General features: G+C 73.9%; 44 protein-coding genes and 3 pseudogenes (2 of these 47 cut by a window edge). 26 read left to right on the forward strand and 21 right to left on the reverse strand.

The features are described 5' to 3' along the window. The 5 genes from OO48_RS34995 to OO48_RS09625 all read right to left on the reverse strand — a co-directional run. Positions 1 to 911, reverse strand: partial view of an anti-sigma factor family protein gene (locus OO48_RS34995; RefSeq protein ID WP_051731930.1) — the 5' portion only. It extends 10 nt beyond the left edge of the window; 911 of the gene's 921 nt are visible here — the first part of the coding sequence; its start codon is at positions 909 to 911; the stop codon falls past the left edge of the window. Continuing rightward, entirely contained in the window at positions 908 to 1711 is an 804-nt protein-coding gene (gene sigM, locus OO48_RS09610; RefSeq protein WP_081952012.1) for an RNA polymerase sigma factor SigM, read from the reverse strand. The genes OO48_RS34995 and sigM overlap by 4 nt, the downstream gene beginning before the upstream one ends. Positions 1712 to 1827: 116 nt before the next feature. Further along, positions 1828 to 4059: a protein kinase family protein gene (locus tag OO48_RS09615; RefSeq protein ID WP_051731931.1), complete on the reverse strand. Its 2232-nt coding sequence runs from the start codon at positions 4057 to 4059 to the stop codon at positions 1828 to 1830. A gap of 288 nt (positions 4060 to 4347) precedes the next feature. Beyond that, entirely contained in the window at positions 4348 to 6861 is a 2514-nt protein-coding gene (gene murJ / locus OO48_RS09620; RefSeq protein WP_033214195.1) for a murein biosynthesis integral membrane protein MurJ, read from the reverse strand. A gap of 50 nt (positions 6862 to 6911) precedes the next feature. Continuing rightward, complete coding sequence (locus tag OO48_RS09625; RefSeq protein ID WP_051731932.1) at positions 6912 to 9245, reverse strand: DUF6049 family protein; 2334 nt, start codon at positions 9243 to 9245, stop codon at positions 6912 to 6914. A gap of 286 nt (positions 9246 to 9531) precedes the next feature. Here OO48_RS09625 and OO48_RS09630 point away from each other — a divergent pair, with 286 nt between their 5' ends. Beyond that, positions 9532 to 10968, forward strand: a complete 1437-nt coding sequence (locus OO48_RS09630) for a CCA tRNA nucleotidyltransferase (protein WP_033214434.1) — start codon at positions 9532 to 9534, stop codon at positions 10966 to 10968. A 7-nt stretch (positions 10969 to 10975) separates the two neighbouring features. On the opposite strand, the gene OO48_RS39190 is transcribed toward OO48_RS09630, so the two are convergent. Both OO48_RS39190 and OO48_RS09640 read right to left on the reverse strand, forming a co-directional pair. Further along, positions 10976 to 11686 (reverse strand): LppU/SCO3897 family protein, encoded by a 711-nt coding sequence (locus OO48_RS39190; RefSeq protein WP_051731933.1) that lies wholly within the window; start codon positions 11684 to 11686, stop codon positions 10976 to 10978. Between the two features lie 62 nt (positions 11687 to 11748). After that, a complete protein-coding gene (locus tag OO48_RS09640) occupies positions 11749 to 13050 on the reverse strand; it encodes an MFS transporter (protein ID WP_081952015.1) in 1302 nt (433 codons plus the stop codon). Positions 13051 to 13214: 164 nt separating this feature from the next. On the opposite strand from OO48_RS09640, the gene OO48_RS39645 reads away from it, so the two are divergent. Continuing rightward, entirely contained in the window at positions 13215 to 13985 is a 771-nt protein-coding gene (locus OO48_RS39645; RefSeq protein WP_033214197.1) for a peptidoglycan-binding domain-containing protein, read from the forward strand. A 177-nt stretch (positions 13986 to 14162) separates the two neighbouring features. On the opposite strand, the pseudogene OO48_RS09650 reads toward OO48_RS39645, so the two are convergent. Both OO48_RS09650 and OO48_RS09655 read right to left on the reverse strand, forming a co-directional pair. After that, a pseudogene (locus OO48_RS09650) lies at positions 14163 to 15221 on the reverse strand (inositol-3-phosphate synthase); the annotation flags it as partial. A gap of 144 nt (positions 15222 to 15365) precedes the next feature. After that, the gene (locus OO48_RS09655; RefSeq protein WP_033214199.1) at positions 15366 to 16028 is read right to left on the reverse strand and encodes a PadR family transcriptional regulator; all 663 of its coding nucleotides are present in this window, start codon (positions 16026 to 16028) and stop codon (positions 15366 to 15368) included. A gap of 551 nt (positions 16029 to 16579) precedes the next feature. Between OO48_RS09655 and OO48_RS09660 the strand changes: the two genes are divergently transcribed. After that, on the forward strand, positions 16580 to 19063 hold the full coding sequence (locus tag OO48_RS09660) for a transglycosylase domain-containing protein (RefSeq protein ID WP_051731934.1): 2484 nt from the start codon (positions 16580 to 16582) through the stop codon (positions 19061 to 19063). 91 nt (positions 19064 to 19154) lie between these two features. Further along, entirely contained in the window at positions 19155 to 20753 is a 1599-nt protein-coding gene (locus OO48_RS09665) for a glycosyltransferase family 87 protein (protein WP_245194575.1), read from the forward strand. 75 nt (positions 20754 to 20828) lie between these two features. Here the strand turns inward: OO48_RS09665 and OO48_RS09670 are convergent, their stop codons facing one another. From OO48_RS09670 to OO48_RS09680, 3 genes are all read right to left on the reverse strand, one after another. Further along, the gene (locus tag OO48_RS09670) at positions 20829 to 21860 is read right to left on the reverse strand and encodes an alanine racemase (RefSeq protein WP_033214202.1); all 1032 of its coding nucleotides are present in this window, start codon (positions 21858 to 21860) and stop codon (positions 20829 to 20831) included. 40 nt (positions 21861 to 21900) lie between these two features. Continuing rightward, positions 21901 to 23019, reverse strand: coding sequence for a lipid II:glycine glycyltransferase FemX (locus OO48_RS09675; RefSeq protein ID WP_033214204.1), 1119 nt, complete (start codon positions 23017 to 23019; stop codon positions 21901 to 21903). Between the two features lie 186 nt (positions 23020 to 23205). After that, positions 23206 to 23529, reverse strand: coding sequence for a hypothetical protein (locus OO48_RS09680; protein WP_033214205.1), 324 nt, complete (start codon positions 23527 to 23529; stop codon positions 23206 to 23208). Between the two features lie 235 nt (positions 23530 to 23764). Between OO48_RS09680 and rpsF the strand changes: the two genes are divergently transcribed. The 4 genes from rpsF to rplI all read left to right on the forward strand — a co-directional run bounded on the left by rpsF (position 23765) and on the right by rplI (position 25517). After that, positions 23765 to 24055 carry a 30S ribosomal protein S6 gene (gene rpsF / locus OO48_RS09685; protein ID WP_030457607.1) on the forward strand — a complete coding sequence of 97 codons (291 nt, stop codon included), beginning with the start codon at positions 23765 to 23767 and terminating at the stop codon, positions 24053 to 24055. A 101-nt stretch (positions 24056 to 24156) separates the two neighbouring features. Next, positions 24157 to 24750, forward strand: coding sequence for a single-stranded DNA-binding protein (locus OO48_RS09690; RefSeq protein ID WP_033214206.1), 594 nt, complete (start codon positions 24157 to 24159; stop codon positions 24748 to 24750). Positions 24751 to 24816: 66 nt separating this feature from the next. After that, a complete protein-coding gene (rpsR, locus tag OO48_RS09695) occupies positions 24817 to 25053 on the forward strand; it encodes a 30S ribosomal protein S18 (protein WP_033214207.1) in 237 nt (78 codons plus the stop codon). A gap of 17 nt (positions 25054 to 25070) precedes the next feature. Then, positions 25071 to 25517 (forward strand): 50S ribosomal protein L9, encoded by a 447-nt coding sequence (gene rplI, locus OO48_RS09700; RefSeq protein WP_033214212.1) that lies wholly within the window; start codon positions 25071 to 25073, stop codon positions 25515 to 25517. Positions 25518 to 25587: 70 nt separating this feature from the next. Here the strand turns inward: rplI and OO48_RS09705 are convergent, their stop codons facing one another. Next, positions 25588 to 26931: an MATE family efflux transporter gene (locus tag OO48_RS09705; RefSeq protein ID WP_033214213.1), complete on the reverse strand. Its 1344-nt coding sequence runs from the start codon at positions 26929 to 26931 to the stop codon at positions 25588 to 25590. A 518-nt stretch (positions 26932 to 27449) separates the two neighbouring features. Between OO48_RS09705 and dnaB the strand changes: the two genes are divergently transcribed. Together dnaB and OO48_RS36075 are read left to right on the forward strand one after the other, a co-directional pair. Beyond that, positions 27450 to 28994, forward strand: a complete 1545-nt coding sequence (gene dnaB / locus OO48_RS09710) for a replicative DNA helicase (protein ID WP_051731966.1) — start codon at positions 27450 to 27452, stop codon at positions 28992 to 28994. Between the two features lie 660 nt (positions 28995 to 29654). Then, positions 29655 to 30524: a hypothetical protein gene (locus OO48_RS36075; protein WP_081952016.1), complete on the forward strand. Its 870-nt coding sequence runs from the start codon at positions 29655 to 29657 to the stop codon at positions 30522 to 30524. 219 nt (positions 30525 to 30743) lie between these two features. Here OO48_RS36075 and OO48_RS09725 read toward each other — a convergent pair whose 3' ends face one another. Next, on the reverse strand, positions 30744 to 31955 hold the full coding sequence (locus OO48_RS09725) for a GNAT family N-acetyltransferase (protein WP_033214452.1): 1212 nt from the start codon (positions 31953 to 31955) through the stop codon (positions 30744 to 30746). A gap of 121 nt (positions 31956 to 32076) precedes the next feature. Then, on the reverse strand, positions 32077 to 33270 hold the full coding sequence (manA, locus tag OO48_RS09730; RefSeq protein ID WP_033214215.1) for a mannose-6-phosphate isomerase, class I: 1194 nt from the start codon (positions 33268 to 33270) through the stop codon (positions 32077 to 32079). Between the two features lie 199 nt (positions 33271 to 33469). Here manA and OO48_RS09735 point away from each other — a divergent pair, with 199 nt between their 5' ends. From OO48_RS09735 to OO48_RS09750, 3 genes and pseudogenes are all read left to right on the forward strand, one after another. Then, on the forward strand, positions 33470 to 34414 hold the full coding sequence (locus OO48_RS09735; protein WP_051731935.1) for an MBL fold metallo-hydrolase: 945 nt from the start codon (positions 33470 to 33472) through the stop codon (positions 34412 to 34414). 10 nt (positions 34415 to 34424) lie between these two features. Beyond that, positions 34425 to 35422, forward strand: a pseudogene (locus OO48_RS41150) (NTP transferase domain-containing protein). Beyond that, positions 35419 to 36642 (forward strand): molybdopterin molybdotransferase MoeA, encoded by a 1224-nt coding sequence (locus OO48_RS09750; protein ID WP_081952018.1) that lies wholly within the window; start codon positions 35419 to 35421, stop codon positions 36640 to 36642. The pseudogene OO48_RS41150 and the gene OO48_RS09750 overlap by 4 nt, the downstream one beginning before the upstream one ends. Positions 36643 to 36758: 116 nt before the next feature. Here OO48_RS09750 and OO48_RS09755 read toward each other — a convergent pair whose 3' ends face one another. Next, entirely contained in the window at positions 36759 to 37817 is a 1059-nt protein-coding gene (locus OO48_RS09755) for a potassium channel family protein (RefSeq protein ID WP_051731967.1), read from the reverse strand. Positions 37818 to 38017: 200 nt separating this feature from the next. Between OO48_RS09755 and OO48_RS09760 the strand changes: the two genes are divergently transcribed. From OO48_RS09760 to OO48_RS09780, 5 genes and pseudogenes are all read left to right on the forward strand, one after another. Further along, positions 38018 to 38986 carry an NAD(P)H-quinone oxidoreductase gene (locus OO48_RS09760; protein WP_033214457.1) on the forward strand — a complete coding sequence of 323 codons (969 nt, stop codon included), beginning with the start codon at positions 38018 to 38020 and terminating at the stop codon, positions 38984 to 38986. 127 nt (positions 38987 to 39113) lie between these two features. Next, the gene (locus tag OO48_RS40610; RefSeq protein WP_033214217.1) at positions 39114 to 40292 is read left to right on the forward strand and encodes a hypothetical protein; all 1179 of its coding nucleotides are present in this window, start codon (positions 39114 to 39116) and stop codon (positions 40290 to 40292) included. Positions 40293 to 40368: 76 nt separating this feature from the next. Then, a complete protein-coding gene (locus OO48_RS09770; protein WP_033214218.1) occupies positions 40369 to 40986 on the forward strand; it encodes a bacterial proteasome activator family protein in 618 nt (205 codons plus the stop codon). Positions 40987 to 41091: 105 nt separating this feature from the next. Further along, positions 41092 to 42393, forward strand: a pseudogene (locus OO48_RS09775) (protein kinase domain-containing protein); the annotation flags it as partial. A gap of 181 nt (positions 42394 to 42574) precedes the next feature. Next, positions 42575 to 44263, forward strand: a complete 1689-nt coding sequence (locus OO48_RS09780) for a protein kinase domain-containing protein (protein ID WP_051731938.1) — start codon at positions 42575 to 42577, stop codon at positions 44261 to 44263. Between the two features lie 14 nt (positions 44264 to 44277). Here the strand turns inward: OO48_RS09780 and OO48_RS09785 are convergent, their stop codons facing one another. Then, the gene (locus tag OO48_RS09785; protein WP_033214221.1) at positions 44278 to 45363 is read right to left on the reverse strand and encodes a phosphotransferase enzyme family protein; all 1086 of its coding nucleotides are present in this window, start codon (positions 45361 to 45363) and stop codon (positions 44278 to 44280) included. 56 nt (positions 45364 to 45419) lie between these two features. Further along, on the reverse strand, positions 45420 to 46079 hold the full coding sequence (locus OO48_RS09790; protein WP_033214223.1) for a response regulator: 660 nt from the start codon (positions 46077 to 46079) through the stop codon (positions 45420 to 45422). A 313-nt stretch (positions 46080 to 46392) separates the two neighbouring features. Here OO48_RS09790 and pdhA point away from each other — a divergent pair, with 313 nt between their 5' ends. The 3 genes from pdhA to OO48_RS09805 are packed head-to-tail and all read left to right on the forward strand — an operon-like array spanning position 46393 to position 49965. After that, a complete protein-coding gene (gene pdhA / locus OO48_RS09795) occupies positions 46393 to 47544 on the forward strand; it encodes a pyruvate dehydrogenase (acetyl-transferring) E1 component subunit alpha (protein WP_033214225.1) in 1152 nt (383 codons plus the stop codon). Further along, positions 47544 to 48518 (forward strand): alpha-ketoacid dehydrogenase subunit beta, encoded by a 975-nt coding sequence (locus tag OO48_RS09800; RefSeq protein WP_033214227.1) that lies wholly within the window; start codon positions 47544 to 47546, stop codon positions 48516 to 48518. Before pdhA ends, OO48_RS09800 begins: the two co-directional genes overlap by 1 nt. A gap of 13 nt (positions 48519 to 48531) precedes the next feature. Then, positions 48532 to 49965 carry a dihydrolipoamide acetyltransferase family protein gene (locus OO48_RS09805; protein WP_033214228.1) on the forward strand — a complete coding sequence of 478 codons (1434 nt, stop codon included), beginning with the start codon at positions 48532 to 48534 and terminating at the stop codon, positions 49963 to 49965. Positions 49966 to 50083: 118 nt separating this feature from the next. On the opposite strand, the gene OO48_RS09810 is transcribed toward OO48_RS09805, so the two are convergent. After that, positions 50084 to 50347 (reverse strand): helix-turn-helix domain-containing protein, encoded by a 264-nt coding sequence (locus OO48_RS09810; protein ID WP_033214230.1) that lies wholly within the window; start codon positions 50345 to 50347, stop codon positions 50084 to 50086. 276 nt (positions 50348 to 50623) lie between these two features. On the opposite strand from OO48_RS09810, the gene OO48_RS09815 reads away from it, so the two are divergent. Both OO48_RS09815 and OO48_RS09820 read left to right on the forward strand, forming a co-directional pair. Then, positions 50624 to 51847, forward strand: a complete 1224-nt coding sequence (locus tag OO48_RS09815; protein WP_081952019.1) for a M64 family metallopeptidase — start codon at positions 50624 to 50626, stop codon at positions 51845 to 51847. Positions 51848 to 51911: 64 nt separating this feature from the next. Next, positions 51912 to 53288, forward strand: a complete 1377-nt coding sequence (locus OO48_RS09820; RefSeq protein WP_106970283.1) for an MFS transporter — start codon at positions 51912 to 51914, stop codon at positions 53286 to 53288. 10 nt (positions 53289 to 53298) lie between these two features. On the opposite strand, the gene OO48_RS09825 is transcribed toward OO48_RS09820, so the two are convergent. After that, positions 53299 to 54126 (reverse strand): maleylpyruvate isomerase family mycothiol-dependent enzyme, encoded by an 828-nt coding sequence (locus OO48_RS09825; protein WP_033214234.1) that lies wholly within the window; start codon positions 54124 to 54126, stop codon positions 53299 to 53301. 158 nt (positions 54127 to 54284) lie between these two features. On the opposite strand from OO48_RS09825, the gene OO48_RS09830 reads away from it, so the two are divergent. The 3 genes from OO48_RS09830 (at position 54285) to OO48_RS09840 (ending at position 56879) form a co-directional block, all read left to right on the forward strand. Next, a complete protein-coding gene (locus OO48_RS09830) occupies positions 54285 to 55082 on the forward strand; it encodes a nitrilase-related carbon-nitrogen hydrolase (RefSeq protein WP_033214236.1) in 798 nt (265 codons plus the stop codon). Between the two features lie 205 nt (positions 55083 to 55287). Further along, positions 55288 to 56187: a GntR family transcriptional regulator gene (locus OO48_RS09835; RefSeq protein WP_063830650.1), complete on the forward strand. Its 900-nt coding sequence runs from the start codon at positions 55288 to 55290 to the stop codon at positions 56185 to 56187. 44 nt (positions 56188 to 56231) lie between these two features. Continuing rightward, positions 56232 to 56879, forward strand: a complete 648-nt coding sequence (locus OO48_RS09840; RefSeq protein WP_033214238.1) for a hypothetical protein — start codon at positions 56232 to 56234, stop codon at positions 56877 to 56879. A 54-nt stretch (positions 56880 to 56933) separates the two neighbouring features. On the opposite strand, the gene OO48_RS09845 is transcribed toward OO48_RS09840, so the two are convergent. Beyond that, on the reverse strand, positions 56934 to 57671 hold the 3' portion of the coding sequence (locus tag OO48_RS09845) for an SLATT domain-containing protein (protein WP_033214240.1). Its footprint extends 48 nt past the window's final position; only the last 738 of its 786 coding nucleotides appear in the window; its start codon lies off the right edge, out of view — the gene reads right to left on this strand; it ends in the stop codon at positions 56934 to 56936.

Raw genomic sequence — 57671 nt, forward strand, 5'->3', positions numbered from 1 at the left:
GGGACGGCGCTGTGCAGCAGGATCGTCGAACCGGGGCAGTCCGGGGTGGCCAGGTAGACGTCCAGCGGGCCGTCACCGCCCGGCGGCCGGAACACCAGGGCCAGCACCGGGCGGCCCTGGTAGCGGCCGGGACCGGTGGCGGCCGGCTGCTCGCCGGGGTGCCCGGCGGCGTCCAGGACGCAGGACGGGACCGCCGCCGCCCCGTCCGGGGAGGCCGGGCCGATCTGCTGCGGGGACCCCCGGCGGATCAGCTGCCCCGCCTGGGCCGGGAGTTGGGCGGCGGTGAAGTCCGGTCCGCCGTCGTCCGCGCCGCCGCCCGGAGCGACCTGCCGGGGAGCGGAGGAGTCGCCGCCGGTGCTCTTGGCGCCCCGGGAGCCGTCGGCGGCCACCGTGTCGGGGGCGGGCCCGGCGGCCGCGCTGCCCGCCGCCCCGTCGGAGTCGCGGTCGAGCAGCGAGCCCCCCAGCCCCCCGGCGAGCGCCACCAGCGCGACGGCCGCGGTGGCGAGCAGCAGCCGTCCGCCGCGCCGCCGCGGTGGACGGCCGGGGCCGGTGCCGCTGGACGGGGCGCCCGCCGGGGCGCCGGTGCGGCGCGGGACGGCCGGCGCCGGGGCCGGTGCGCGGGTCGGCCCGGGGGCCGGGGGAGCGGCGGTCGGCCCGGTCTCCGCGCGGGCGGCGGACTCGGCGGCCAGCGCGGCCGCCAACCGGTCCGCGACGTCCTGCGGCATGGCGGGCGCGGGGGCGTCGGCGAGCAGCTCCGGGAGGCCGCGCAGGGCGGCGAAGTCCCCGGCGCAGGCCGGGCAGGTGGTCAGGTGGGCGTGCAGGGGTGCGGCCTGCTCGGGCGGCAGCAGGTCCTCGGCGAGGTCGGCGAGGGCATCCAGGTCGGGGTGGCCGGAAGGCGGGTGCGGCGTCATCGCGGGGTCGCATCTCCTTCCAGCGCGGGCGAGGGATCCGTGGGTGGGACGGGGGAGGGCGGGTTCGGGTTCCCGCCCCGGGGCGGGGGCGGGGCGGCTCCGCCGGGTGCCGGTCCGGTTCCACGTGGAACGGCGGCGGGACGGGCGGCCGCGGACGTTCCACGTGGAACGGGGACCGCGCCGTCCGGTGTTCCACGTGGAACGGCGGGCGGCTCGGTTTCACGTGGAACGGAGCCGGGGCCGAGGTGGCGCAGCAGCGGCAGCAGCCGGGCCCGGCCGCGGGCGCAGCGGCTCTTCACGGTGCCGACCGGGACGCCGAGCACCTCGGCGGCCTCGGCCACCGGGTAGCCCTGCATGTCGACCAGCACCAGCGCGGCCCGCTGCTCGGCGGGCAGTGCGGCCAGCGCGTCGGCCACCTCGCGGCGGGTCTCGGCCCGCACCGCGTGGTGCTCCGCGTCCTCGGCGGGGCCGAGCGCGCGCTCCGCGGTGCCCTCCGGGCGCTGGTCGAGCGATTCGGCCCGGCGGACCGCGCGGCGGCGGGCCCGGTCGAGGCAGGCGTTGACCACGATCCGGTGCAGCCAGGTGGTGACCGCCGAGCGGCCCTGGAACCCGGCGGCGGCCCGGAACGCGGAGACCAGGGCGTCCTGCAGGGCGTCGGCGGCCTCCTCGCGGTCGCCGAGGGTGCGCACCGCGACCGCCCACAGGCGGTCCCGGTGGCGGTGCACCAGCAACCCGAAGGCGTCCGGGTCACCCGCTGCGTGCCGGGCGAGCAGTTCGGCGTCGGTGGGCTCCTCGGCCATCCGCCCCCTCCTTGCGGTTCGGCCGTCCGCTCCGGCGGCCCTGGGTCACATCGTTGGGGATGCGCCGGAGCGGATCAAGGGGTGCCGGGGAGGGAGTGCGGGCGGGGAGTGCGGGGCTAGCTGTTGACCTGGACCTCGGCGACCCGGCCGCGGAAGCCGCCGTCCTCGTTGGCCGGGACGTTGGTCAGCCAGAGCAGCAGGTACCGGGTGGTGAGCGGGCCGTCCGGCTTGAGGGTGACCTTGGCGCCGGAGCCGGACGCGATCGAGGCGCCGAAGCCGTGGAAGCCGGACTCGTCGGAGCTCGGCGCGGCGGTGGTGCCGGCGGGCGCGGCCTTCAGCTCGACCTTGGTGTCGCCGATGAACTGGACGTCCACCGAGCCGACCTGGCGGGCCGAGCCGAGGTCGATCAGCAGGCCGGTGCCGGGCCGGTAGGCGCCGAACTGGTCGTTGTAGCGCTGGGTGCTCCAGGCGGTGGCCGGGTTGCCGTCGGTGGCGTTCGGCAGCTCGCTGAAGTGCTCGCTCTTGTTGTCGCCGAACGCGTTGAACGGCGAGAGCGTGGCGATGGTGAGCTTCTCGCCGGTGGCGGCGGACGCCGAGCCGCTCGGCGCGGGCGCCGGGGTGCTCTGGCTGCTGTCGGACTTGCCCTGGTGGGCGTTGACGTACTGGGCCAGCTGCCAGGAGCCGATCGCCACCGCGGAGAGCGCCACCAGCGAGGCGGTCCACTTCAGCAGACGGCGCAGCCCGCGGCGGCGCGGCGCGGGGGCCCGGCCCGGCCCGGGTGCCGGTACGGGCGCGGGCTCCGTGCGCGGGATCGCCTGGGTCGGCGCGTTGCTCGCGTAGCGCGGCCGGGCGGCGGGCAGGGCGCGCAGCACGGGCGGGGCGGGCTGCTCGGGCTGCCGGATCTTCGGCATCCGGTCGATCGCCGCGGCCAGCTCGGCGGGGCTGGTGATCGGCTCCTTGTGGTTCGGGGGCTGCTCGCACAGGATGCGCGCGGCGAGCTCGGCCAGGCCCTTGTGGACGCCCGCCCGGACCTGGTCCGGGGGGACGCAGCCGAGGCCCTTGGGCAGGCCCTGGAGGTCGTAGCGGTCCTCCGGGTAGGGCCAGCGGTGGGTGAGCGCCGCGTACAGCAGCGCGCCGATCGCCCGGACGTCGGTCAGCTCGGCGTCCTCGGCGGGCAGGCCGCGCAGCGCCGCGTCCACCGCGATGCCGTTGATCCGGTACTGGCCGCCGTCGGTGCGCAGCACGCACTTGGGGGTGAGCCGCAGGTGCGCCTGGCCGCGCTCGTGGGCGGCGGCGATGGCGTCGGTGACCTGGCGGACCATCTGGTACGCGTCGTACGGCTCCATCGGGCCGTTCGCCAGCAGCTCGCCGAGGTCGTGGGCGCCGGGCAGCCACTCGCGGATGACGTAGACCAGCTCGCCCTCCTGCACCGCGTCCAGCACCTGGACGAAGCGCGGGTCGCCGAGCAGGGCGGCGCTGCGGGCGGCGGTGAGCACCGACTTGGCCCGGCGGTGGCCGGCCGCGAGCAGGTGGACGCCGACGGCGCGGCGGAGCTTCTCGTCCACGGCGCGCCAGCTGCTGAAGGTCTCCGACGAGGAGATGCACTCCTCCAGCCGGTAGCGGGCGCCGATCTTGTCGCCGCTGTGCCGCTGCGGGGCGGGCAGCACGGTCGGCAGGGTGGCGGTGTCGGCGTCCAGGGTCTCGGTGCTGGTGGGCGGGGCGGGCTCGGACGGTTCGACCGGCGGCAGCGGACGGCGCACCCCGCGGCTGCGGGAGGGGCGGTCGGGGCGGGCGCCCTGGGCGGCCAGCTCGGCGTCGATCTCCTGGGCGGAGAGCGGGGCGGTGGCCTCGGGGGGCAGGCCCTGAGCGCCGGCCCCGGCGGCGTCCGGTCCCGGGGCCGCAGGGGCCGCGGGGGCGGCCGGAGCCGCGGGGGCGGCCGGGGACGTCGGCGGGGCCTCGGGACCGCTCCCGGCGGCGGGCGCGGGTGCGGGCGCGGCGGCGCCCTTCGGGCGCGCCGGGCGCAGCGGGGTGGTCTTCGGGTCCGCCTTGGCGGTGCCCTTGCCGTTGCCCCGGGCGGCGCCCTTCGCCCCGTTCCTGGCTCCGCCCTTGGGCGCGGCCTTCGTGGAGCCGTTCGCGGTGACGGTCTTCGCCGCACCGTTCGCGGACCCGTTCGGGGAGCCCTTCGCCGGGCCCTTGGCGGCCCGGTCGAGGTCGGACCCGTGGTCGGAGCCCCGGTCGGACCCGTGGTCGGAGCCGGCCTCGCGCTCCGTGCCCGTCGCAGGCGCGGCCTCGGTCGCCGCCCCGTCCGTCTCGGACGTGTCGACGATCGCCTTGGTGCCGTCAGCCACCGTGGTCCTGCCTCCCCTTGTGTCGCCCCGGTCCATCCCAGGACGGTCGACGTCCCCGTCGCCGGGGCGGTCGGCCGTGCAGGGTCAATTGTGCCCACTTCCGGACGCCAGGTACGACCTCTGGGGGTGGCGGTAGGTTGCCCGGTTGCCCACATCCGGCGGAACAGCAGACGAATGGGCCGGAACCGGGGGTGTTCCCCGACTCCGGCCCAGGAGAAGCGTACTGAGGTTCCGACGGTTCGCCCTCGTCCGGGTTGACGTCACGTCAATCCGCCGCCCGCGGGTCGTTCAGCGGCCGAGCCTCCTGCGGACCATTCCGGTGAGTGCGCCCAGTTCCTCGATGCGCATCTTGCGCGCCAGCACCAGGAACACCGCGAGCTGCGCGCCGCCCGCGACCAGCAGGGTCAGCACGTTGCCGGTCCAGCCGTCCAGCACCTGCAGGGCGAGCAGCTCCAGGGCCAGGCCGACGGCGGCGGCGGGCAGCGAGGCGATGGCCAGCCGGACGTACGTCTTGGTGATCCGGGCGGTGTCCAGGCCGCCGACCTTCGCCTTCAGCTTGGGCACCGCGACGGACACGCCGACCGCGTAGGACAGGCCGTAACCCAGCGCCATGCCGGTGACCGCCCACTGCGCCGGCAGCACCAGCCAGCACAGCACCGCGGTGGCGGCCTGGGTGAGCGCCACCCAGACGGTGTTGGAGAACGGCGTGCGGGTGTCCTCGTACGCGTAGAAGCCGCGCAGCAGCACGTACTGCACCGAGTACGGGACCAGGCCGAGGGCGAACGCGGAGAGCATGTAGCCGATCGCGGTGGTGCCGTGGGCGACCGCGCCGCCGTTGCCCAGGCCGTAGATCGAGGAGCCGATCACCGGCCCCAGCGACAGGAACAGGAACGCGGCCGGGACGATCGCCACCGCCGAGGTGCGCAGGCCGTAGGAGAGGTCGTCGCGCACGGCGCCGGAGTCCTGGTCGGCGGCGGCCCGGGAGAGCCGGGGGAGCACCGCGCTCATCACCGAGACGGTGATCACCGCCATCGGCAGCTGCCAGATCAGCAGCGCGTTGGAGTACGCGGCCAGGCCGACGCCGAGGTGGCCGTCCTGCTCGGCGGCCTTGCCGGAGGCGGTGGCCAGCTGGGTGACCACCAGGAAGCCGACCTGGTTGGCCAGCACGAACAGGAAGGTCCACTTGGCGAGCCGGGCGGCCTTGCCCAGACCGTGGCCGCGCCAGTCGAACCGGGGCCGGAACGAGAAGCCCGCCGCCCGCAGGTACGGGATCATCGCCAGCGCCTGCACGGCCAGGCCCAGCGCGGTGCCGATGCCGAGCAGCCGGACGCCCTCCGGGGAGATCGACTGCGGGGTGACCTCGGTGTGCTGGAAGGTGCCGTACACCGCGATGTACATCACGAAGGTGAAGATCACCACGACGTTGTTCAGGACCGGCGTCCACATCATCGCGCCGAACCGGCCGCGGGCGTTGAGGATCTGGCCCATCACCACGTGCACGCCCATGAAGAAGATGGTCGGCAGGCAGTACCTGGCCAGCGCCACCGTGGTGTCGGCGCTCGCCCGGTCGCGCATCAGCGCGTGCGAGATCAGCTGCACCAGCACCGGCGCGGCCAGCACCGCCACGAACACCACGCCCGCCAGGCCGGTCACCACCAGGGTGAGCAGCCGGTTCGCGTAGGCGGTGCCGCCGTCCTCGTCGTTCTTCATGCTGCGCACCAGCTGCGGCACGAACACCGCGTTCAGCGCGCCGCCGCCGATCAGGATGTACAGCAGGGTGGGCAGGGTGTTGGCGGCGTTGTACGAGTCGCCCATCGAGGCCACGCCGATCGCGGCGGCGATCACCATGGTGCGCAGGAAGCCGGTGCCCCGGGAGACCAGGGTGCCGGCGGCCATCACGGCGCTGGAGTTCAGCAGCCCGGCGACCCTGGCCGCGCCGCCACCGCCACCGCCACCGCCACCACCACCGCCGCTGCCGCTGCCGCTGTCGGGGACGGTCTCGGTGTCGGTGTCGGTGCCCGTGTCCGCTCCGGACGCGGGGACGGGCGCCGGCGGGCCGGTGGTCAGGGCGGCGGCCGCGTTGGCCTCCAGCACGGCCGCGTCGGCCCGCATCACCGCCTCCTCCTCGGACAGCGGCGGGTCGAACTCGATCGGCGGCACGTACGGGTGCGGACGGGGCCCGGGCTCCTCGTTCCCGTCCCCGGCCCGGTCCCCGGGGGCCTCAGGGTCCTCGGAAGCCTCGGAAGTCCCGGGGTCTTCGGCGGCGGTCGTCGACAGCAGGGCGTCCACCCCGACGTAGTCGTCCACGGGCTCGGGCTCGGTCGGGACCTCCCAGCGGGGCGGCCCGGCAGCCTTCTCCGTCCCGGCCCCGGCGGCGCCCCCCGCCTCCCGGGACGGCTCCCGCTCGGGCCCCTCCCGCTCCGGCGCCTCGGCGGGTGCCCCGGCAAGTGCCTCGGCCTCCGCCTCGGCCTCCGCCGCGACCTCGGCGGCGATCGTCGCCCAGCGCGGGGCCGGGGCGGTCAGCCGCAGGGTGGGCTCGGTCGCGCGGCCGGGCTGGCCGGGCACCGCGGCCGACCCCTCCGGGGTGTCCGTCTCGTCCGGTCCCGCGCCCGGCAGGTCGATCGCGCCGTACGGGTCCGCGCTGCCGAACGCCCCGGCGGCGTAGGGGTCGTGGGCGTAGGTGTCGGCGACGTACCAGTCGGCGGCCGGTTCCGCGGGGGCGGCGGACCGGGGGCCGCCCGCGTTCTCCTGGGGCCGGCCGCCGCCCTGGTCCTGGGTTGCTCGATCGCTCCGCTCGTTCATGCCACCAATCCACGTCAGAGAGGGGATGGGCGCCCGGGGGGTGGGGCGGCCTAGTGATCCACCTTCTCATCACCGGAGACCCGATCGGTGTCATCCACCGCGGACGAGGGGTCCGCGTCGGACGGCCGCCCGGCGTCCGGTCCGGCCGCGCCGTCGACCGGACGGTCCGGGTCCTCGTCCACCTCGCCGGCCGCCCGGCGCTTCTTGCGCTGCAGGTAGAACCGGACCCCGGCGAGGACCATCAGCACGGTGCCGCCGGCGATCACGTACATCACGCCGCTGGCCACCGAGGTGACGTCCACGGTGAACTCCATCGCCTCGCCGTAGGGCCGGGCGTTCGGGCCGGTGGTCCACAGCTGCGCGGTGACCCGGACCGGGCCGTTGACCTGCGCCTCGACCGGGAAGCGGAGCGAGGAGTTGGTGCCGGCGTCCAGTACCACCGACTGGATGGGGTAGTCGATCCGCAGCCGGTTCGCCTGGGTGGAGGTGACCCGCAGCTCCAGGTTGCCGACCGTCTGGGACAGCCCGTTCTTCACGCTGACCAGCATCGTCGCGTTGTCGCCGGGCAGGGTCACCACGGTCTTCTGGACCACCCGGACGGCGGACTTCAGGTTGTCCAGGTAGGTGCGCACCCCGAGCCGGTACTCGGCGCCGTCCTTCGGCCGGTCGCGCCACTCGGTGGACATCGAGCGCACCATCGCGGCGCTGAACGACTCGCGCACCCGCTCCGGCCGGGTGAGGACCATCATCAGCTGGTCCACGCCGTCCTGGAGCTGCATGGTCGCCGACAGCTCGGCGGTGGGCAGCTCGCCGCCCTTCGCCCCGGCCGGGTACGACTCCGGGACGGAGGTGTTCGCGGCCTTGTCCGGGGCCATGCCGGCGACCTTCTCCAGCGTCGCCGGGGCCAGCCAGCCGCCCTTCGCGGCCTCCTGCACCGAGTCGTGCAGCGTCTGCGCGGTGCCGACGGCCAGCGTGCGGGGCGGCAGCACCAGCAGGCCGCGCGGGTGCTCCGGCTCCTGCTGGGCGATGGCCAGCGTCTCGGCCAGGAAGTGCTGCTCGGTCAGGGTGCGCCGGCTGCCGGTGCCCAGGTCCTGCTGGAACATCGCGGCGAGCGCCGAGTCGGAGACCACCGCGGTCTGCCCGTTGCCGATCGGACGGGCCGCCCCCGGCGTGTAGGACAGCCGGTCGGACTCCGGCAGCGACGCGCCGTCGACCAGCAGCAGCCGCCCGCCCGCCGTGCCCGCCACCGCCGCGGTGCGCTGGTCCAGCACGCCCAGGTACGGCCAGGCCACGTCCGACCTGGCGTCCACCGAGAGCCTGGCCTCGGTGGTGATCTGGCCGGCCGTCACCGCCTTGCGCAGCGCGGTGTCCATGCCGTTCAACCCCGCGCCGTTGTGCGCGATCGACGCCAGGTCGGGGTCGGCGTACGGCAGCGACACCACCTCGTTGCCCGGGGCGGTCAGCGCCTCGCGCAGCTGCGACAGCCAGGCCGTCGCCGCTTCGCGCCCGGTGCCCGGGACGGTGTTGTCCTCGCTCGCGGACTCACCGGAGGTGCCCGGCTTCTGCACCCGGTACGACTTGGTCATCGCGAACACGGTGTCCAGCAGGTTCGGGTCGATCGCCCAGGTCAGCCCCTGCATGGTGGAGCCGATCCGGACCAGCTGGTTCAGCCGCCCGTCACCGGTCAGCTCGGCGGCCAGGCTGTCGTCGCGCAGCACCGGGGTCTGGTTGGTGTCCGGCATGGTCTGGGCGACCAGCACCGGCGCGTGGGTCAGCGGCCAGACCACCGCCAGCTGCGAGGGCTGGGCTGTGTCCCGGCCCTGGTACGGCAGGTAGGTCCGGGCGATGCCCAGCGGGTGGGACTGCTCGTCCCCGGTGCTGCCCCAGACGTCCACCGCCAGCTCGTACGGGCCGGTGTCCCTGACCTTCAGCGCGGACACCTTCACCGCCAGGGTGAAGTCCCGGCTCTGCCCCGGCTCCAGGTCGCCGACCTCGTCGACCGGGTCGTCCAGCGCCAGGCCGTCCAGGGTGCTCGGGGTGGTCCGCGCCTCGGCCATCGCGATCTCGTTGCGGGTCTTCATCGGCCGGGCCTGCGGCTGGCGCACCTTCACGGTCGGCGACTTGAGCCTCGCCGAACCGGAGTTGACCACCTTGCCGGTGATCGTCACGGTGTCGTTCTCGTGCGCGACCTGCGGCGCGACGGTGTCGATCTCCACCACGGCCGGGTAGTCCGGCGCGGCGGCCGGGGCGGCGGCCGCCGGAGCGGCGCACAGGACACCGACCAGCCCGCTCGCGAGCAGCGCGGCGGACCCCCTGGCCAGCAGGCCCGTCCACCGTCCGCGGCGCGCCGCCACCGCCGCGCTCCGCCCGGTCCGCTCGTCCACGCGCGTCCTCGCCGTTCCCGATCGTCTCGATCACTCCACGCACCGCCGCGACCGCCCCGGCCGGGCGGTCCTCGGCCGAGGAGCGTCCATCCGGCATGGTAACGATGCCGTCCGGCCCGCGGTGCCGCGGCCCGGGGACTGTCGGACCGGCCCGGAAACCGCCGGACCGGGGCCTGCCGCGGGAAACGGGAGGGCGGCGGAGCGGGCCGGGCACGTACCCTTGTGAGCCGTGTCCACTGCCAATGCGTCCAGCGCCAATCATTCCAGCTCCGCCGACCGGGTCGCCCTGCCGGGGCTGACCGAGGCGCAGACCCTCGGCCTCCAGGAGTTGCTGCGGGTCTCCCCGGTCGCCGACGAGATCGCCCGCCGTTTCCAGGAGGCCGGCCACCGGCTGTCGCTGGTCGGCGGATCGGTCCGGGACGCCCTGCTCGGCCGGCTCGGCAACGACCTCGACTTCACCACCGACGCCCGCCCGCAGCAGATCCTCAAGCTGGTCAAGGGCTGGGCCGACGCGGTCTGGGACGTGGGCATCGCGTTCGGCACCGTCGGTGCCCGCAAGGACACCCCGGAGGGCTCGTTCCTGATCGAGATCACCACCTACCGCAGCGAGGCGTACGACCGCAGCTCGCGCAAGCCCGAGGTCAGCTACGGCGACTCGATCGAGCAGGACCTGGTGCGCCGCGACTTCACCGTCAACGCGATGGCCGTCGACCTGCCCGGGCGCGGCTTCGTCGACCCGCACCGCGGCCTGGACGACCTGGAGGCCCGGGTGCTGCGCACCCCCGCCACCCCCGAGGAGTCCTTCTCCGACGACCCGCTGCGGATGATGCGCGCCGCCCGGTTCGCCGCCCAGCTGGACTTCGACCCGGCGCCCGAGGTGGTCGCCGCGATGACCGCGATGGCCGAGCGGATCACCATCGTCTCCGCCGAGCGCGTCCAGGCCGAGCTGAACAAGCTGCTGCTGGCCGAGCACCCGGTCAAGGGCCTGCGCCTGCTGGTCGACACCGGTCTGGCCGACCACGTGCTGCCCGAGCTCCCGGCGCTGCGGCTGGAGAGCGACGAGCACCACCGGCACAAGGACGTCTACGAGCACTCGCTGACCGTCCTGGAACAGGCCGTCGCGCTGGAGACCGAGGGCCCCGACCTGGTGCTGCGCCTCGCCGCGCTGCTGCACGACATCGGCAAGCCGCGCACCCGCCGCTTCGAGTCCGACGGCCGGGTCTCCTTCCACCACCACGAGGTGGTCGGCGCCAAGATGACCCGCAAGCGGATGCGCGAGCTCAAGTACTCCAACGAGCTGGTCAACGAGGTGTCCCGGCTGGTCGAGCTGCACCTGCGCTTCCACGGCTACGGCGGCGGCGAGTGGACCGACTCCGCGGTGCGCCGCTACGTCACCGACGCCGGCCCGCTGCTGTCCCGGCTGCACAAGCTGACCCGCTCCGACTGCACCACCCGCAACAAGCGCAAGGCCGCCGCGCTGGCCCGCACCTACGACTCGCTGGAGGAGCGGATCACCGCGCTCCAGGCGCGGGAGGAGCTGGACGCGGTCCGGCCCGCGCTGGACGGCAACGAGATCATGGAGCTGCTCGGCCTGCGCCCCGGCCCCGCGGTCGGCCGGGCCTACCGGCACCTGCTCGAACTGCGCCTGGAGCACGGCCCGATGGAGCACGAGGAGGCGGTCGCCGCCCTGCGCGCCTGGTGGGCGGAGCAGCCGCAGGACTGACGCCCGCTCAGCCCTTGCTGTGGGACGGCGCGGGCGCGGCGGCCGCCGGGGCCAGGCACAGCCGGTAGCGGTAGGTCCGCTTCTTCGACCGGTACTGGCCGTCGTGGGGCGTCGTCCCCGGGTGGTCCTTGCTGCAGTTGGTCGTCGGGGTGCCCCTCCCGGTCTCGCGGTACTGCACCTTCCAGGCGGCGTCCGACGCGCCGCAGGACACCTCCTTGTGCTTGGTGTTCAGGCAGTCCCCGATGCTCGGGCCCTTGTCGCCGGCGCCGAACAGCGAGCCGAGCCACCACAGGCCGCCGACGACCACGCCGATCAGCCCCAGGCCGATCGCGGCCCCGCGGACCTTCGCGCCGGTGCCGAGCCGCTTGCCCGGCGTCTTCGGCGGTTCCTGCCCCCAGGCGGGCAACTGCCCTCCCCCGGCGGGCGGTTGGCCGTAGGCGGGCTGCTGCCCGTACGGCTGCTGCGGCGGCTGCCCGTACGCCGGGGGCTGCTGCTGGCCGTAGCCGGGGGCCGGGGGCTGCTGGCCGTACGCGGGCGGCTGGGCGTAACCGGACGGGGGCTGCTGGCCGTACGCCGGGGGCTGCTGCCCGTAGGCGGGCGGCTGCGGCTGGGCGTGACCGGACGGGCCGCCGTACGCCGGCGGCTGCTGGCCGGGCTGGCCGGGCTGGCCGTACGGGTTGGGCTGGCCGTAGGGCCCGGGCGGCGGCGGTGTGCTCATGTGATCCCCCTGGCGGCGGTTGGGTTGCCGTGCGCCCACGTACCCTAGCGGCCGACCCGCCCTCAGGGGCGGCGAGACGCCCGGAAGTACAGCACCGCCCCGGCCGCGTACAACACCGACAGGCCCGCCACCACCGGCACGGAGCGGCCGTCCAGCGGCAGGACCAGCGCGGTGGCGGCGGCCGCGGCGACGTACGAGACGTTCATCAGGACGTCGTAGAGCGCGAACACCCGGCCCCGGTACTCGTCCTCCACCGACTCCTGCACCAGCGTGTCGGTGCAGATCTTGGTGCCCTGGGTGACCACGCCCAGCAGCAGCGCCGCGGCCATCGCCGGGGCCTCCCGGAAGGTCAGGCCGAGCGCCGGGACGAACACCGCGGCCCCGGCCAGGCAGAGCGTCATCCAGCCGTGCAGGCCGAGCTTCCGGGTGGCCCACGGGCTGACCGCCGCGGCCAGGAAGAAGCCCACCGCGGACATGCCGACCGCCAGGCCCAGCGTGGCCAGCCCGCCGTCCACGTCCTCGGCCCGGTTGAAGGTGTACCGGCACAGCATCAGCACCACCACGGTCAGCACGCCGTAGCAGAACCTGGCCAGGCTCACCGCGGCCAGCGCGCGCACCGCCGGGCGGCACTCCCGCAGCAGGTGTCGCAGACCGGCCAGCAGGTCGTTCCAGGCGATCGCCAACGCCTTTCGCAGCGGCGGGAGTTCGCGGTGCAGGTCGGGGCCCAGCTCGTTCGGTGCGATCGGCCGCACGGCCAGCGCGGCGGTCAGGTACAGCAGCGCGGACAGCGCCACCGTCAGGGCGTTCGCGACCGAGGCGGACACCAGCAGGCTCACCCCGAGACCGAGGCCGCCGCCGACGGTCGCCGCGATCGTGCCCAGGGTCGGCGACACCGCGTTGGCGGTGACCAGCGCGGACGGCTCCACCACCCGGGGCAGCGACGCCGACAGGCCGGCCAGGACGAACCGGTTGATCCCCATCACCAGCAGCGCCGCCGTGTAGAACACCCAGTGCGGCACCCCGCCCAGCAGCAGCAGCGCGGTCAGCAGGCAGAGCGCGCAGCGGACCAGGTTGCCGGTCAGCAGCACCTGCCGCCGCCGCCAGCGGTCCAGCAGCACGCCGGTGAACGGGCCGATCACCGAGAACGGCAGCGTCACCACCGCCAGCGCGGCGGCGATCTCGGCGGGGGAGGACTGCTTGTCCGGGGCGAAGAGCGCGTAGGCGGCCAGCGAGGCCTGGAACACCCCGTCCGACAGCTGGGAGAGCAGCCGGACGGTCAGCAGGCGCCGGAAGCCGGGGCCGCGCAGCAGCCCGAACAGTAGGCCGAGCAGAGTGGCCTCCCGCGGGGGCCGTTCGGTGATCACCCGCCAAGGGTGCCACGAGCCCGATCCCGTTTCACGTGAAACATCCGTGGAATTCGGGCGGTCGAACGCCCCCCGCGCGCTCCCGCACCACCGATGTCCCCGCCGTCGCAGGCTCGTTGGGCACCCAGGGAGGGAAGAACCACCTCGGACAACGGGAGGCTCCCATGCGGGACGAGTTCACCGCCCTGTTGCTCGGCGAGGTCGGCCGCCACGAAGGCCGCGACCCCGACGGCACCTGGAACAACCACCAGCGATACAGCACCGAGACCCCCGGCCTCGAATGGTCCGACGGCCAACCCTGGTGCGCCACCTTCGAAGCCTGGGCCGCCCACCGGGCCGGCATGGACGGCCTCTGGCCGATGACCGCTTCCTGCCTCGCCGCCGTCGCCTGGTGGCGCGACCACGGCCGCTGGAGCGACTACCCCGTCCTCGGCGGCCCCTTCTACCTCGGCCCGGACGGCGGCACCCACACCGGCGTCGTCGTCGCCTACGACGCCGACGCCATCGAGACCGTGGAGGGAAACACCAACGCGGGCGGCTCCGCCGAGGGCGACGGGGTCTACCGCAAGTCCCGGCCGCGGCGCGGGCCCGGCTCGCCGTACGGGTACGGGGTGCCGGCCTTCCCGGAGGGGACGGTGTCGGCGGACCCGGCGCTCGGGGGAGTGCCGGCCGCGCGGACGGCGGGGCAGGCGACCGAGCCGCCGGCCGGGCCACCGCGCTGGCCGGGGCGGTACCTGCGGGTGCGGACGCCGATGCTGCACGGGGACGACGTGCTGACGTGGCAGCGGCGGATGGCCGCCCGGGGCTGGTCGATCACCGCGGACGGCTGGTACGGGCCGGCCTCCGCCCAGGTCTGCCGGGCCTTCCAGCAGCGCCACGGGCTCACCGCGGACGGCGTGGTCGGTCCGGCCACCTGGAACGCCGCCTGGGCCTGAGCACGCCGGAGGGCCGCCCCGCACGAGACGGGACGGCCCTCCGGAAGGCCCGGCCAGGAGCCGGTCAGCGCTCAGCCGCTACGACGAGCAGGCTTCGCTGCGCTCAGCGCACGGCTTCCACAGCGAGCAGGCTTCGCTGCGCTCAGCGCACGGCTTCCACAGCGAGCAGGCTTCGCTGAACTTCTCGACGTTCTCCTTGGCCTCGTCGTCGAAGTACTGCACCGGCGGGGACTTCATGAAGTAGGAGGACGCGGAGAGGATCGGGCCGCCGATGCCGCGGTCCTTGGCGATCTTCGCGGCGCGCACGGCGTCGATGATGACACCGGCCGAGTTCGGGGAGTCCCAGACCTCGAGCTTGTACTCGAGGTTCAGCGGGACGTCGCCGAACGCGCGGCCCTCGAGGCGGACGTACGCCCACTTGCGGTCGTCGAGCCACGCGACGTAGTCGGACGGGCCGATGTGGACGTTCTTGGCGCCCAGGTCGCGGTCGCGGATCTGGGAGGTGACGGCCTGGGTCTTGGAGATCTTCTTGGACTCCAGGCGCTCGCGCTCGAGCATGTTCTTGAAGTCCATGTTGCCGCCGACGTTCAGCTGCATGGTGCGCTCGAGGACGACGCCGCGGTCCTCGAAGAGCTTCGCCATCACGCGGTGCGTGATGGTGGCGCCGACCTGCGACTTGATGTCGTCGCCGACGATCGGGACGCCGGCCTCGGTGAACTTGTCGGCCCACTCCTTGGTGCCGGCGATGAACACCGGGAGGGCGTTCACGAAGGCGACCTTGGCGTCGATGGCGCACTGGGCGTAGAACTTCGCGGCGTCCTCGGAGCCGACCGGCAGGTAGCAGACGAGGACGTCGACCTGGCGGTCCTTGAGGACCTGCACGACGTCGACCGGAGCCTCGTCGGACTCCTCGATGGTCTCGCGGTAGTACTTGCCGAGGCCGTCGAGGGTGTGGCCGCGCTGCACGGTGACGCCGGTCGGCGGCACGTCGCAGATCTTGATGGTGTTGTTCTCGCTGTTGCCGATGGCGTCGGCCAGGTCGAAGCCGACCTTCTTGGCGTCGACGTCGAACGCGGCGACGAAGTCGACGTCCTTGACGTGGTACTCGCCGAACTGGACGTGCATCAGGCCGGGGACCTTACCGGCCGGGTCGGCGTCCTTGTAGTACTCGACACCCTGCACCAGCGAGGCGGCGCAGTTGCCCACGCCGACGATGGCTACGCGAACCGAACCCATTCCGGTTGCTCCCTGAATCTCATGAGGTCCGCCGTGCTGCGGCGGCAACCTCGTTCCACATCTGTTCTGACTGTCTGATCGGGCGCACGGAGCGCCCGCGCCTCGCCGCGGGCGGCGGGGCCGGCGCGGTGGTGCAGCGCTCCGTCAGGAGCGCCCCGGGCGGTCGTACGGTGGTCCGGGCGGGTCTGACGACCCGGCGGCCGGACCACGGCCGTCCGAAGTAGGGGGGGACGCGGCGCTGCGTCCGGTCCTGGTGGCCCGCTCGGTCTCGATCAGCTCGTTGAGCCAGCGGACCTCGCGTTCCACCGACTCCAGGCCGTGGCGCTGGAGTTCGAGGGTGTAGTCGTCGAAGCGCTCCCGGGTGCGGGTGACGGAGCTGCGCATCCGCTCCAGCCGCTCCTCCAGCCGACTGCGGCGGCCTTCCAGCACGCGCATCCGGACCGCCCGGTCGGTCTGGCCGAAGAAGGCGAAGCGGACGCCGAAGTGCTCGTCCTCCCAGGCCTCCGGGCCGGACTCGGCGAGCAGCTCCTCGAAGCGCTCCTTGCCCTCGGGGGAGAGCCGGTAGACGATCTTCGACCGCTTGCCGTTGAGCGCCGTCGCCGGGACGTACTCGACGTCCGGGTTGTCCTCCACCAGGAAGCCCTGGGCGACCAGGTTCTTCAGGCAGGGGTAGAGCGTTCCGTACGAGAAGGCCCGGAACGAGCCCAGCAGGACGTTGAGCCGCTTGCGCAGCTCGTAGCCGTGCATGGGCGCGTCGTGGAGCAGGCCGAGGACGGCGAATTCGAGGACGCCGGAGCGTCGGCTCATGCCGCCTTCCTCCTTCCGTGAGGGTTCCTGCTCGTCGTGTACGGGCCCCGGTCCGGCAGTGTATGCCGAACCGATGTGTCGCGCCGATGTATCGGCTCGATATATCGGCAACAGTAACCCTGGGTCACGGAAGGAGCAAGAGGGGCACGCGTAACCACGATCACAAGGCCGCTGGGCAACGGGCATGTAATGAATCGCGGTCGGTTCGTCCCGGTTGGATTCCAATGCCCGATTAGGTGGCTTTTCGAGAGCCGTACTCTTTCGCCTGTGCACCCTGACCGAGGAGCTGCGGAGAGATGAGCGAACACCGGCGCAGGTCGGCCAACCCCGGGGGCGAGCAGCAGCCACCGCGGCGGTCGGACCCCGGACGGCCGTATGCGTACGGCAACCCGGTCCAGGGCGCACCCGAGTACGACCGGGGCACGGCCGGCGGTCCGGCCGGCGCTCCTCCCGGGCTCGGGCGGTCCGGCCGTCCCGCCCAGGGCCCCGGTCCGGGTGGCCGGCGCGCCGCGCGCGGGGCGGCGGAGCAGCCCCGGCCGACCCGGGCGGAGATGCGCAAGCAGGCCCGCAAGGGCGGCGGCAGCGCGGGCGGCCCGCCGAACGGCCGCGGCTCCGGCCGGGGCGGGAGGCCGGGCAAGAAGCGCTGGATCGACTACCCGCGGTCCGGGAAGTCCGGGTTCCGGCGCTGGCTGCCGTCCTGGAAGCTGGTGCTGAGCCTGTTCCTGGCCTTCTTCGGCGGCAGCGTGGCCGCGGTCGGCCTGGCCTACGCGCTGGTCCAGGTGCCGGACGAGAAGGTCCCGCTGCAGATCCAGAGCAACGTCTACTACTGGGCCGACGGCACCGAGATGGCCCGCACCGGCAACGAGAACCAGCAGCTGGTCGAGCTCTCGCAGATCAGCCGCTCGGCGCAGGACGCGGTCATAGCCGCCGAGAACGACACCTTCCGCAACGACTCCGGCATCGACCCCAAGGGCATCGCCCGCGCCGTCTACAAGATGGCCACCGGCGGCGAGACCCAGGGCGGTTCGACCATCACCCAGCAGTACGTGAAGAACGTCTACCTGTCGCAGGACCAGACGCTCTCCCGCAAGGCCAAGGAATTCTTCATCACCCTGAAGGTCAACGGTGAGAAGTCCAAGGAGCAGATCCTCACCGGTTACCTGAACACCAGCTGGTTCGGTCGCGGCGCGACCGGCATCCAGGCCGCCGCGCAGGCGTACTACGGCATCGACGCCAGCAAGGTCGACGTCTGCCAGGGCGCCATGCTGGCCGGCCTGCTGAAGGGCGCGGGCCTGTACGACCCGAGCCTGAGCAAGGCCAACCACGAGCGCATGGTGTCCCGTTGGAACTGGATCCTGGACCGGATGGTGACCACCAAGGTGCTGTCCGCCGACGACCGCGCCAAGTGCAAGGACTTCCCCGAGCCGATCGAGGTGAAGACCGCCACCAAGACCACCGGCGAGATCACGTACATGATCCAGATGGCCAACCAGTACGTGACCACCAAGGACCCGACCATCACCACGGCGGCGCTGGACCGCGGCGGCTACGAGATCCGCACCACCTTCCAGAAGGACAAGGTCGACGCCCTGAAGAAGGCCGTGGACGACTTCTCGGCGGCCACCCTGAAGCCGGACACCCGGGAGAAGGACAAGTTCGTCCAGGTCGGCGCCGCCTCGGTGCTGCCCAACGACGGGGCGATCGTGGCCATCTACGGCGGCCCCGGCAGCGAGAACGGCCACTACACCAACAACGCGGACGGCTCGGTGCTGGTCGGCTCGACCTTCAAGCCCTTCGTGCTGGCGGCCGCGATGGAGGACGGCGTCCTCACCAAGAACGGACCGGACGGCAAGCCGGCCAAGATCAGCGTCAACTCCCGCTACCTGGCCGACGACATGGCGCAGATCTACCGCGCCGACGGCAGCAAGGCGATCGGTGACGACGGCCAGCCGTACCACCAGCGCAACAGCGATCCGGGCAACAAGGGCTACGTGACGCTGCGGACGGCCATGCAGTGGTCGTACAACGTGCCGTTCGTGCAGCTCGGCCAGGACGTCGGCGGCGACAAGGTGGTCGCCATGGCGGAGAAGCTCGGCCTGCGCAAGCAGACCCTGGCGGGGGCCGACACGCTGACCCTCCCGCTGGGCACCTCGACGCCCAGCTCGGTCCGGATGGCCTCGGCCTACTCGGTGTTCGCGGCGCACGGCCAGCAGACCGACCCGTACTCGGTGAGCCTGCTGAAGTTCCACGGCAAGGAGCAGCCGAACTTCACCAAGCCGACGCCGAAGACCGCGCTCGACCCGGCGGTCGCCGACACCATCACCGACGTGCTGCAGAACGCGGCGAAGAACGGCACCGGCAGCAAGACCAACGAGCTGGGCTTCCCGGTGGCCGGCAAGACCGGCACCACCGACGACAGCGTCTCGGCCTGGTTCGTCGGCTACACGCCGAGCCTGTCCACCGCGGTCGGCATGTGGCGCGACGACGTCAGCCCCAAGGAGAAGCAGCCGGACGGGAGCACCAAGCCGGACGAGCGGCTCGACCTGCGGGGCGTCGGCGGCAAGGCGGAGGTCCACGGCGGTGACTACCCGGCGGAGATCTTCACCCGCTACATGAAGATGGTCGGCCCCGGCAATCCGCGGAACTTCACGCCCCCGACGACCACCTGGGGCACGGAGGTCGACTCCTCCGGGGCCCCGGCCACCGCCTCGCCCTCCGCCTCGGCGTCGGCCTCGGCCTCGGCCTCCGCCTCGGCGTCGGCCAGCCCGAGCGAGCAGGCGCCGAGCCAGTCGGCCGACCCGTCGCCGTCCGAGAGCACGCGCCCGACCGGCAAGCCGTCCGGGAAGCCGTCGAGCTCGCCCGGCTCCTCGCCGAGCTGCCTGTTCGACCTGTGCGCCAACGGCGGCACCACCAACGGCGGGACGACCGGCGGTACGGGCGCAGGCGGGACGAGTCCCTCACCGAGTTCCGGCACCGGAGGCGGCAGGAACGGCGGCACCACCGCCGGGACGACCACCGGCACCACCGGCCAGTAGCCGCCGGTTCCCGGCGCGAACACCGCGGAGGGGCACGGATCGCGAGGGCGATCCCGTGCCCCTCTTCGATTGCGCACAGCGGTGCGGCAGTATGTGCGCCATGACCTCCAGCCTTCGTGACGAGACCTCGCCGCCCGGCCCCGCACAGGCCGACGGTCCGCTGCCCAACACCGTGGTGGTGCCCGCGGACGAGGACCCGGTCGCGGAGGCCGGCAGCGAGTTGTTCGGCGGCCCGCCCGGCCGCCGGGCGCTGCTCGGGGTGTCCTGGTGGACGCCGGCCAAGTTCCTCGCGCTGGCGGTGATCGCGGTCTACGTGCTGGGCCTGTTCCAGAAGGCCCCGTGCTACAACGACGGCTGGTTCCACGGCGCCACCACCCAGTACACCAAGGCCTGTTACAGCGACATCCCGCACCTGTTCTCCGGCCGCGGCTTCGCCGACGGGCTGACGCCCTACCTGGACCCGATCCCGCAGGGCTCGAAGGACATGCAGTACCTGGAGTACCCGGTGCTGACCGGCCTGTTCATGCAGGTCGCGGCCTGGCTGACCACCCACGGTGGCGACCTGATGAGCCGTGAGCAGTGGTTCTGGATGGTCAACGCCGGGATGCTGATGATCTGCGCCGTGGTCGCGGTGGTCGCCACCTCCCGCGCCCAGCGCCGCCGCCCGTGGGACGCGCTGCTGTTCGCGCTGGCCCCGGCCCTGGCGCTGAACGCCACCATCAACTGGGACCTGCTGGCGGTCGCCCTGGCCGCCGTGGCGATGGCCTACTGGTCCGGCTCCCGGCCGGTCTGGGCGGGCGTGTTCATCGGCCTGGCGACCGCGGCCAAGCTCTACCCGGTGCTGCTGCTCGGCCCGCTGCTGGTGCTCTGCCTGCGGGCCGGCAAGTGGAAGGAGTTCGGCCAGGCCTTCGGCGGCGCGGCCGGCGCCTGGCTGGTGGTCAACCTGCCGATCATGATGGCCAACTGGAAGGGCTGGCTGACCTTCTACAGCTTCAGCCAGACCCGCACGGAGGACTACGGCTCCTTCTGGCTGATCCTGATGCAGGGCGTCCGCGGCAACAAGAACCTGGAGTCGCTGAACACCTGGATCGCCGTCCTGCTGGTGCTCGGCTGCCTGGCCGTCGGCTGGCTGGCGATCAGCGCCCCGCGCCGCCCGCGCTTCGCCCAGCTGGCCTTCCTGGTGGTGGCGGCCTTCATCCTGACCAACAAGGTCTACTCGCCGCAGTACGTGCTCTGGTTGGTCCCGCTGGCCGCGCTGGCCCGGCCGCGCTGGCGCGACTTCCTGATCTGGCAGGCCTGCGAGGTGCTGTACTTCTTCGGCGTCTGGTCGTACCTGGCCTACAACGGCGACGCCAAGCACCACGGCATCGACCAGCAGTGGTACCACTTCGCCATCGCCCTGCACCTGGTCGGCACCCTGTACATCTGCTACGTGGTGGTCCGCGACATCCTCCAGCCCGACCGCGACCCGGTCCGCTGGGACGGCAGCGACGACCCCTCCGGCGGCGTGCTGGACGGCGCCCCGGACAGGTTCGTGCTCGGCTCCGCCCGGGCCCTGCGCGAGCAGGAGACGTACGCCGCGTACGCCCCGAGCGGGGACTGGCTGACCAAGGAGCCGGAGGACGGGCCCGCCGGGACGGAGGTCGAGCCGGGCGCCGGCTTCCGCCCCGCGTCGGAGCCCGCCGAGTAGCCGCGCCCCGCGTGCACGCGGAGGGGGAGCCCGTCCACCGGACGGGCTCCCCCTCCGCTTGCGGCGGGACCGGGCCTAGCGCTCGACCACCCGGTCGAAGTGGGTGGTGGTGTGGCGGACGGCCAGGGCCAGCTCGTCGCCGATCGCGGGCGGCTTGAGCTCGCCGGGCAGGAAGAGGATCGACACCTGCATGTGCGGCGGCTCGGCGAACCACAGCTGCTTGCCCTGCCAGGAGTACGGCGACAGCGTCCGGTTGACGGTGGCCAGGCCGGCCCGGGCCAGCCCCTTGGCCCGGGGCAGCACCCCGTGCACGTACTTGGGCGCCTCCAGGCCGACGCCGTGCGCGGTGCCGCCGGTGGCGACCAGCAGGTGGCCGTCGGAGGGGGCCTTGTGCTGCCGGTAGCCGTAGCGCTCGCCGCGGGCGACGGGGGTGACGTCCAGGACGGTGGCGCGGGAGGACAGCGCCTCCACCTCGCCCAGCCAGAGCCGGGTGCCGATCCGGGAGCGGAAGTCGGTGCCGGGGTGCCGCCCGGCCAGCCGCAGCCCGTCCTTGGCGGACAGGTGGCTGAGGTAGACGGTGCCGGTGGGCAGCCCGGCCTCGCCGATCGCCCGGACCAGGCGGTCCACCTCGTCCACCGGGTCGCTGCCGTCCGGCCGGTCCAGCGGCAGGTGCAGCGCGAAGCCCTCCACGGCCAGGTGCCGCACCGGCAGCCCGGGCAGCTCGCCGACCGCGACGCCGTGCCGCCGCATCGAGGTCATGCACTCGATGACGACCCGGCTCCCGGCGGGCAGCGCGGCCAGCGCCTCGGCGTGCGCGACGGTGCGCACCACCCGGCCCTCGGGCAGCTCCGCCCCGGGTTCGCCGGCCCGGTAGGGGGTGAGCACCAGCAGGTCGCCGGGGAAGTCGCCGGCCACCGCCGCCGCCTCGTCGGTGTTGCCGACGGCCAGCGTCGGGACGCCCAGCCGGGCGGCCTCGCGGGCCAGCCGGGCGTTGCCGAAGCCGTAGCCGTTGCCCTTGGCGACCGGGACCAGCCCGGCGAACTCGGCCAGCATCCCGCGCTGGTGCGCCCGCCAGCGGCCGGTGTCCACGTACATCGTCAAGGTCATGGCGTTCTCCCCGTGTTCCCCGTGGTGTCCTTCAGGTGGATCAGCGACGCGACATGTAGAGGTCGAGCGCCTTGTGCAGCAGCTTGTTGAGCGGGAAGTCCCACTCGCCGAGGTACTCCGCGGCCTGGCCGCCGGTGCCGACCTTGAACTGGATCAGCCCGAACAGGTGGTCGTCCTCGTCCAGGGTGTCGCTGATCCCGCGCAGGTCGTAGACGCTCGCGCCGAGCGCGTAGGAGTCCCGGATCATCCGCCACTGGACCGCGTTGGACGGCTTGACCTCGCGCTTGTGGTTGGCGGAGGCGCCGTAGGAGTACCAGACGTGCTCGCCGACGACCAGCATCGTGGTGGCGGCCAGCGGCTCGCCGTCGTGGTAGGCGACGTACAGCCGCATCCGGTTCGGGTCCTCGGCGTTGAGCGCCTTCCACATCCGCTGGAAGTAGGACAGCGGGCGGGGCGTGAAGTGGTCGCGCTCGGCGGTGACCGCGTACAGCTTGTGGAAGACCGCGAGGTCCTCGAAGCCGCCCTGGACCACCTCGACGCCGCTCTTCTCGGCCTTCTTGATGTTGCGCCGCCACAGCTGGTTGAAGCCGCGCTGCACGTCGTCCAGCGAGCGGCCGCCCAGCGGCACCTGGAACACGTACCTGGGCTGGACGTCGCCGAAGCCGGCGCCGCCGTCCTCGCCCTGCAGCCAGCCGGCGCGGCGCAGCCGCTCGGCGGTCTCCAGGGCGCGGGGCTCGCTGAAGTCCGGCTCGACGTCGCGCAGCCGCTTGGCCTGCTTGCCGGCGATGGCGTCCTTGATGGTGGTGGCCTCCCAGCGGCGCACCACCACCGGCGGGCCCATCTTCACGGTGAAGGCGCCCTGCGACTTCAGGTGGGCCAGCATCGGCTTGAGCCAGCGGTCGAGGTCCTGGTCGAACCAGTCGATCACCGGGCCCTCCGGCAGGTACGCCAGGTACCGCTTCACCTTGGGCAGCTGGCGGTAGAGGACCAGCCCGGCCCCGACGATCTCGCCGGAGGCGTCGAACCAGCCCATGCTCTCCGCGCGCCACTCCGCCTTCACGTCCCCCCAGGAGGGCACCTGCATGTGGCTGGCGGAGGGCCGGCTCCGGATGAAGTCCAGGTGTTCCTCGCGCGTGATCGTCCGCAGTCGCAGGCTCATGCCGCGTGCTCCTCCTCGTCGGATCTACCCATGGTGACCCTATCGCCCGAATGGTCCGATTCGACCGGGAACCGACCCGACATGATGATGCCCCCCCGTCCGCACCCGCTGGTACAGGTACTACGCCGGGAGGGCATCGGAGGTTGCGCGGCCTCGCGCAGGTTCACCCCGCGCCGCGCCCGGGCCTCACCACGCGCCCCCGAACAGCCCGCCGTGGGCGACTCCGAGGAATAGGCCGAACGCGGCGGCGCCGGTGCCGATGACGACCGCGAACCGCTCGGCGGTGGTCACCGAGACGAAGAGTCCGGTCAGACCGGTGATCACGCCGATCAGGCCGGCCCACGAGGTCAGGATGTGCAGGCCGTGGAAGAACGAGGTGACGAAGGCGATCGCGCCGAGCAGCACGGTCACGCCGACCAGGGCGTTCTCCCGCGGGTGCGGGTGTCCGTCGGTGTTGAGGGTGAACTGCGGCCGGTGCTGCTGCCGCGGCCTGGGTGCGGCCTGTGCCATGGGACCCACCTCCTGGGGGAGGGAACGTTCGTTCTGTCCAGGTTGCGACCGATGTGACCGAAGTGACAACCGCGACAGCCAACTGTTTTGTCCGCCGGTCGGCTCACCCGGTAGGCTGGCCCCTCTGCACTGGTGTAGGGGCGTGCCCGCATGCCTTCACCCACCGGTGCGACGCGCACAACCCTCCTGCCACGGAAATGCCGTGGCCGTTGAGTCCAAAGGAGGTGGGTTACACATGCGTCACTACGAGGTGATGGTCATCCTCGACCCCTCGGTCGAGGAGCGCGCTGTCTCCCCCCTGATCGAGAGCTTCCTCAACGTCGTCCGCACCAGCGGCGGCAAGGTTGAGAAGGTCGACACCTGGGGCCGTCGTCGCCTGGCGTACGAGATCAACAAGCAGTCCGAGGGCATCTACTCGGTCATCGACCTCAAGGCCACGCCCGAGGTCGTCAAGGAGCTCGACCGCCAGTTCAGCCTGAGCGAGTCGGTTCTGCGGACCAAGGTCCTGCGCCCGGACACCCACTGAGCCCACTCCCGGCGTCCGCGCCGGAGGGCTCGCGTCCGGTGTTCCACGTGGAACACCGCTGACGAGCACCGCAGAACTCCTTTCCGAGAGGTCATCACCACATGGCAGGCGAGACCGTCATCACCCTCGTCGGCAACCTCGTCGACGACCCCGAGCTGCGCTTCACCCCGTCGGGTGCCGCGGTGGCGAAGTTCCGCATCGCGTCCACCCCGCGCACCTTCGACCGCCAGACCAACGAGTGGAAGGACGGCGAGAGCCTCTTCCTCACGTGCAACGTCTGGCGTCAGCCGGCGGAGAACGTGGCCGAGTCGTTGCAGCGCGGTATGCGCGTGATCGTGCAGGGCCGGCTGCGCCAGCGGACCTACGACACCAAGGAAGGCGAGCGGCGGACGGTCTTCGAGGTCGAGGTCGACGAGGTCGGCCCGAGCCTGCGCTCGGCGACCGCCAAGGTCACCCGCGCCAACCGCTCCGGCGGTACCGGCGGCGGCAGTGGCTTCGGCGGCGGCCAGCAGGGTGGCGGCGGCTTCGGTGGCCAGGGCGGCCAGGGCGGCGGCAGCTGGGGTGGGAACCCCGGCGGCGGCAGCCAGGGGCCGTCCGAGGACCCGTGGGCGTCCAGCGCCCCCTCGCCCAACCAGGGTGGCGGCAGCTGGGGTGGGAACTCCGGCGGCGGCTACTCGGAAGAGCCCCCGTTCTAAAGGTGCTTGGCCGGGCCCCCTCGGGCCCGGTAACGCTGACAGATCTCGTACTTAACGGAGCACACAATGGCGAAGCCGCCTGCTCGCAAGCCTAAGAAGAAGGTTTGCGTCTTCTGCAAGGACAAGGCCACGTACGTGGACTACAAGGACACGAACCTGCTGCGGAAGTTCATTTCCGACCGCGGCAAGATCCGTGCCCGCCGGGTCACCGGCAACTGCACCCAGCACCAGCGTGACGTCGCCACGGCCGTGAAGAACAGCCGTGAGATGGCCCTGCTGCCCTACACCTCCACCGCGCGCTAAGAGAGGGTGACCGAAGAATGAAGATCATCCTCACTCACGAGGTCCCCGGCCTCGGCAGCGCCGGCGAGATCGTCGAGGTCAAGGACGGCTACGCCCGTAACTTCCTGGTCCCGCGCGGCTTCGCCATCCGCTGGACCAAGGGCGGTCAGAAGGACGTCGACGCCATCCGTCGCGCCCGGAAGATCCACGCCATCCAGACCCTCGAGGCCGCCAACGAGGTCAAGGCCAAGCTGGAGGGTCTCCAGGTCAAGCTGGCCGTCCGCTCCGGCGAGGCCGGCCGCCTGTTCGGCTCGGTCACCCAGGCCGACGTCGTGGAGGCCATCAAGGCCGCCAGCGGCCCGGCCGTGGACAAGCGCGCCGTCGCGATCGCCTCGCCGATCAAGACCGTGGGCAGCCACAAGGTCTCGGTCAAGCTGCACGCCGACGTCCAGGCCAACCTCGACGTCAACGTCGTCGCCGCCTGAGCGCAGTCGTCACGCCAGGCCGGAGGGCCGGACCCCGTTCGCGGGGTCCGGCCCTCCGGTCGTTCCGGGGTCAGCCGCGGACGGCGCCGGTGACCATCCAGTGGCCGGTGCGCACCCGGCCGGCCAGGAACGCGGCCCGGGACAGCATGAACAGGTTCATCGCCCACCACAGCCCGGCCAGCCCCAGGCCCAGCGCGGGCACCGCCAGCGCCGCCGGGACGAACACCGCCAGGGTGGCCAGCATCGCCAGGGCCAGGAAGCGGCCATCGCCCGCGCCCATCAGCACGCCGTCCAGCACGAAGACCAGCCCGCCCACCGGCTGGGTCAGCGCGGCCAGCAGCAGTGCGGTGGACAGCTGACCCCGGACGGTCGGGTCGGAGCTGAACAGCGGGACGTACAGCGGCCGGCCCAGCACCATCAGCAGCCCGAACAGCACGCCCGCGCCCAGGCCCCACTCGACCATCCGCCGGGTCGCCGCCCGGGTGCCGGGCAGGTCGCCCGCGCCCAGGTAGCGGCCGATGATCGCCTGTCCGGCGATGGCCACCGCGTCCAGCGCGAAGGCGACGAAGGACCAGACGGTCATGGTGATCTGGTGGGCGGCCACCTCGGCGTCGCCCAGGGTGGCGGCCACCGCGGTGGCCAGCAGCAGCACCGCGCGCAGGCTCAGGGTGCGCACCAGCAGCGGGCCGCCGGCCCGGGCCGAGGCGCGGATGCCGGGGGCGTCCGGCCGCAGGGTCGCGCCCTCCCGGCGGGCGCCGCGGACCACCACCGCGACGTACACCGCGGCCATCGCGTTCTGGGCGATCACGGTGCCCCAGGCCGAGCCGGCCACGCCGAGGCCCGCGCCGTACACCAGGCCCAGGTTGAGCAGCAGGTTGGCGGTGAAGCCGCCGATCGCGACCAGCAGCGGGGTGCGGGTGTCCTGGAAGCCGCGCAGCACGCCGGTGGCGGCCAGCACCAGCAGCATCGCGGGCACCCCGAGCGCGCTGATCCGCAGGTAGGTGACGGCGTACGGGGCGGCGGTGGCGGAGGCGCCGAGCAGCCGGGCGGCCTGCGGGGCGAGCAGCAGGGTGAGCACCACCAGGCCGGCCGAGAGGAGCAGCGCCAGCCAGATCCCGTCGATGCCCTGCTGGACGGCGGCCCGCCGGTCGCCGGCCCCGATCCGGCGGGCCACCGCGGCGGTGGTCGCGTACGCGAGGAAGGCGAACACCCCGACGACGGTGGTGAGCGCGGCGGAGGCGACGCCCAGGCCGGCGAGCTGGGAGGTGCCGAGGTGGCCGACGATCGCGGAGTCGGCCATCAGGAACAGCGGTTCGGCGACCAGGGCGCCGAAGGCCGGGACGGCCAGGGCGAGGATCTCCCGGTCGTGTCGGCGGCGCTCGGCGGCGGCGGGGGCGGGGGATCCGACGGGCATGGGCCCAGCCTACTCATCCACAGGTAATGGGTGAAGGGCTTCAGTAACTCTTACTGGGGCTGTGGACGGTCAGTGTGTCGAACGCCTCTTCGGGGGCGTGCCTGCTCGTGTGAAGAATTTCTCATGCACAGGCTAAATGGGGAGTAGTCCCAGGTCAGCGGGTTGACATCGACACGATAGGATGGTTATCCACAGGGTTGTGCACAGCTTTGGCGGAGTTCTCCACAGGCTGTGGGCGGTTATCCACACACCCTGTGGATAACTTTCCCGACTCATCGGCGCGGCGTAGCCTGGCGCGGGCCCGCCCGGCTGCCGTTCAGCACGGACCCGCGCGGGGCGGGCGCTGTCGGCTCGGTACCGTAAGAAGGACAGGCGCCGAAGACGGTACGCCACCGGCCCGGCCCGCACCAACTCGCACGCTCGCTGATCGGGGAACACGCGTGACCGGCCCCCAGTACGACCACGACGCCCCGCCGCCCCCCGAGGACGACTGGCAGCCGTCCGACGACGCCTTCCCGCTGGACGCCTTCCCCGACGTCCCGGGCGACCGGCTGCCGGTCACCCGCCGCTCCGGCGGCCCGGCCGCCCGCGACGGCGGCTCCGGCGGCCGCGAGGGCGGCTCCGGCGGGGGCTTCCAGCGGCGCGACGGTGGCAAGGGCGGTGACCGCTTCCCCGGCAAGGGCGAGCGCCGCGACCGGGACGGCGAGCGCGAGGGCGGCTTCGGCGGCGAGGGCTTCGAACGCGTCCCCCCGCAGGACTTGGCGGCCGAGCAGTCCGTGCTCGGCGGCATGCTGCTCTCCAAGGACGCCATCGCGGACGTCGTCGAGGTGCTCAAGCCCGCCGACTACTACCGCCCCGCCCACGAGCTGATCCACGGCGCGATCCTCGACCTCTACGCCCGCGGCGAGCCCGCCGACCCGATCACCGTGGCCGGCGAGCTCACCAAGCGCGGCGAGCTCACCCGCGTCGGCGGCGCCTCCTACCTGCACACCCTGGTCAACTCCGTCCCCACCGCGGCCAACGCCGAGTACTACGCCGAGATCGTCCACGAGCGCGCCGTCCTGCGCCGCCTGGTCGAGGCCGGCACCCGCATCGCCGGCATGGGTTACGCCGCCGAGGGCGACGTCGACGACATCGTCAACGCCGCCCAGGCCGAGATCTACGCCGTCACCGAACAGCGCACCAACGAGGACTACGCCCCCCTCGCCGACATCATGGAGGGCGCCCTCGACGAGATCGAGGCGATCGGCTCCCGCTCCGGCCAGATGTCCGGCGTCCCCACCGGCTTCGCCGACTTCGACCAGCTCACCAACGGCCTCCACCCCGGCCAGATGATCGTCATCGCCGCCCGCCCGGCCATGGGCAAGTCGACGCTCGCGCTGGACTTCGCGCGGGCCTGCTCGATCCACAACAACCTGCCGAGCGTGATCTTCTCGCTCGAAATGGGCCGCAACGAGATCGCCATGCGCCTGCTGTCGGCGGAGGCGCGGGTGGCGCTGCACCACATGCGGTCGGGCAACATGACCGACGACGACTGGACGCGGGTGGCCCGGCGGATGCCGGAGGTGAGCGCGGCGCCGCTGTACATCGACGACTCGCCGAACCTGTCGATGATGGAGATCCGGGCCAAGTGCCGACGGCTCAAGCAGCGCAACGACCTGCGGCTGGTGGTGATCGACTACCTGCAGCTGATGCAGTCCGGCGGGTCGCGGCGGGCCGAGAGCCGGCAGCAGGAGGTCTCGGACATGTCCCGGAACCTGAAGCTGCTGGCGAAGGAGCTGGAGGTCCCGGTGATCGCGCTCTCCCAGCTGAACCGAGGCCCCGAGCAGCGCACCGACAAGAAGCCGATGGTCTCCGACCTGCGCGAGTCCGGCTCGATCGAGCAGGACGCCGACATGGTCATCCTGCTGCACCGCGAGGACGCCTACGAGAAGGAGTCCCCGCGGGCGGGCGAGGCCGACCTGATCGTGGCCAAGCACCGCAACGGCCCGACCGCGACCATCACGGTGGCCTTCCAGGGCCACTACTCGCGCTTCGTCGACATGACCAGGGACGTGACCTGACGGCTTGTAGGGTCTCAAATCCCGTGTCGGAATCTCGCAGCCAGTGTCGGATCGAAGTCGGATCCGACACTGAGCTGAGATTCGCAGCTCGCTGCCGCACCTCGGTCGAGTGAGTGTTGCCGGTGTGCTCCCGTCAGTGGGTTGGGCGGGAGCATCGTGCTGCCGAGGGGCAACTCCGACTCGGGAGCGGGGATGGAAGCGACTGTCAGCTTTCGTGGGTACGGTGGCGGGATTGAAGGGTGTTCCTGGGCGTCCGTAACGCCGGCGTCGCTGCAGACGGCTCACCCGTGGCGGACGTTCCGCTGGTACAGGGACCAGAAGCATTACTCGGGCACCTACTGGTCGGCGACGATGGGCGATCACGTGATCTGCGAGTCACGGCTTGAGCTGTCGCGTCTGCTCTTCGCCGATAGCTACCGTGGAGAGCGAGCCTACTGCCGTGTCCTGACAGCGGGGATGGGATGCGAGGACAGAGGTGGGGAAGTGCTCCGGCACCATCCATGCACGACCATGAGAAACGGCATGGTGCCAATGGCTCAACGTGTGTGCTTCACGAGCAACTGACCGGGGGAGCCGTGAGACTTCCGCTGTCGTTCTCACCGATGAAGTGGCGCTGATCCTGCGACGATCCATGTCAGGCAGTTCTCGTAGCATCTGCCCATGCCTGAGACCTTCGTGGAGTTGGGATCCGTCGATGCGCCGTCCGGTGTGCTGGTGCTCGGTATGGCCGGGTGGATCGACTACTGGCGGGAACTGGGCCGGCCCCTATCCGAGCGGGCCAAGGCGGCAGCGGCAGCGGCGTCGGGAGGAGGGCACCTCCGTGAGTGGTTGTGCGAGGCGGTTGCCGTCCCTGCTGCCGCAGACCGGCCATTGAGGGTGAGGGCGAGCACGTCGCCGTCCCCGTTCGACGAGGAGCCGACGATTGCGACCTTGGAGATCAGCCTCGGTCGCAAGTGGCCCGATTCCGCGGACCGGTCGGTGCCGATCCCGATCGGTGACCTGCCCGTCGACCGGTGCGGCATGGTCATCGGCGACGCGGTGGGGTTGGACGCGTGGACGGGGATGAACGGCGAGCCGGCCGACGGACTCGCCGACGTCTTCTACTGGGGCCGGTACGCGGACGACGCGCACGCCGAATTCGGTGGCGAGCGGATCGCGCAGTACGGCGTCGAAGGACCGCACGGGTGGCTCGACCTCCCGTTGGCCGAGGCGGCCGTCCGCGCGGCCGAACTCACCGCTTGGTGCGACCGCCTCCACGGCAGGGGCCTCGTGGTTTCGATCGACAAGCACACCGACTACCACCGCTTCCGGCGAGCAGGGTGGCGCCACCCGCTCCGCGCCGGGGCGATCGAGGTCGGCGGCTGCCAGGTGCTCGGCATCGAATGGGACCAGGGCGACCACTCGATGAGGCACCGCGGCGAGCGGGACGCCGACCAGGTCTATCCGGTCACCCTCGAAGCCGACGAGGCGGGCGAGATGGTGATGCGATGGGCCATTCCGCCCTACGACTTCGACGACGAAGACGAGTGACGAGCTCGGCTCTGGGATCCGCCACCGTGGTGAGACTGATCAGCTCCGGCACGTAGTGAGACAGATCGGGGAGCCGCAGGTCACAGCGGTGGTATCCGACACGAACCGCGAGACCCTACATGACGGCTGCGGTGGCTGTCGGCTGCCGGGTGCTCGGCTTCGGACGGGAGCAGGGCGACCACGCGACGGGGCACCGCGGCGAGCGGGGGCGGGCCGGGTTCAGAACCAGTGCAGGCAGTGCGGTTCGCGGTCGGAGCGGAACAGGGCGTCGGCGCGGGCCGGGACGTCGGGGTGGTGGGCGCGCAGGTGGCCGGCCCGGACCAGGGTGCTGGGGGCGGTGCCGCCGAGCAGGACGGAGCCGAGGTCGCTGACGTCGAGGGAGAGGTCCGGTTCGCGGTCGGTGGGGACGCAGGTGGCCTCGCCGTCGCGGACGGTCAGCAGGTGCCGGTGGTGCTCGCCGAGGAAGGGGTCGTCGACGTCGAGGACGAGCGTGCCGTCGGTGCTCCAGCCGCGGGCGGTGAGCGCGCCGGGGACGTCCAGCACCCGGGCCCAGAGCCAGTCGGTGTGCTTGCCGGGCTGGGCGGCGTTGAAGTCGGCGAGCTGCCAGGGCAGCGGGCTGTCCGGCGGGACGTGCCGGAAGACCACTTCCTGGACGAGGTCGTGGCCGAGCAGGTAGCGGGCGAGCGCGGTGTGCGCGGCGTCGGTGGCGGCGACCGTCTCGTCGACGACCAGGCTGCGCTTGTCCTCGATCGAGTAGCTGGCGTACCCGTCGGGCGCGCCGTCGGCGTCCCGGTGCAGGGCGATGTAGCGGGGCTTGGGGGCGACCGGGGGCTGGCCGGCGCCGCGGGCCCACCAGCGGTGCGGGCGGGAGACGGAGCCGGGGCGGGTGCGCCGGTAGCGGTCGTAGACCTGCTCCAGCAGGTCCACCGCCCGGTCGCGGTGCAGCAGTTCGACCGTGCCGCCCGGTTCGGTGCCGGCCCGGGGCGGGGTGAGCGCGGCGCGGTGCCGGGGCACCGTCAGGCTCCGGGTGTAGGTGGCGGGGCCGTAGCCGAAGCGCCGGTAGATCACCGACTCGGAGGCGAGCAGCACGGACAGCACCTCGCCCCGGGCCCGCAGGTCGGCGAGTTGACGGCGCATCACCGCGGTGAGCACGCCCCGCCGCCGGTGCGAGGGCAGCACGCCGACGGCCGTCACCCCGGAGACCGGGACGATCCGCCCGCCGGGGAGGGTGAGTTCGAAGGTGTACGCCCCGGCGGTGCCGATCGCCCGCCCGTCGGCGTCGCGGGCGAGCAGGCCGCGCTCCGGTTCGAACGCCGACCACCAGACGCCGGTGCCGTCCTCGCCCGGTGGGTCGACGAACAGGCCGAACGCGGCGTGCATGGTCTCCACGAAGAGCTGGTGGTCCTGCTCGCTGGTGGGCCGGATGTCGATCACTGCCGCCGCCTTCCCGGGGTCGCCGTCTCGGTCGTCCGGGACAGTGCAGCCGCCTCGCGCGTGCACGGTCAAGCGATTAAGCCGGGGCGCGCCTGGCGTACCAGGCGCGCCGCCCGCGCTAGGAGAGCGTGACGGTGCTGCGGAAGACGCTCGCCCCGGGGCCGGTGAGCACGGTCTCGGCGCCGTTCGCGGGCAGGAACGCGGACTCGCCCCGGCGGAGCGTCAACGCCTGCTCGCCGGAGGAGAGTTCGACCGTGCCGGCGGTGCAGAGCAGGATCTGCGGGGCGTCGCCGGGCAGGGTGGCGGGGCGGTCGGCGAGGTCGTAGCGGGAGAGCCGGAACTCGTCGATCGGCACCGGGTAGAGCCGCTCGCCGTCCGGGCCGGGCTCGGGGCGCAGGATCTCGGGCAGGCCGCCCTCGAACCGGACCACCTTGAGCAGTTCGGGGATGTCCACGTGCTTGGGGGTGAAGCCGCAGCGCAGCACGTTGTCGGAGTTGGCCATGATCTCCACACCGGTGCCGCGCAGGTACGCGTGCGGGAGGCCGGCGCCCAGGTAGAGCGCCTCGCCGGGCTGCAGCCGGACGTGGTTGAACAGCAGCGCGGCGACCAGCCCGGGGTCGCCGGGGCACTCGGCGGCGGCGAAGGCGTACCCGGCCAGCGCGCCGGTCGGGTCGGCGGGGGCGGCGGCGGTGACGGCGCGGGCGACGGCGTCCACGGTCTCCCGGCCCTCGGCGTCGGTCATGCTCAGCGCCCCGGCGAGCGCCCCGGCCAGCGCCTCCGGCTCGGGCTTGGTGCGCAGCAGGTCGATCAGCGGGTCCAGCCCGGGGACGTCGAGCGAGGCCATCAGGTCGGCCGCCTCGGCGGGGCTGCGGAAGCCGCACAGGCCCTCGAACTCACTGAGCGCGCAGATCAGTTCGGGCTTGTGGTTGTCGTCCTTGTAGTTGCGGTGCGGTGCGTCGACCGGGATGCCCCGGGCCTCCTCGTCGGCGTACCCGGCCCGGGCCTGCTCGCGGGTCGGGTGGGCCTGCAGGGACAGCGGCAGGGCGGCGGCCAGCACCTTGGCCAGGAACGGCAGCGTCGGCCCGAACCGCTCGACGGACGCGGCGCCCAGCTCGGCGACCGGGTCGGCGGCGATCACCCGGTCCAGCGCGACCGGGCCGTCGCCGCGGTCGACCAGGGACGGCGCGCCCGGGTGGGCGCCCATCCACAGCTCGGCCTGGGGCACCCCGGTGGCGGGCCGTCCGAGCAGCTCGGGGATGGCGGTGGCCGAGCCCCAGGCGTAGTCGCGGACGGTGTTGTCGAGCCGGTCCATCAAGTGCTCCCAGATTCGTGCGTGCGGAGGTGCCCGGTGCCCGGGGACCCTAGACAATAGTCGACGCCGCGGGCGCCCCGCGGGGTTGCGGCGATCACCCTCCTGGGCGTGCCCACCCGGCGGCACGGGGGCCTTCCGGCCAGGCTGGACGGGTACGGGGCCGCCTCGGCCCGCCGCCGCACCGACCCGGGGAGCAGCCGTGACCGCGTCACCGCCCGACGAGAGCGTCCGCAGCCGCGTACCGGCGCCCCGCCCGCTGGAGGTCGAGGTCTTCACCGGCCCGGAGAGCGCGTTCTTCGCCACCTCCAGCCTGGTGATGGGCGAGCGCGCGGCGATCCTGGTCGACGCCCAGCTGACCCGCAGCGCCGGACGCGAACTGGCCGAGTGGATCGCCGGCAAGGGCCGCGAGCTGCTGGCGATCGTGGTCAGCCACCAGCACCCCGACCACTACTTCGGCGCGGAGGAGGTGCTGCGGCTGTTCCCGGCCGCGCGGCTGGTGGCCGCGCCCTCGGTGGTCGAGGGGATCGGGCGGACCGCGGCGGCGAAGGTCGCCCAGTGGAAGCCGGTGTACGGCGACGACATCCCCGACCAGCCGCTGCTGCCCGCGCCGCTGCTCCCGCAGCCGCTGATGATCGACGGCCAGCTGATCCGGGTCCTGCAGCTCGGCCAGGGCGACACCGCGGGCTCCACCGTCGTCCACCTGCCGAGCATCCGCACCGTGATCGCGGGCGACTTCGTCTACAACGGCACCCACGTCTGGACGGCCGACACCGACCCGGACGCCCGCGGCCGGTGGTCGCACAACCTGGGCCTGATCGCGGACCTCGGGGTGGACCGGGTGATCGCCGGGCACCGCGCCCCCGGCACGGACGACGCCGCGCACCGGGTGCTCGCCTTCACCGCCGCCTACCTGCGCGACTTCGACGAGGCGCTGCACGACCACCCCGACGACGCGGAGGCGCTCGCCGCCGCGATGAACGAGCGCTACGGCGGCCTGACCCTGCCGGCCATCCTGGAGCACGGCGCGGCCGCGAACACCGCCCGCCGGGAGATCCCGCCCGTTGACGACCGGGACGACCGGGGCGACGGGGGCGACGGGGACGACGGGGCGCTGCGGGCGGAAGCCGTCGACGGCGAGCGGTGATACTGCCGGTGTGACGGAGCGGGAGACGGAGCGCGAGTACGACGCGGTGGTGGCGGCCGGCGGGGCGGGCCGCCGGCTCGGCGGGGTGGACAAGCCGGCCCTGACGGTCGGCGGGCGGTCGCTGCTGGACCGGGTGCTGGCCGCCTGCGCGGGCGCCCGCGAGGTGCTGGTGGTCGGCCCCGAGCGCCCCACCGAGCGGGCCCGGGTCCGCTGGCTGCGCGAGGACCCGCCGGGCGGCGGGCCGGTCGCGGCGGTGGCCGCCGCGCTGCCCGCGGTGTCCGCGCCGCGCGTCCTGCTGCTCGCCGCCGACCTGCCGTTCCTGGACGCCGCGACGGTGCGGCGGCTGCTGGCCGCGCTCGACGACCCGGCTCCCGACGGCGCCCTGCTGACCGACGCCACCGGCCGCGACCAGCCGCTGGCCGCCGCCTACCGCACCGCCGCCCTGCGCGCCGCGCTCACCGCCCTCGGCGACCCCGCCGGCCGCCCCCTGCGCCACCTGCTCGCCGGCCTGAGCCTGGTCCGCCTGCCCGACCCGGCGGGCGCCTCCTTCGACTGCGACACCTGGACCGAGCTCGCCGAGGCCCGCGACCGCGCGGGGGAGTAGGACGCGACAACAGGGCGCCCGGAGGTGCGCGCCCTCACCGCGCCGCGCCGCGGGCGGTGAGCGAAACGAACCGCGGTGCTCATGGGGGAAGCGGCTTGCCGGGGGCCGGATCGGGCAGCATGGGCGTCATGGAGCGCACATTGGACGAGTGGATGGCCGCGGCCGGTGCCGAGCTGGGCCTGGACCTGGCGGTGGACGTCCGCGGGCTGCTGGACATGACCAGGGTGGTCGCGCACGGCGTCGAGCGTCCGGCCGCGCCGCTCACCGCGTTCCTGGTCGGCTACGCGGCGGCCGCGAACGGCGGCGGCGCGGCGGCGGTGGCCGAGGCGAACGCGAAGGTGACGGCGCTGGCCGAGCGCTGGGCGACCGGGGACGGCGGGCCCGGCGCGGCGGACGGGCGATGAGCGCGGCGGCGGGCGTGGCCGGCGAGGTCGGGGCGGACCCCGCCGCCGTGCCGCGCGACTGCCCGTGGCCGACGGCCCGGCACGCGGCGCGGTCGGCGGTCCGCCCGCTGCCGGCGGAGCGGGTGGAGCTGACGGCGGCGGCCGGGCGGACGCTGGCGGAGCCGCTGACGGCGCTCACCGACCTGCCGGCCTTCGACACCTCGGCGATGGACGGCTGGGCGGTGGCCGGTCCGGGCCCGTGGCGGCTGTCCGGCCGGGTGCTGGCGGGCCAGGGCTGCGGGCCGCTGGCGGACGGCGCGGCGGTGGAGATCGCCACCGGCGCCCAGCTGCCGCCCGGTGCCACCGGGGTGCTCCGGCGCGAGCACGGCGTGCTCACCGGACTTGCGGACGGAACGGCCCAGCTGCGCGGCGAGGTGGTGCCCGGGCAGGACGTCAGGCCGCGCGGCCAGGAGTGCGGCCGGGGCGAGGAACTGCTGCCCGCCGGGCTGCCGGTGACGCCCGCGGTGCTCGGCCTGGCCGCCGCCGCCGGGCACGACCGGCTGGCCGTGCACCGCCGGCCGACCGTCGAACTGCTGGTGCTGGGCGACGAGCTGCTGGTGGCGGGGGTGCCCGGGCCGGGCCGGGTGCGGGACGCGCTGGGCCCGCTGCTGCCGCCGTGGCTGGCCGGGGCGGGGGCCGAACTGCTCGGCACCCGCTACGTCCGGGACGACTTCGGGCTGCTGCGGGACGCGGTGCGGCACTCGCCCGCGGACCTGGTGCTGACCACCGGCGGGACGGCCGCCGGGCCGGTGGACTTCCTGCACGCCGTGCTGGCGGCGGTCGGCGCGCGTCCGCTGGTGGACGGGGTGGCGGTGCGGCCGGGGCACCCGATGCTGCTGGCGGCGCTGCCCGGCGGCCGCCACCTGGTGGGCCTGCCGGGCAACCCGCTGGCCGCGGTGGCGGGCACCGTCACGCTGGCGCTGCCGCTGCTGCACGCGCGGTCCGGCCGCGCGCTCCCGGCGGCCGGGCCCGCCGAGTCGCTGGCCGCCGCGCTGCCCGGGCACCCCGTCGACACCCGGCTGCAGCCGGTGCGCCGCAGCGCCGCCGGGCTGGTCCCGCTGCCGCACGACGGCCCGGCGATGCTGCGCGGCCTGGCCCGGGCCGAGGCGCTGGCGGTCGTCCCGCCCGGTGGTCTGGCGGCGGGGGAGTACGCCGAGGTGCTGGCGCTGCCGCGGTCCTGAGGTCCGGCCGGGATGTTCCACGTGGAACGGCGGTGCCGTGGCTCCGGCCGTCGGCAGCACGGACCCGCCGTTCCCCGAGCCCTTGGAGGGGCTTCCCGTCCGTGCTCGCCCGGCGGTCAGTGGGTGACCGGGGTGCCCGGCTTGATGACGATCAGGCGGTCGGTGAGCTGCAGGGTCGCCGCCTCCGGCTCGGTGTAGTTGAGCACCCGGCGGCCGCGCACCACCGCCACCACCAGGTCGTCCAGCTCGCGCGGGCTGCGCCCGGCCTCGGCCTTGGTGACCGGGCGCTCGGTGACGTCCAGGCCGTTGCCGTAGGTCAGCAGGTCCTCCATCACCGAGCCCGCGTTCGGGCTGAGCATCGACATGCCCAGCAGCCGGCCCGCCGAGCTGGACGAGGTGACCACCACGTCCGCGCCGCTCTGCCGCAGCAGCGGGGCGTTCTCGTCCTCGCGGACGGCGGCGACCACGGTGGCGCCCTTGTTCAGCTGGCGGGCGGTCAGGGTGATCAGGGCGGCGGTGTCGTCGCGCTCGGGGGCGACCACCACCTGGGCGGCGCGCGGCAGTTCGGCCCGGATCAGGGTCGCGGCCCGGGTGGCGTCGCCGAGCACGCCGACCAGCCCGTCGTGGGTGGCCTGGTCGATGGCCTTGGCCTGCGGGTCGACCACCACGATGGAGTCCTTCGGGACGCCCTGGCCGAGCAGGGTGTCCACGGCGCTGCGGCCCTTGGTGCCGTAGCCGATGACGACGGTGTGGTCCCGCACGGTGTGCCTCCAGCGTTCGATCCGCCACTGCAGGCGGGTGCGTTCGGTGAGCACTTCGAGAGTCGTGCCGACCAGGATGATCAGGAAGAGCACGCGCAGCGGGGTGATCACGAAGATGTTCACCAGCCGCGCGGTGTCGCTCACCGGGGTGATGTCGCCGTACCCGGTGGTGGAGAGGGTGACGGTGGCGTAGTACGCCGCGTCGAGCAGGGTGACCGAGGAGTCCGCGTTGTCGTGGTAGCCCGCGTGGTCCGCGTACACGATCAGCGTGGTGGCCACCAGCACGCCCAGGGCCAGCAGCAGCCGACGGGCGACCTGGCGCGTCGGCGGGCGGGTCTGCCGGGCCGGCAGGGCGATCCGGCGGGTGGGGTCGGTGGTGTCGGTGCCCGGGTCCCGGAAGCGGTTGAGTGTCAGACGGGACGGCCGGGCACCCGTGTCCTGGGGCGGGTTGGAGTTCGGCACAGGCACAAGGATGGAGGGTCCGGACGCCGCCGGGGAACGCCGGGGCCGGAGTGTCGCCGGCCTGTCAGGATGCTCCCGCCCATCCTGACGGACTGTCCGTCGACGGCGGGGGGCACCGGGCGTGCGGGGGCCGGAGGCGTAGCGTGGCGGCCATGCGAGCCATCACGATTCCCGAGCCCGGCGGCCCCGAGCGGCTGGTCTGGGCCGAGGTCCCCGATCCCGTACCGGCGGCCGGCGAGGTGCTGGTCGAGGTCGCCGCCACCGCGGTCAACCGGGCCGACCTGCTGCAGCGCCAGGGCTTCTACGACCCGCCGCCCGGAAGTTCGCCCTACCCGGGCCTGGAGTGCGCGGGCCGGATCGTCGCGCTCGGCCCCGGGGTGGCCGGCTGGGCGGTCGGCGACGAGGTCTGCGCGCTGCTCGCGGGCGGCGGCTACGCCCAGAAGGTCGCCGTCCCGGCGGGCCAACTGCTGCCCGTGCCTAAGGGGTTGACGGCACAGCAGGCGGCCGCGCTGCCCGAGGTGGCCTGCACGGTGTGGTCGAACGTGTTCCAGGTCGCCCACCTGCGCCCCGGCGAGACCGTCCTGCTGCACGGCGGCGCCAGCGGCATCGGCACCATGGCGATCCAGCTGGCCAAGGCCGTCGGCGCCCGGGTCGCGGTCACCGCGGGCAGCGCCGAGAAGCTGGCCCGCTGCGCCGAGCTGGGTGCCGACCTGCTGATCGACTACCACGAGCAGGACTTCGTCGAGGAGGTCGCCGCGCTCGGCGGGGCCGACGTCATCCTCGACATCATCGGCGCCAAGTACCTGCAGCGGAACATCGACGCCCTGGCGGTCAACGGCCGTCTGGTGGTGATCGGCCTGCAGGGCGGCGTCAAGGCCGAGGTCAACCTCTCCACCCTGCTGTCCAAGCGCGCCGCCCTGGTCGCCACCAACCTGCGCGGCCGCCCGCTCGGGGAGAAGGCCGCCATCGTCGCCGCCGTCCGCGAGCACGTCTGGCCGCTGGTCGAGGCGGGCGTGGTGAAGCCGGTGGTCGACCGCGTCCTGCCGATCGCCGAGGCCGCCGAGGCGCACCGGGTGATCGAGTCCGGCACCCAGGTCGGCAAGGTCGTCCTGGAGCTCTAGGGGCTCCGGGGTCCCGCCTGGGCGGGGTCGAAATGCCCGGAGTGTCCGAGTATGTGAGTCTGGTCACAAGCTGTTCCGCCTCCGCCCGCATCTCCCTGCGGACGGCCGTCGGGAGGACCTGCTTTCCATGCTCGCTCGCCGCCGCACCGCGCTCCCCGCCCAGGCCGTCCCGGCCGTTCCGGTCCGTGTCACCGCCGCCCGCCCGCCCGCGCTGCGCCGCTGGGCGGTGCTGGGCGGGGCGGCACTGCCGCTGCTGCTGGCCGCCCCGGCCCTGGCCGCCGACCCGGCGGCCGGGCCGGCCGCCGGGCCGCGGCAGCAGGCGCAGGCGCAACTGGAAGCGGCCCGGCAGCAGGCCAGGGCCCAGCTGGACGCGGCCCGGCAGCAGGTGGCGGGGCTCGCGGCGGAGGCCACCGAGCTGCCGGGGGTGCCGGTGCCGGCGGCGGGCGGGGCGATATCCGTGCCGTCCGACCCGGCCGATGGGCCGGCCACCGCTGTCGCCACGGCCACCACCACGGCCACCGCCACCCGGACCACCACGGCCACCGCCACCCGGACCGCCGCGTCGCCGGCCGTCCCTGCTGCGCCGCCCGTGTCATCCGGGTCGCCCGTTCCGGGGGAGGAGGGGGAGGAGGGAGAGCCGCAGGCGCCGGTGGAGCCGTCCCGGACCCCGTCGGTCCCGCCCGTCTCCGCTCCGGCGCCCACGCCCGTCCCTTCCCCTTCTCCTTCCCCCTCTCCCTCCCCGACGCCGACTTCCGGGCCCTCCCCCTCCCCCACCCCCGCCCCCGCGCCCTCGGCCCTGCCGCCGTCGCCTCCGCCGTCCGCCCCCGGGCACGGGCGGCACCAGCAGCCGGTGGTGCCGCTGCTCCCGGCCGCGCCCTGGACGCCGCCCGCAGGGCCCCCGGCGGACGGGCCGGCCGACGGGCCGCGCACGGCGCCGGAGCGGGACGCGCCGGAGCGGGAGCCGGACGCGGCGGGGCCCGGCCGGGGCGGCGGCCGGTCGGGCGCGACTGCGGGCACGGTCCCCGGCGCACCGAGCGCGACCGCGGGCACGGTCCCCGGCGCACCGAGCGCGAGCGCGGACGCGAGCGCCGGCACGGGCACCGGGTCCGGCGGCGCGGACGCGGACGCGGCCACGGGGGAGCCGGCGGTGGCCGGCGGGGAGCTGGCGGCGGGCCCGGTGGTGCCGGTGGTGCCCGCGCCGCACCGCTGGGGCGACCCGTCCGTCCGGCAGTTGCCGCTGGGTGTCGGCCTGGGTCTGATGGGCCTCGGCCTGGGGATGATCGGGTTGCGGCTGCGCCGGCGGTGACGGGGACGGCCGGGCCGGGACGATCGGCGGGCCGGTCGCGTTGACCACCGTGGTGGACGAAGCATATGAAGGAGTTATGACCAACCCGATGAACGAGCGGTCGCAGCAAGAACCCTTCCCGGCGGCACAGGCGGCGGCCGGGAGGTCAGAGGACAGTCCGAAGGTGCTGATCGTCGGGCCGGACGGGATGGCGGTGGGCACCGCGTCGGCCGGCGGGCTGGGGCGGGGCGGCGAGGAGGACGAGCCGCGCGAGCTCCCGGTGACCGAGATGGTCGAGCAGCCGGCGAAGGTGATGCGCATCGGCAGCATGATCAAGCAGCTGCTGGAGGAGGTGCGGGCGGCGCCCCTGGACGAGGCGAGCCGGGCGCGGTTGAAGGACATCCACGCCAGTTCGATCAAGGAGCTGGAACTGGGCCTGGCCCCGGAACTGGTCGAGGAGTTGGAGCGGCTCTCGCTGCCGTTCGCCGACGACACGATCCCGACCGAGGCCGAACTGCGCATCGCCCAGGCGCAGTTGGTGGGATGGCTGGAGGGCCTGTTCCACGGCATCCAGACCGCGCTGTTCGCCCAGCAGATGGCGGCGCGGGCGCAGTTGGAGCAGATGCGGCGGGCGCTGCCCCCCGGTCTGCACGGCGCGGAGGGCGACCAGGAGGAGGGCCCGGGCCGCGGGATCCGCTCCGGTCCGTACCTGTAGTCCTACCCACGGTGGCCTTGCGGGGGCCGCGCTTCGGCGCGGCCCCGAACCGCTACCCTGACCGGTGTCCGGAGAAGTACCGCGCGCCGAGGGGGAGCTGGGACGATGACAGAGGGCACCACCGAGGGGCACTCGCTCGGGCACGGCCGGTACGTGCTGCAGCGGCTGCTCGGGCAGGGCGGCATGGCGTCCGTCCACCTCGCCTACGACACGGTGCTGGACCGCCAGGTCGCGGTGAAGACGCTGCACACCGAGCTGGGCCGGGAGGCCTCGTTCAAGGAGCGGTTCCGGCGCGAGGCGCAAGCGGTGGCGCGGCTCCAGCACACCAACATCGTCTCGGTGTTCGACTCCGGCGAGGACGTCGCGCCGGACGGGTCGACCACCCCCTACATCGTGATGGAGTTCGTCGAGGGCCGTTCGCTCAAGGACGTGCTGGACGAGCAGGTGACCGCGCTCGGGGCGATGCCCAACGAGCAGGCGCTGAAGATCACCGGCGCGGTGCTGGCGGCCCTGGAGGCCTCGCACGACCAGGGGCTGGTGCACCGCGACATCAAGCCGGCCAACGTGATGGTGTCCACCAAGGGCGTCGTCAAGGTGATGGACTTCGGCATCGCGCGCGCCCTGCAGTCCGGTGTCACCTCGATGACGCAGACCGGCATGGTGGTCGGCACCCCGCAGTACCTGTCGCCGGAGCAGGCGCTCGGCAAGAGCGTGGACGCCCGGTCCGACCTGTACTCGGTCGGCTGCATGCTGTTCGAACTCCTCAGCGGGCAGCTGCCGTTCGACGGCGACTCGGCGTTCTCGATCGCCTACAAGCACGTGCAGGAGACCCCGCCGGCGCCGTCCACGCTGAACCGGGCGGTCACCCCGGAGATCGACGCGCTGGTGGAGCGGGCGCTGCGGAAGGACCCGGCGCACCGGTTCCCGACCGCGGAGGCGATGCGCGAGGAGCTGGAGCGCGTCCTGTCGGGGACGCAGGGCGGCGGCAACACGCCCCTGCAGGCGTCCACCCCGCTGGTGATCGGCGAGGGCCCGCGCTCGGTGCACGCCGCGCCGTCGCTGACCAACTTCCCGCCGGTGCAGCCGCAGCAGCCGTACCAGCCGGTGCCGGGCCCGCAGACCCCGCCGCCGTACGCGGCGCAGACCCCGCAGCCGTTCCCGCAGGCCGCACAGACCCCGGCGCCGTTCCCGCAGGGAGCGCACACCCCGCCGCCGTTCCCGCAGCAGGCCTTCCCACAGCAGCAGTTCCCGGCGCAGACCCCGCCGCCGATGATGATGCCGCCGTACCCGGCGCCGAAGAGCGAGCGCAACGGCTGTTCGACCGCGGCGATCGTGATCTGCGTGATCGCCGGCGTGCTGATGCTGTCGTTCATCATCCTGATGATCGTGGTCGCCAGCGCCGGCAACTGACGCCGGGCACAACCGTTCGACACCGTACTCGAAGCCGCCTCCCCGGCGGGCCGGCAGCGCCCGGTCCGACCCCCGCGCGAGCCCTCCCGTTCCACGCCGGAGGGCGCGAGACGGTAGCGTGCTCGGGAAGAACCGACAGGGCGAACGCGCGCCGAGCGGGTGCCCGGGGCGAGGAGCGATGGGTCAGAGCGAACGACCGGACGACGACGGGGACCAGCGACGGGACGTGCCCGGCGAGGACGCCCGGGACGGGGACGCGGGCGGGCCCGAGGAGGCCACCGGACCCACCGAGGTGATCCCGTCCGGCCCCCGGACTCCCGGCCGCGGCAGCGCCGTTCCGTTCCCCACGGTCGGCGAGGGCCGCTACCGGCTGACCCGGCGGCTGGGCCGCGGCGGCATGGCCGAGGTGTTCGCCGCCCAGGACATCCGGCTGGGCCGCACCGTCGCCGTCAAGCTGCTGCGCTCGGAGCTCGCCGAGGACGACACCGCCCGGCTGCGCTTCACCCGCGAGGCACACGCCGTCGCCGCGCTCAACCACCACTCGATCGTCGCGGTCTACGACACCGGCGAGGAGCAGCACGGCGGCGAGTCCACCCCGTACATCGTGATGGAGCTGGTCGAGGGCCGCACCGTGCGCGAGCTGCTGGTGGACGAGGAGGCGCCGCCGGTCGACCAGGCGCTGATCATCACCGCCGGGGTGCTGGAGGCGCTGGCCTACAGCCACCGGCACGGCATCGTGCACCGCGACATCAAGCCCGCCAACGTCATCATCACCACCACCGGCGCGGTCAAGGTGATGGACTTCGGCATCGCCCGGGCGCTGGCCGGCGGCGCCACCACCATGACGCAGACCGGCATGGTGATGGGCACCCCGCAGTACCTGTCGCCCGAGCAGGCCCTCGGCAAGGCGGTCGACCACCGCTCCGACCTGTACGCGGCCGGCTGCATGCTGTACGAACTGCTCACCCTGCGGCCGCCGTTCGTCGGCGAGACGCCGCTGTCGGTGGTCTACCAGCACGTCCAGGACGTGCCGGTGTCGCCGTCCCGGGCCAACGACCGGGTGTCGCCGCAGTTGGACGCGCTGGTGCTGCGGGCGCTGGAGAAGAACCCGGACGACCGGTTCCAGAGCGCCGACGAGTTCCGCGCCCACGTGCAGCACGCGCTGCGGCAGATGCACGGCGCGGCCGGCGCGGGCTACCCGCCGGGCGCGGCCGGACTGGCCGCGGCCGCCGCGGCCGGCGCCTGGGAGCACACCCCGCCGCCCGGCTCCGCCTCGCTGACCGAGCCGATGAGCCCGATGGCGGGCGAGGCGGACGCCACCGAGGCGCTGCCCTACCGGGCCACCTCGGCGTACCGGACGCCCGCGCAGCCCTACCCGGCGGTGGTCGGGGCGGGCGGCGGCGGGAACGGCGAGGAGCCGGGCGAGCCGCACCGCCGCAACCCGTGGGGCTGGGTGCTGGGCGCGGTCGCGCTGGTGCTCGCCGCCACCATCGGGATCGCGCTGGCGCTGACCGCCGACAACGGCCCCGACAAGACCCCGGAGGAGAAGCAGACCACGGCGCCGGTGTCGACACCCAGCGCCCCGGCCAGCGACGAGCCGGTCGAACGGCCCACCACGCAGGCGCCCACCCGCACCCCGAGCGGCGGCGGCACCCACCAGCAGGAGACGCCGAGCAGCACGCCCTCGCCGTCCGCCTCGCGTTCGGCCAGCCCGTCGCCGTCCGCCTCGGCCAGTTCGTCGCGCTCGGCGACGGTGAGCGCTTCGCCCTCGGCCAGCGCGAGTGCGAGCGCGAGCGCGAGCCCGTCTCCCAGCGCGAGCGGCTCCCCCGGTGGGGCGCTGCCCAGTCCGCCGGCGGGCTCCGAATAGCCTGGGCGGGCAGGTCAGTTGGTGAAGGCGTCCAAGACCTGCTCGTACTCCTGGCACCACCAGGCCAGTTGGCCGGCCGCGGCCGGGAACAGCGGGTCGGCGCGGTGGTCGCGGCGCTGGTAGCGCCACTGCAGCATCCACAGGTCGTTCAGCCGCTCCCACCAGACCCGGTGGACGGCGCGGGCGACCTGTTCGGCGTCCGCGGCGCCGGTGGCGCGGTAGGCGCGGGCCCAGTGGCGGACCCGGGGGAGGTCGAGGACGCCGGTGGCGCGGTCGTTGAAGAGCAGGGTGGCGGCCCGGACGGCCTCCTCGGCGACCGGGTGCGGGGCGAGCTTGTCCCAGTCCAGGACGGCGCTGACGGTGCCGCCGAGGTGGAGCACGTTCAGGCCGTGGAAGTCGCCGTGGGTCCAGCCGGTGGGCGGGGCGTCGGCGGGGCCGGGGCGGCGGTGGCGGTGGGCGTCGAGCAGTTCGAGGCGCTGGAGGAGGTGCTCCTCGGCGTACCGGTCGAAGGCGTCGTAGGGGCGGTGCGCGCGGGCCAGGGCCCGGAGGTCGGCGATGATCCGCCGGGTCTCCTCGACCTCGGCGCTGAGCACCCCGTCCGGCTGCCGCAGCGGGGCGCACACCTCGGCCAGCGCGCCGTGCAGCGCCCCCAGCAGGGCGCCGAGCGCGCCGCACCGCTCCGGGGCGAGCTCGGTGCCGTGGCGGTGGTTTCCGGCCACCCACGGGTAGAGCGCGAACAGCCGTCCGCCGTGCGCGGTGACGGTGCGGCCGTCCCGGTCGGCGAGCGGGGCGGGCACCGGCAGGCCGCGGGCGGCCAGGGCGGCGGTGGCGCGGTGCTGGGTGGTGATCGCGGGCCGGCCGGCGGTGGCCCGGTCGACGTAGCACTTGAGGAAGTAGGTGCCGTCCCCGGTGGTGACCCGGTAGCCCCGGTTGAGCAGGCCCTCCGCGACCGCGGTGACCGCCGTGGGCGGCGGTAGGCGGTAGGCGCGCAGGACCCCGGCCACGGCGGCGTGCGCGACCGGGGGGCTGAGGGTTCCGACGGGGGGAGCGGTGGCGTCCGGGCGGGCCGGCGCGAGGGAGATGGTCTGACCGTCCGTCACGCGCAGAGCTTATTACTCGGCGTGATGGTGACTTGACACAGCGTGTGCGAATCTGCTCAGTGGTGCTGGTCGGCCTGGCGGCGGGCCACGTAGGCGGCGACCTGGGTGCGGCGCTCCATGCCCATCTTGGCGAGCAGGCTGCTGACGTAGTTCTTCACCGTCTTCTCGGCCAGGTGCAGCTCGTTGCCGATCTGCCGGTTGGTCATCCCCTCGCCGATCAGGTCGAGGATCCGGCGCTCCTGTTTCGTCAACTGCGCGATCCGCTCGTCCTCCTTCTCGCCCCCGTCGCGCAGCCGGGCCAGCACCCGACTGGTGGCCACCGGGTCGAGCAGGGATTTGCCGGCCGCGACGTCGCGCACCGCGGAGAGCAGATCGGTGCCGCGGATCGCTTTCAGGACATATCCGGAGGCCCCCGCCATGATCGAGTCGAACAGCGCCTCGTCGTCGGAGAAGGAGGTGAGCATCAGGCATTTCACCGAGGGGTCCCGGGAGCGGATCTCGCGGCACACCTCGACGCCGTTTCCGTCGGGCAGCCGGACGTCGAGCACCGCCACGTCCGGGTGGACCGCCGGGATGCGGTTGAGGGCCTCGGCCGCCGTCCCCGCCTCGCCCACCACCTCGATGTCGCCCTCCATGGAGAGCAGGTCGTGCACGCCGCGCCGGACCACTTCGTGATCATCGAGGAGAAACACCCTGATATGTCCGTTATCGGTCATTTGCAAAGCGTCGCACAAATCGATGCCGGTTACCCCCTTTCGCAGCGGCCCGTGCCCGGATACCGTGCGCTGGTGTCCTGACCGGAACGGGTAAGCCGCGTCACACCGACGGTTTCCCCCACCGGAGAACAACTAGGACGTCCTAGCGCAAGGGCGCCAAAGGGCGCCGCTGGGTAACGTTCTCGTGAGGGACGCCGTCGGAAAGGGAACACCGCCTGCCCGCACTGGTGCGCACACCCACGCGCGCGAGCCGGGGAGGCGACCGGACCGGCCACCGGCGACCCCGGGCGGCCGGACAGACCGAGGAGTGAACGTGACCGTCAAAAGCACGTCGAGGGCGCGCAAGAAGGCCGCCCCCGGCGTCCCCGACCCCGCCCGGGCCGGCATCGGCGCCGAGCCGGAGCTCGTCCAACTGCTGACGCCGGAGGGCGACCGGGTCGAGCACCCGGAGTTCCCGCTCACCGTGACGCCGGAGGAACTGCGCTCCCTCTACCGGGACCTCGTCCTGGTCCGGCGCTTCGACGCGGAGGCCACCTCGCTCCAGCGACAGGGCGAACTTGGCCTGTGGGCCTCGCTGTTGGGCCAGGAGGCGGCCCAGGTCGGCTCCGGGCGCGCGATGCGCAGCGGCGACTACGCCTTCCCCACCTACCGCGAGCACGGCGTGGCCTGGTGCCGCGACGTCGACCCGCTGAACCTGCTCGGCATGTTCCGCGGCGTGAACAACGGCGGCTGGGACCCGAACGAGAAGAACTTCCACCTCTACACCATCGTGATCGGCTCGCAGACCCTGCACGCCACCGGTTACGCGATGGGCATCACCAAGGACGGCGCGGACGACGCGGTGATCGCCTACTTCGGCGACGGCGCCTCCAGCCAGGGCGACGTCAACGAGTCCTTCGTCTTCGCCTCGGTCTACAACTCGCCGGTGGTGTTCTTCTGCCAGAACAACCAGTGGGCGATCTCCGAGCCCACCACCGTGCAGACCCGCATCCCGCTGTACCGCCGCGCCTCCGGCTTCGGCTTCCCCGGCGTCCGGGTCGACGGCAACGACGTGCTGGCCTGCCTCGCGGTCACCCGCTGGGCGCTCGACCACGCCCGCAGCGGCCAGGGCCCGGTCCTGGTCGAGGCGTTCACCTACCGGATGGGCGCGCACACCACCTCCGACGACCCGACCCGCTACCGGCAGTCGGAGGAGACCGAAGCCTGGAAGGCCAAGGACCCGATCCTGCGGCTGAAGGCCCACCTGGAGAAGGAGGGCCTCGCCGACGAGGCGTTCTTCGCCGAGGTCGAGGCCGAGAGCGAGAAGCTGGGCCTGCGCGTGCGGGAGGGCGTCCGTTCGATGCCCGACCCGGACCCGACCCTCATCTTCGACCACGTCTACAGCGAGCCGCACCCGCTGGTGGACGAGGAACGCGCCGAGTACGAGGCGTACGCCGCCTCCTTCGAGGGTGGGGAGCACCACTGATGGCCGGCCAGCTCAGCATCGCCAAGGCGCTCAACGAGGCGCTGCGCAAGTCGCTGGAGAGCGACCCGAAGACCGTCCTGATGGGCGAGGACATCGGGAAGCTCGGCGGCGTCTTCCGGATCACCGACGGCCTGCAGAAGGACTTCGGCGAGGACCGGGTCATCGACACCCCGCTCGCCGAGTCCGGCATCGTCGGCACCGCGATCGGCCTCGCGCTGCGCGGCTACCGCCCGGTGGTGGAGATCCAGTTCGACGGCTTCGTGTACCCGGCCTTCGACCAGATCGTCTCCCAGCTCGCCAAGATGCACGCCCGCGCGCTCGGCCACGTCAAGATGCCGATCACCGTGCGCATCCCGTTCGGCGGCGGCATCGGCGCGGTCGAGCACCACAGCGAGTCGCACGAGGCGTACTTCGCGCACACCGCCGGCCTGCGGGTGGTCAGCCCGTCCAACGCGCACGACGCGCACTGGATGCTGCGCCAGGCCATCGAGTCGGACGACCCGGTGGTCTTCCTGGAGCCCAAGCGCCGCTACTGGGACAAGGGCGAGGTCGGCGAGGACCCGATGCTGCCGCTGCACTCGGCGCGCGTCGTCCGGCCCGGCACCGACGTCACGCTGATCGCCTACGGGCCGATGGTCAAGGTCTGCCAGGAGGCCGCGCAGGCCGCCGAGGAGGACGGCCGCCGGCTGGAGGTCGTCGACCTGCGCTCGCTGTCGCCGATCGACTTCGCCGCCCTGGAGGAGTCCGTCAAGCGCACCGGCCGCGCCATCGTCGTGCACGAGGCCCCGGTCTTCCTGGGCCTGGGCGCGGAGCTCGCCGCCCGGCTCACCGAGCGCTGCTTCTACCACCTGGAGGCACCCGTCCTGCGGGTCGGCGGCTACCACGCCCCCTACCCGCCGTCGCGCGTCGAGGAGACCTACCTCCCCGACCTGGACCGCGTGCTCGACGCCGTCGACCGCGCGCTCGCGTTCTGAACAGGGGGACGGGATGACCACTGACGTTCACTCGCTCCGCGAGTTCAAGATGCCCGACGTGGGCGAGGGCCTGACCGAGGCCGAGATCCTCACCTGGTACGTGAAGCCGGGCGACACCGTCACCGACGGGCAGGTGGTCTGCGAGGTGGAGACCGCCAAGGCCGCCGTCGAGCTGCCGATCCCGTTCACCGGCGTGGTCGAGGCGCTGCACTTCCCGGCGGGCGCCACCGTCGACGTCGGCACCTCGATCATCGCGGTGGCCGTCGCGGGCGCCGCTCCCGCTGCCGCCGCTCCCGCTGCCGCCGCTCCCGCTACTCCCGCTGCCGCCGCCGCGCCCGCCGAGGCGGAGCCGGAGCGGCGCGAGGTGCTGGTCGGGTACGGGCCGCGCACCGGCTCGGTGCAGCGCCGGGCCCGGCGCACCAACGGGGCGCCGGCCGCGCCCGCCGCGCCCGCGCCCGCTCCGGTGGCGGCCCCCGCCCCGGCGCCGGCCGCGCCCGTCGCGCCCGTCGCGCCCGTCGCGGCGGGGGAGCGCCCGCTGGCCAAGCCGCCGGTGCGCAAGCTCGCCAAGGACCTCGGGATCGACCTGCGCTCCGTGGTGCCGACCGGCCCGGACGGCGTGATCACCCGCGAGGACGTGCACGCCGCCGCGAACACCGCCGCCGAGGCGGTCGTCGAGCCGGTGGCCGCTCCCGCGCCGGTGGCGGCGGCCGAGGCGGCGCCCGCGCTGCCGGTGCCGAGCGCGTCCGGGGACGTCCGGGTGCCGGTCAAGGGCGTGCGCAAGGCCACCGCGCAGGCGATGGTGGCCTCGGCGTTCACCGCGCCGCACGTCACCGAGTTCGTCCAGGTCGACGTGACCCGGACGATGAAGCTGGTGCGCAGGCTCAAGGAGAGCGGCGAACTCGGCGCCGGGGTGCGGGTCAGCCCGCTGCTGCTGGTCGCCAAGGCGCTGCTCACCGCCGTCAAGCGGCACCCGGAGATCAACGCCAGCTGGGACGAGGCGGCCCAGGAGATCGTCCTCCGGGGCGCGGTCAACCTCGGCATCGCCGCGGCCACCCCGCGCGGCCTGATCGTCCCGAACATCAAGGACGCGGGCTCCCGCACGCTCTCGCAACTGGCGGTCGCCCTCGGCGAGTTGGTGGAGACCGCGCGGCAGGGCAAGACCGCTCCGGCGGACATGTCCGGCGGCAGCATCACCATCACCAACGTCGGCGTGTTCGGCGTCGACACCGGCACCCCGATCCTCAACCCGGGCGAGGCGGCGATCCTGGCCTTCGGCGCGGTCCGGGAGCTGCCCTGGGTGCACAAGGGCAAGGTGGTGCCCCGCCAGGTCACCACGCTGGCGCTCTCCTTCGACCACCGGCTGGTCGACGGCGAGCTGGGCTCCAAGGTGCTGGCGGACACCGCCGCGATCCTGGAGCACCCGAAGCGCCTGATCACCTGGGGCTGACCGGCCCCGCCCCGCAGGGCCCCGTTCCGTGTGCCGGAGCGGGGCCCTGCGCTCGTGCGGCGGGCCGCGGCGGTGTCGCTGCGGAGCGTCGGGCGCCGGGGCGGCGTCAGGGGCGGCGTCAGGGGCGGGCGGAGCGCCAGCCAGCCCGGGCCAGGGCGAGGAAGTCCGCCGAGGCCGGCTCGCCCAGGCCGAGGGCCGCGCACAGCAGGGCCGCGGTGGTCGGGCGCGGGCCGGCCACGCCGCGTTCCAGGTCGGACAGGGTGCGGATGCCGAGCCCGGCCTCGGCGGCCAGTTCCCGCTGGGTCAGCCTGGCGTTCGCGCGGTGGGCGCGCAGTACGCGTCCGAACGTTCCGCGCGGGTCGGCTTCCCGCCTGGTTTCCATGTCCTCGGCCCCCCGTGGTTCCCGTGCCGTTCCCCCGTTCGGCAGCGTATCCCGTCCGGCGGGCGGTCGGTCCGCTTTCCAACTCCGCTGATCCGGTTCGGAATTGGGAGCTCCGGTGGTCGGCTAGCGGAAATCACCCGGTCGGGTCCGGCATTGGGCCGCCCGAGGGAGTTTCGCGCCGGTCCGGCCCGGCGCCGGGCCGCGACGGGTACGTGTGTGCGACCAAGCCGTCCGCGCAGCCAGGCCGGGCGGCCGTCGCAGCGAGGACCCCCGCGTATGCCGACTGGTGCTCCCGGACCCGTGATGCGTTCGGCGGCCGCCCTGCTCCTGGTGGCCGCCGCCGTGCTGCCCGCCGTGGTGGAGGTGGCCTCGCCCGCGCCCTCGACCGCGATAGGGCCGCCGCCCGACCTCGGGCGGATCGCGCGACCGGCCGGCCACCCCGACCTGCGGGCCCCCGGCGCGCCCTCGGTGGACCTGCGGCTGACCGGCGAGGCGTCCAACCGGATCACCCTGGTGCTGCTCGGCGACGGCTACACCGCGGACCAGCAGCAGCTCTTCCGCGAGCAGGCGGACCGGGCCTGGCGGGCGCTGTTGGAGATCGAGCCGTTCCGCACCTACCAGGGGTTCTTCAACATACGGCGGGTGGACGTGGTCTCCCCGGTGGCCGGGATCGCCGAGACCGAGAGCGCCGGGAAGTCCACCGCCACCCCGCTCGGGATGCACTTCTGGTGCGAGGGCACCGCCCGCCTGCTGTGCGCGGACGAGCAGGCCACCGCCCGCTGGGCCGGGCAGGGCGACGGCCCGCAGTACCTGATCGCACTGGCCAACTCCACCGAGTACGGCGGCGCGGGCGGCACCGGGGTGACCACCCTGGCCGGCGGCAGCCCGGACGCCGGGCGGATCATCCAGCACGAGATCGGCCACACCGTCGGCGCCCTGGGCGACGAGTACGACTCGGCGCCGAACGACCCGGACTACCCGAACCTGTCCGCGGTGGACGCCGAGGAGATGCTGCGCGAGAAGACCAAGTGGTGGCAGTGGCTGGGCGCCGAGTCGCCGGACGGCGGCGGCGTGATCGGCGCCTACCGCAGCACCAACGGCCTGTACCGGCCGACCGCCGACTCGGTGATGCGCACCCTGGGCAGCACGTACAACCTGCCCTCCCGGGAGGCGATCGTCGAGCAGCTGTACCGCCGGGTGAAGCCCGCCGACGACCCCGAGCCGGCGTCCGGGCAGGTCGACGGGCGGCCGAAGCTGCACGTGCGGCCGCTGGCGCTGACCGGCCCCCGGCAGCTGCGGGTCGGCTGGACGCTGGACGGCCGGCCGGTGGAACCGAGCAGCGCGGACGGCACCTGGCTGGACACCGGGGCGCTGGCGCTGGAGCCGGGCGGGAGGCACACCGTCACGGCGACCGTCCAGGACACCACCGACTGGGTGCGCGACGAGGAGTTCCGCGAGCAGTACATGACCAGGACGGTGAACTGGACGCTCACCGGCTGAAACCGGACGGACCGGCCACCCCGGGCCAAAGGTCAGGTCATGGGATGACTAGCCTGGTCGCACTATGAGCGTGGACCCAGCCCCGACCGCCCCGTCCTCCCTGTCCGCACCCGCTCCCCGCCGCCGGGCCGACGCCCCCGCCGCCCCGGCCCCCGTCGCCGCCCCGGCCGCCGTCTTCCACCCGCCGGGCGGGCGGGCCGCCTGGTTCGCCTGGGCGGTCGGCGTCAGCGTCTACGTCCTCGCCGTGGTGCACCGCACCAGCCTCGGCGTGGCTGGCCTGGACGCCGCCGCCCGGTTCGGCATCGGCGCCTCCGCGCTGTCCACCTTCTCGATCCTGCAGGTCCTGGTGTACGCCGGGATGCAGGTCCCGGTCGGCCTGCTGGTCGACCGGATCGGCCCGCGCCGGGTGCTGATGCTGGGCGTGGCGCTGATGAGCGCCGGGCAGCTGGCGTTCGCCTTCTCCACCGCGTTCGCGCCCGCGCTGGCCTCCCGCGCGGTGCTCGGCTGCGGCGACGCGATGACCTTCATCAGCGTGCTGCGGGTCGCCGCCCGCTGGTTCCCGGCCGCCCGCAACCCGTTCGTCGCCCAGCTCACCGGCCTGGTCGGCACCGGCGGCAACCTGGTCACCACCCTGGTGCTCGCCCAAGCCCTGCACAGCGCGGGCTGGAGCGCCACCTTCGGCGCGATCGCGCTGACCGGCGCCGTGGTCTTCGTCGCCGTGCTGGCGCTGCTCAAGGAGGCCCCGCCCGGAGCGCCGGAGCCGGCGGGGCCCGGGGTGCCGTCCGGGAGCCGGCGGCTGCCGGTCGGGCAGCAGATCCGGGCCGCCTGGTCCGAGCCCGGCACCCGGCTGGGCATGTGGGTGCACTTCACCACGGCGTTCCCGGCGTCCGCGTTCGGCCTGCTGTGGGGGATGCCCTACCTGGTCGAGGGGCAGGGCATGACCCGGGCCGGGGCGGGCGGCCTGCTCAGCCTGCTGGTGCTCAGCGGGATGGTCTTCGGCCTGCTGTTCGGCCGGGTGGTCTCCCGCACCGCCGCCTCCCGGCTGCCGATCGCCTTCACCGTGCTCGCCGTCACCGCGCTCTGCTGGACGGTCACCCTGGCCTGGCCGCACGGGCACCCGCCGCTGTGGCTGCTGGTGGTGCTGATGCTGGTGATGGGCAGCAACGGCCCGGCCTCGCTGATCGGCCTCGACTACGCCCGCGCGTACAACCCCGCCGAGCGGATGGGCACCGCCTCCGGCATCGCCAACATGGGCGGCTTCATCGGCTCGATGATCACCCTGCTCGGCATCGGCGTCCTGCTGGACGCGCTGGCCGACCCGGGCAGCGACAGCTACGGCGCGCACGCCTACCAGGTGGCGTTCTGCTTCCAGCTGCTGCCGCTGCTGCTCGGGACGGCGATGATCCTGCGGCTGCGCCGCAAGCTGGACCGGCGGGCCTAGCGCTCGCGGTTCAGGGGGTGCTCACCAGGTGGGCGAGCACCCGGGTGCCCAGTTCCTGGTCGCCGATCACGTTGACCAGGGCGGTCTCCGGGCGGACCCGGCCGCAGCAGAGCCGGACGAAGGTCTGCCAGTCCATCGACAGCCGCACCTCGGGGGCCAGCACCACCGACTCGTCCACGCTGCCCCGGCCGTCCGGGCCGATCCGCACGGTGCGGTGGAACGGCAGCGCGCCCGCGACGTCGAAGGCCACCGTGGTGCCGACCGGCGCGCCCGCCTGCTTGGCGACCTGCTTGGGCAGCGACTCGATCAGCCAGTCCCTGGTCACCACCGCGGCCGGCGAGTCCAGGTTGCCCGGCACCTGCAGGGCGCGCCGCAGGTCCTGCTCGTGGACCCACACGTCGAAGGCGCGCAGCCGCAGCAGCGTCGCGTACGGGACGTCCCGGGCCAGCGGGCCGCCGGGGAAGCGCACCAGGTCGTCCGGCTCGTGGCGGGCGTTGCGCAGCGCCCGGGAACGGCGGATCACGGTGTACTCCAGCTCGCTGGTCACCTCCACCGGCGTCCAGCAGCGGCGCTTGTCGACCGGCAGTTCCATGTAGCGGGCGAACTCGTTCGTCACGTGGCGCAGGTCGCGCGGCAGGGCGTGGATCGGGCGGGGGTCGCCGAGCAGCTCCGACTCGACGCCGATGACGTGCGAGACCACGTCCCGCACCGACCAGCCGGGGCACTCGGTGGCCCGGTTCCACGCGTCGGTCGGCAGCGGGGCGAGCAGCTCGGATATGGACTCGATCGACTGCGTCCACGCGTCGGTGTACGCCTGCACGGTCTGCTTGTCCGTCACGGGTATCTCCGGCCCCTCCGTCGGCTTGCGTCGTCCCACGTCGCCCGGGCTGCCGAGACCTCGCACGGACGCGCATACGGCACGTTACGCTGCCGGGTGAGAGCAGGGCAGCGCTTTCGGGTGACGATCGTAGGACTCTTGTCGTGGACGGTGGTACTGTGCGCGCTTCATTGATCCAACTCGCCGTGTCGGACGCCGAACCGGCCGCCGAACGGCGGGCCAGGGCCGCGGCGCTGGTCCGCGCCCAGGACGGCGCCGACCTGGTGGTGCTGCCCGAACTGTGGCCGGTCGGCGGCTTCGCGTACGACGCCTGGGCGGGCGGCGCCGAACCGCTGGACGGGCCCACCGCCGAGGCGATGTCCGCCGCCGCGAAGGCCGTCGGCTGCTGGCTGCACGCCGGTTCGATCGTCGAACGGGACCCGGACGGTCCGATCTACAACACCTCGCTGCTGTTCGCCCCCGACGGCGAGCTCGTCCGCACCTACCGCAAGATCCACCGCTTCGGCTTCGACAGCGGCGAGGCGGTCGCGATGGGCGCCGGCCAGGAGATCGTCACCGTCGACGCCGGCTTCGCCGTGCTGGGCCTGGCCACCTGCTACGACCTGCGCTTCCCCGAGCTGTTCCGGGCCCTGCTGGACGGCGGCGCCGAACTGCTGGTCGTCCCGGCCGCCTGGCCCGCCCGCCGGGCCGAGCACTGGAACCTGCTGGCCCGGGCCCGCGCCGTCGAGGAGCAGGCCCTGGTGCTGGCCTGCAACACCGCCGGCACCCACGGCGGGGTCGAGCAGGCCGGCCGCAGCATCGCGGTCGACCCGTGGGGCCGCGTGCTGGCCGAGGCCGGGCCGGACGAGCAGGTGCTCACCGTCGCCTTCGACCCGGCCGAGGTCGCCGGGTGCCGGGCCGAGTTCCCGGTCCACCGGGACCGGCTGCTCGGCATCCCCGCCCCCGTGCAGCGCTGAGACCGCCCCGCGCAGCTGCCGGGGCCACCCCCGTGCAGCTGCCGGGACCGTCCCCGCGCGGTGCGGGTCCGGGCGCCGGTCCGACGGCAAGGGTGCGGAATTTTTCCGTGCCCTTGGTCCGGATTGACCATTCCGGGGTACTCTGTGCGCGTTTTGTGAGGCGGGTCCCGGCCGCGTGAGGGCGCGGCACGGAGAGGGGGCGGCGATGACCGCTGCGGGTGCAGGGGGCGGGCGCGCCCTGATCCGGCGCAACAGCCTCCGCGAGCAGATCGCCGACGCCCTGCGCGACGAGATGATGGCCGGCCGGCTCCCGGCCGGGCGCAACTTCACCGTCAAGGAGATCGCCGACACCTACGGCGTCTCCGCCACCCCCGCCCGGGAGGCGATGGTCGACCTCGCGGCCCAGGGGCTGCTGGTCAGCGAACCCCACCGCGGCTTCACCGTCCCCGAGTTCAGCTGGGAAGACTTCCTGGAGATCTTCGAGGCCCGCGCCCTGCTCACCGACAACGCGCTGCGCCACCTGGCCGACCGCGGGCTGCGGGACTACGACTGGTCCCGGCTGCCCTCGCTGCGCCGCCGGGCCGACGCCGCCGCCCGGGCCGCCCGGGTCGGCCAGCTCGACGTCCTGGTCGGCTGCGACCTGCGGTTCTGGCAGGAGGCCGCCGCGCTGCTGTGCAACGACCGGGTCGCCGACTACCTCGGCTGGCTGCGGATCCAGTCCTGGATGTTCGCCGCCCCGCACCTGCGGGCCGGCGGCGACCTGGCCGGCGTCTGCTGGGACCGGCACGACGAGCTCGTCGACCGGATCGAGGCCCGCGACCGGTACGGGGCGCACCGGGTCGTCAACGACTACAACCTGTTCACCGTCGAACTGCTCGCCCGGCGGCTCGGCCGGCCCGTCGACGGCGTCGCGGTGCTCCGGTTGCTGCGCGAGCCGGTCGGCCCGGCCCCCGCCGCGACGGTGGCGCGGCCGCCCGCGATCGTCCCCCAACCGGCGTCCACCGCCGTCGGGTTGGGCCGGGTGCCGATGCCGCGCTTCGTGCCCCCCGGCCGCTTCGCCCGGCCGTTCCGCCCGGGCAGCGGCGAGCCGGCCGCGGGCCGGTAGGGTTGGGGCCCGTTGCCCCGCCACCAGAGAGGACGAGCCGGCCCATGGCCTGCGACCTCTGGCTCGTCCCGCTCGTGGACGTGCTCTCCCACAGCCCCGAGAACCCGTTCCGCGAGGACCTCGACCGCTACGACGCGGTGCTGACCCAGTACGGGCTGCCGCCCGTCCCGGTCCACCCGTACGTGCCGGGGTTCTCCGGGGACGTCGAGGCGATAGCCGCGTTCGACTACGACTCGTTGCACTTCCTGCGCCGCGCCTACCTGCTGGGGCTCACCGGGTTCGAGGTGACACCGGTGGACGCGCTCGGCAGCGACTACGAACAGCTGCTGGAGATGTTCGAGAGCACCGCCGAACAGTCCCACCTGGTCTGGCACTTCGACCACGCCGGGGCGTACCTGCCGGTGGACTTCCAGACCCCGCTGGTCGCCGACGAACTCCTGGCCGCCGGCGGTCCGTTGGGCTCCTCGTACGGGCTGCTGCGCGAACTCCAGGCGGTCGCACCGCTGCTGGGCATCGACCCGCTCGACCCCCCGATGCCCACCCGCCCGCTGGGGCCCACCCGGCTGGAGCAGTCCTTCGGGCCGCCGATCGACGACCTCCACCCCTACGCCCGGGAGCGCCACGCCTGGTCCGGGCTCTACACGGCGGCCACCCGCAGCGTCACCCAGGGCTCGATGATCGTCTTCGCGTAGCGGGCGGAGCTCGGTGCCGGGGCGCGCCCGACCGTCCGCCCCGTCCGGCCCGCCCTACCGCAGGGGGCCCTCCGGGGGCCGCTGGCGGGGCATGGTGGGACGGGCGCCCGGCGGGGGCAGGACGCGGACCTGGGCGCCGGAACCGCCCTCGTTGCGGCCGCCCCAGGCGCCCGGGGCCTGGGTGGGGAGCTGGCTCATGCCCGCGCGGAACTCCAGCATCCACTCGGAGGTCTCGGTGCGGACCATGTCGGAGACGTCCTCGCAGAAGCGGCGCAGCACGCCGAGGCAGCGCTCGGCGGCCTCGCCAGCGGTGCCCTCGGTGGGGCCGAGGACCTCCCGGACGCACTCGGAGGCCCAGTCGAACTGGAAGGCCTCCAGCCGGCGCTGCAGGGCCTGCGAGGTGGAGACGTCGCGCATCCAGCCGGAGGTGAGCCCGAAGGCGCGGTCGGCGAGCAGCGAGGCGGCGGCCAGGACGAGGCCGGTGTAGCCCCACTCCATCGCGTGCGGGAGCCGGTCGGTGAGGGAGGCCAGCGGGGCGGTGACGCCGCCGACGGTGAAGACCGCGGCGGAGAAGCGCAGCAGGCGGGCCCAGCGGCGCTTCCAGACCCGGTCCCGGCGGTACCAGTCGATCGCCTCCACGGCGCGCTCCTCCGACCAGCGGTAGAGCTCCTCCAGCCGCTCGGCGGGCTCGCCCCAGTCTCCGAGCGGGAACTGACGGGCGCTCAGGTCGGCGCGGCGGCGGGTCGGCGTCCGTCCGCCGGAGTCCGGAACGGACTGGTCGTCGTCGCCGAG

Origin of the sequence: Kitasatospora phosalacinea (genome assembly GCF_000716545.1) — a bacterium.
In the GTDB taxonomy this organism is placed as follows: domain Bacteria; phylum Actinomycetota; class Actinomycetes; order Streptomycetales; family Streptomycetaceae; genus Kitasatospora; species Kitasatospora phosalacinea.

What these genes read in the sequence shown, in the direction of transcription:
- sigM (WP_081952012.1), bottom strand. Translation starts at nt 1,711, where the DNA reads ATGGCCGAGGAGCCCACCGACGCCGAACTGCTCGCCCGGCACGCAGCG.
- murJ (WP_033214195.1), bottom strand. Translation starts at nt 6,861, where the DNA reads ATGAACGAGCGGAGCGATCGAGCAACCCAGGACCAGGGCGGCGGCCGG.
- OO48_RS39190 (WP_051731933.1), bottom strand. Translation starts at nt 11,686, where the DNA reads ATGAGCACACCGCCGCCGCCCGGGCCCTACGGCCAGCCCAACCCGTAC.
- OO48_RS39645 (WP_033214197.1), top strand. Translation starts at nt 13,215, where the DNA reads ATGCGGGACGAGTTCACCGCCCTGTTGCTCGGCGAGGTCGGCCGCCAC.
- OO48_RS09655 (WP_033214199.1), bottom strand. Translation starts at nt 16,028, where the DNA reads ATGAGCCGACGCTCCGGCGTCCTCGAATTCGCCGTCCTCGGCCTGCTC.
- OO48_RS09660 (WP_051731934.1), top strand. Translation starts at nt 16,580, where the DNA reads ATGCGCAAGCAGGCCCGCAAGGGCGGCGGCAGCGCGGGCGGCCCGCCG.
- OO48_RS09665 (WP_245194575.1), top strand. Translation starts at nt 19,155, where the DNA reads ATGTGCGCCATGACCTCCAGCCTTCGTGACGAGACCTCGCCGCCCGGC.
- OO48_RS09670 (WP_033214202.1), bottom strand. Translation starts at nt 21,860, where the DNA reads ATGACCTTGACGATGTACGTGGACACCGGCCGCTGGCGGGCGCACCAG.
- OO48_RS09675 (WP_033214204.1), bottom strand. Translation starts at nt 23,019, where the DNA reads ATGAGCCTGCGACTGCGGACGATCACGCGCGAGGAACACCTGGACTTC.
- OO48_RS09680 (WP_033214205.1), bottom strand. Translation starts at nt 23,529, where the DNA reads ATGGCACAGGCCGCACCCAGGCCGCGGCAGCAGCACCGGCCGCAGTTC.
- rpsF (WP_030457607.1), top strand. Translation starts at nt 23,765, where the DNA reads ATGCGTCACTACGAGGTGATGGTCATCCTCGACCCCTCGGTCGAGGAG.
- OO48_RS09690 (WP_033214206.1), top strand. Translation starts at nt 24,157, where the DNA reads ATGGCAGGCGAGACCGTCATCACCCTCGTCGGCAACCTCGTCGACGAC.
- rpsR (WP_033214207.1), top strand. Translation starts at nt 24,817, where the DNA reads ATGGCGAAGCCGCCTGCTCGCAAGCCTAAGAAGAAGGTTTGCGTCTTC.
- rplI (WP_033214212.1), top strand. Translation starts at nt 25,071, where the DNA reads ATGAAGATCATCCTCACTCACGAGGTCCCCGGCCTCGGCAGCGCCGGC.
- OO48_RS09705 (WP_033214213.1), bottom strand. Translation starts at nt 26,931, where the DNA reads ATGCCCGTCGGATCCCCCGCCCCCGCCGCCGCCGAGCGCCGCCGACAC.
- OO48_RS36075 (WP_081952016.1), top strand. Translation starts at nt 29,655, where the DNA reads ATGCCTGAGACCTTCGTGGAGTTGGGATCCGTCGATGCGCCGTCCGGT.
- manA (WP_033214215.1), bottom strand. Translation starts at nt 33,270, where the DNA reads ATGGACCGGCTCGACAACACCGTCCGCGACTACGCCTGGGGCTCGGCC.
- OO48_RS09750 (WP_081952018.1), top strand. Translation starts at nt 35,419, where the DNA reads ATGAGCGCGGCGGCGGGCGTGGCCGGCGAGGTCGGGGCGGACCCCGCC.
- OO48_RS09760 (WP_033214457.1), top strand. Translation starts at nt 38,018, where the DNA reads ATGCGAGCCATCACGATTCCCGAGCCCGGCGGCCCCGAGCGGCTGGTC.
- OO48_RS40610 (WP_033214217.1), top strand. Translation starts at nt 39,114, where the DNA reads ATGCTCGCTCGCCGCCGCACCGCGCTCCCCGCCCAGGCCGTCCCGGCC.
- OO48_RS09770 (WP_033214218.1), top strand. Translation starts at nt 40,369, where the DNA reads ATGACCAACCCGATGAACGAGCGGTCGCAGCAAGAACCCTTCCCGGCG.
- OO48_RS09780 (WP_051731938.1), top strand. Translation starts at nt 42,575, where the DNA reads ATGGGTCAGAGCGAACGACCGGACGACGACGGGGACCAGCGACGGGAC.
- OO48_RS09790 (WP_033214223.1), bottom strand. Translation starts at nt 46,079, where the DNA reads ATGACCGATAACGGACATATCAGGGTGTTTCTCCTCGATGATCACGAA.
- OO48_RS09800 (WP_033214227.1), top strand. Translation starts at nt 47,544, where the DNA reads ATGGCCGGCCAGCTCAGCATCGCCAAGGCGCTCAACGAGGCGCTGCGC.
- OO48_RS09805 (WP_033214228.1), top strand. Translation starts at nt 48,532, where the DNA reads ATGACCACTGACGTTCACTCGCTCCGCGAGTTCAAGATGCCCGACGTG.
- OO48_RS09810 (WP_033214230.1), bottom strand. Translation starts at nt 50,347, where the DNA reads ATGGAAACCAGGCGGGAAGCCGACCCGCGCGGAACGTTCGGACGCGTA.
- OO48_RS09815 (WP_081952019.1), top strand. Translation starts at nt 50,624, where the DNA reads ATGCCGACTGGTGCTCCCGGACCCGTGATGCGTTCGGCGGCCGCCCTG.
- OO48_RS09820 (WP_106970283.1), top strand. Translation starts at nt 51,912, where the DNA reads ATGAGCGTGGACCCAGCCCCGACCGCCCCGTCCTCCCTGTCCGCACCC.
- OO48_RS09835 (WP_063830650.1), top strand. Translation starts at nt 55,288, where the DNA reads ATGACCGCTGCGGGTGCAGGGGGCGGGCGCGCCCTGATCCGGCGCAAC.
- OO48_RS09840 (WP_033214238.1), top strand. Translation starts at nt 56,232, where the DNA reads ATGGCCTGCGACCTCTGGCTCGTCCCGCTCGTGGACGTGCTCTCCCAC.